Origin of the sequence: Streptomyces yokosukanensis (assembly GCF_001514035.1) — a bacterium.
Lineage (GTDB): Bacteria > Actinomycetota > Actinomycetes > Streptomycetales > Streptomycetaceae > Streptomyces > Streptomyces yokosukanensis.
On record NZ_KQ948206.1, the window covers coordinates 547035 to 603388 of the forward strand.

Genomic DNA, 56354 nt, shown 5'->3' on the forward strand with positions numbered 1-56354 from the left:
CGAGATCGCCTTCCAGGTCAACTTCCTCGCGCACTACCTGTTGACCTGCCTGCTGGAGCCGGCGCTGACCAGCGACCCGGGCGGCCGGGTCGTCAACGTCTCGTCCTCCCTGCACCGCACGGCCTCCATCCAGTGGGCCGACCCCAACCGTGCCCGCCGCTACTCCCGCCTCGCCGCCTACGCCCAGTCCCAGCTCGCCCTCACGGTGTTCGCGTCCGACCCGCGCGTCACCGCCGTCTCCGTCCACCCGGGCGTCTGCGCCACCGCGCTGCTGCCGCTCTACGCCCACGAGGGCGTCTCCCCGGCCGAGGGCGCCGGGCACGTGGTGCGGCTGTGCGACCCGGCGGTCGAGATCGTCAACGGCGCCTACTACGACCGCGAGGAGCGGGTCGAACCGGCCCCGGCGGCGACCGAGGACCGCACCGTGCGGCGCCTGACCAAGCTGGCGGACCTGCTGGTCGGCCGCACCGCTTGAAGAACCTTCCCCCATCGAGGAGTTGGGCGACAGGGGACGGACACTCCCGGTCGCCCGCCCGGTCCATGTCCCCCCACCCCCACCCCCCCCCCCACCACCACCCGCAACCCCCGCACCACCCCCGTCTCCACCCCCGACACCGTCCCGTCACCCCTTCCCGGGAGGCATCGATGATCGAGATCTCACCGCCGGACGCACGGGCGCTCGCCCGCTGGCTGCCCACGGGCGCGCCCGGTCCCGCGACGATCGGCGAGCATGTGCTGGCCACCGGCGCCGGGCGCTGGTGGGGGGACCGTCCGGTCCAGCCGCGCACGGTCGCCGTGTCCTGCGCCGGCCATGTCGTGCTGCGCGGCAGCCCGGAGGAGCTGACACCCGCGTTGCTCGCCCCGCTCGCCGGTCACCGCGTCGAGGCTCCGGCCCGGTTCCTGCCCGCCCTCGGCGCCGCCTTCGACCGGCTCACCCCGTGGGAGCGCATGGTCTGGACGCTCCAGGCCGCGCCGCAGCCCGCGCCCGTCCCGCACGGGGTGACCGTACGTCACCTGGAACCGGCGGACACCGAGGCCGTGCACGCCCTCGGCCCGGACTCCTCCTGGCTCTCGGCGAGCTGGGGCGGTCCGCTCGGTCTGTCCGCCTCGGGACACGCCTGGGCCGCGGTGGGCCGTGCCGGCCGTCTCCTGGCCGTCGCCTGCACCTACTTCCGCGGCACCGGCTACGAGGACGTGGCCGTCCACACCGTCCCCGACCGCCGGCGCCACCGCCTCGGCCTCGCCTGCGTCACCGCCCTGTGCGCGGACATCGCGGCCCGCGGCCACACGCCCAGCTGGAACTGCTCGGTCCACAACCGCGCCAGCCGCCTGCTGGCCTGGCACGCCGGTTTCCGCCTGGTCCGCGAGTACGTCCACCACGCGGCGGGCAGCCCGGTGGCGCACAACCGGCTCAGCGCCTGACCGGGTCCGCTTCCACCGGAGGACGGCTCTGCGCCCCGCAACCGTCAACTCGCCGGACGGGACGACGCCTTAGGATCTTGGTCATGGACACAGTGGGTTTCCTCGCTCTCGCCCTGGCCGTGCTCGGCTGCATCCTCAGCATCGAGAGCCGCTCCGCGCGGGCCGACCGGCGCCTCGCGCGTGTCGAGCGCAAGCTCGACCTGGTCATGGAGCATCTCGACCTGAGCGTGGAGTATCCGCGGATGGACGAGGTGACCGCGCTCGTCCGCGAGGGCAAGAAGATCCACGCGATCAAGCTGTACCGGGAGGTCTCGGGCGCCGACCTGAAGGAGGCCAAGGAGGCCGTCGACCGCCTCGGTTAGTCCCGGGGCCAGGTTCAGACGTCTGTCAGCCGGGCCTCCTCCAGGTCCAGCGACCGCTGCAGCCTGCGCCTGGTGGTGTCGCTTATGGCGTGGGCGTCGTAGAGCCGCTGCAGCTCGCCCGCCTCGACGGCGATCAGGTCGTGCCGGAGCTGGCGGTAGACGCGGTCGGCGGACTCGGTGGCGGGGCCGCCGTCGGCTGCGCCGCCCTCCGCGAGCCGGTCGCGGGCGTCGTCGAGACGGGCGGTCAGGCCCCGGCGCAGCCGGTCCAGGACGACGTCGGGTACGACTTCCAGCTCCGCCAGTTCCTCCAGGCGCGCGAGCCCGGCGTGCGCGAGGTGGGAGCGGGCCTTGGCCTCCTCGCGCGCGGTGTGCGCGGGCTCCAGGGCGATACCGGAGGCCCGGACGACGGGGGCGAGAGTGAAGCCCTGGACGACCAGGGTGACCACCACGACCGAGGTGGTCAGGACCAGGACCAGGGGACGGTCGGTGAGTGGGCTGCCGTCCTTCGCGATCTCCGGGATGGACAGCGCGGCGGCCAGCGGCATCACACCGCGGGTGCCCGCCCAGGTCAGCACCATCGGCACCCGCCAGTTCAGCCGCCCGACCCCGCCCTTGCGCTGCACGACCGCCGACAGGGGGGCCAGCCACAGCAGCCGTACGGCGATGAGCGTGGCGGCGACGGCGAGGGCGTACAGCGGCCAGGAGTGGTCGCCGTCCGCCAGAGCCCGCACCTCGCCGGGCAGGGCCAGCCCTATGAGGCTGAAGACCACGCTCTCCAGCAGGAACACCACCGTGCCGTACACGGCGTGCAGCTGGAGTCTGATGCGGGCGTTGGTGAGCCGGTCGCCGCGGCCGCCCAGCACGACCCCCGCGACCACGCAGGACGTCACTCCGGAGGTGTGCGCGGCCTCCGCGAGGAGGTAGGCGGCGTACGGGGTGACCAGGGCGATCACCGTCTCCAGGACGGGGTCCTCGGTGCGGCGCCGGATCAGGGTGATCACTGCGGCCACGGCGGCCCCGATCACCGTGCCGCCGCCCGCGAGCACCAGGAACTGGGTCCCCGCCGCCCCCCAGTCCGCGGCGGCCGAGGCGATGGCGATGCCCGCCGCCACCCGGACCAGCACCAGCGACGTCGCGTCGTTGAACAGGCTCTCCGCCTGGACCAGGACCTGCACGCGCGGGGGCAGGGCGAGGCGGCGGCCGAGCGCGGTGACCGCCACCGGGTCGGTGCTGGCCAGCACCGCGCCGAGCACGAACGCCATCTGCCAGGACAGGGGAGTGACCCAGACGGCCACCGTGGCGACGGCCGCCGCCGAGGCCAGCACCAGGCCGATCGCCAGGATCCCGACCGGTTTCCACACCGCGTGCAGCTCCCGCCAGGGCATGTCCTCGGCGCTCGCGTACAGCAGCGGCGGCAGCACGACCAGGCCGATGATCTCGGGGCTGATCTGGATCTGCGGGGTGCCCGGCAGCATGGCCACGGCGAGACCGGCGACCACGAGCAGGGAGGGGGCGGGGATCCGCCAGCGGCGCGCGAAGGTGGCGACCACCGTGGCGAGGACCACGAGGGCGAGAACCGTACCGACGCTGCGCATGCCGTCCCCCTGGGATTGCGGAAGCCGCTTTCGACTCCCGGCCGACCAGACTTCCCGGCACACCTGGCCTCACCCTATCGGGCCAGGCCACGTCAAGACAGTGTCAAGGTCCCCGGTGCCGACGCCAAGGAACCGCTAACAAGTACGTCGCCCGCTGCGTGAAGCGGCTTCCTTGGGAGGAGAAACCCTCCCGCGAAGGGGAGTTGGATCAGTGAGCGGAGCGCGTCGGCGGCGATGAGTGACGTACGGCCCGGACGACTGAAGGTCTACCTCGGAGCGGCCCCGGGGGTCGGCAAGACCTACCGGATGCTCGACGAGGGGCGGCGCCGTGCCGCCCGTGGGGCGGATGTGGTGGTGGGGTTCGCGGAGTGCCATGCGCGCCCGCACACGGAGGCGATGCTCGACGGCCTGGAGACCGTCCCCCGGGCGCCCTGCAACTACCGCGGCGGCCGGTTCCAGGAGATGGACCTGGCCGGGGTCCTCGCCCGGCGGCCCCATGTGGCGATCGTCGACGAGTTCGCCCACAGCAACATCCCCGGCGAGGGCCGCAACCCCAAGCGCTGGCAGGACATCGAGGCGCTGCTCGACGCCGGTATCGACGTGATCACCGCGCTGAACATCCAGCACCTGGAGTCCCTCAACGACGTCGTCGAGAAGATCACCGGGGTGCCGCAGCACGAGACCGTGCCCGACGAGGTGGTACGCCGCGCCTGGCAGATCGAGCTGGTGGACATGCCCCCCGAGGGACTGCGCCGGCGCATGGCGCACGGCAACATCTACGCCCCGGAGAAGATCGACGCCGCGCTCGCCAACTACTTCCGGCCCGGCAATCTCACGGCCCTGCGCCAGCTGGCGCTGCTGTGGACGGCCGACCGGGTCGACGAGGCGCTCCAGGAGTACCGCTTCGAGCACGGCATAGGCGGGGTGTGGGAGACCCGGGAACGGGTCGTCGTGGCCCTGACCGGCGGACCGGAGGGCGACACGCTGGTCCGGCGGGCCGCCCGCATCGCCGACCGGTCCGCCGGCGGGGATCTGCTCGCCGTGCACGTGGCCCGCAGCGACGGCCTCGCCGCCGGGGTCTCCCACGCCTCGCTGGCCCGCCAGCGCCGGCTCGTGGAGGACCTCGGCGGCAGCTACCACTCGGTCGTCGGCGACGACGTGGCCACCGCCCTGGTGGAGTTCGCGCGCGCCGAGAACGCCACCCAGCTGGTGCTCGGCACCAGCAGGCGGGGGCGGCTGGCACGGTTCCTGACCGGGCCCGGCACCGGCGAGACGGTGACCGAGCTGTCCGGCGACATCGACGTCCACCGGGTCACCCATGAGCGGGCCGGCCGCGGCACCCTGCTGCCGTCGAGGCGGCGCACCCTGTCGACGGCCCGGCTGATCGCCGGACCGGTGGCCGGACTGGTGCTGCCCGTGCTGCTCACCGCCGCCCTCGCCCAGCTGCGCGGCACCCTGAACCTGACCAGCGAGGCGCTGCTGTTCCTGCTGGCCGTGGTGGGGGTGGCCTGCATAGGCGGGGTCGCCTCCGCGGTGATCGCGTCGGTGACGGCGTCCCTGCTGCTCAACTACTGGTTCATCCCGCCGATCGGCGCCTTCACGCTGAACGATCCCAACGCCCTGGTGGCGCTGACGGTCTTCGCGGTCGTCGCGGCGACCGTCGCCGCGGTCGTGGACCGCTCCCTGCGGTCGTCCCGGCGCTCCGCCCGGGCCACGGCCGAGGCGGAGACCATGTCGTCCCTGGCCGGCAGCATCGTGCGCGGAGAGGCGACCATTCCGGCGCTGCTGGAGCGGACCCGCGAGACCTTCGGCATGGAGTCCGCGGACCTGGTGGACGAGCCGCCCGACGCCGAGGGCGCCACCTCGGTGCCGGCCGGCCCGGGCGCGTACCTCGTGCTGCGCGGCCGTACCCTCTCCTCCTCCGAGCGGCGGGTCCTGGCGGCGTTCGCCGCGCACGTCGGCTCGGCGGTGGAGCGGGCCCGGCTGGCCGAGGCGGCGGCCGAGGTGGAGCCCGTGAAGGCCGCCGACCGGCTGCGCACGGCCCTGCTGCGGGCGGTCGGCCACGATCTGCGCACCCCGCTGGCCGCCGGCTGGGCCGCGGTCACCTCGCTGCGCAGCCGTGACGTCGCCTTCACCGCGGAGGACCGCGACGAGCTGCTCGCCACCGCCGACGAGTCCATGGCCAAGCTCAACCGCCTGGTGGAGAACCTCCTCGACCTCAGCCGGCTGGAGGCCGGTGCCCTCACCCTGAACCTGCGGGCCACCACCCTGGAGGAGGTGCTGCCCATGGCGCTGGCCGACGTGCCCGAGGTGCGCGTGACGGACATGGAGGGCATCCCCGCGGTGCTGGCCGATCCGCCGCTGCTGGAGCGGGTGATCGCCAACCTGGTCGGCAACGCCGCCCGGCACACCCCGGACGGAAAGAAGGTGCTGGTCACGGCCAGCGCGCTGGCCGGGCGGGTGGAGCTGCGGGTGGTGGACCGGGGGCCGGGGCTGCCCGCCGACGGCCGGGAGCGGATCTTCGAGCCCTTCCAGCGGCTCGGTGACACCGATAACACCACGGGCCTCGGTCTCGGCCTCGCCCTCGCGCGCGGCCTGACCGAGGCGATGAGCGGCACCATCAGCCCCGAGGACACTCCCGGTGGCGGCCTCACGATGGTCGTGTCGCTGCCGTTCGCGGGCCTGTCGACGGGTGCCGCACCGACCGAGCAGAGCGTAGGAGGCCCCTGATGAGCGCTGTGACGGGTATCTTCAAGCCGCCGCGTGCGCAGACCCGCGCCCCGGGCAGCCGGCCGGTGCGCGACCGGCTCGCCCTGGCGGCGGCCCTCGCCGCCCCGTTCCTGGTCTGCCTCGCGCTCGTCCCGCTGCGTACGAGCCTGACGCACACCAACGCCGCGCTGGTCCTCGTCGTGGTGGTCGTCGCGGTGGCCGCGCTCGGCAGCCGCACGGCGGGCGTGGTCGCGGCCCTGTCGGCGGCGGCCTGGTTCGACTTCTTCCTGACCCGGCCGTACGAGACCTTCGACATCACCGCGTCCGCCGACGTCGAGACGGCGGTGCTGCTGCTGGCCGTCGGCGTCCTCGTGGCCCAACTGGCCGCCCGTGCCCGCCGGCTGGAGGTCGTCACGGTCACGGACGCGGCCCATCTCGCCCGCGTCCAGCGGACGGCGGACCTGGCGAAGACGGCCAACTCCGCGGACGTCGTGGTCGATCACGTCCGCGGTGAGCTGACCGGACTCCTCGGCCTGCGCGCCTGCCGCTTCGAGTACGGCAGCCTGCTGGGGCGCCCGCCGCGTCTGGAGCCGGACGGCGGTGTCACGGTGGGCCGGCGTGCCTGGGACCCGGACGCCGACGGCTGGCCCGAGGGCGAGATCGAGCTGCGCGCCTACGGCAACGGCCACTACCTCGGCCGCTTCATGCTCACCCCCGGCCTCGGCCCCGTACCCCCGCTCCAGGCCCGGCTGGTGGCCGTGACCCTGGCCGACCAGACGGGTGCGGCACTGGACACGGCGGGACCGGCGCGGAGGTGACGGGGGAGCCCGCCGAGGGCCCGGGCATTTGCTGACGCGATCCTGACGCCGGACCGGCCGCCCGGTGGACCGGCACCCCGCCCTCCGCCGTTCCTTTCCGATGTGACGTCAACTCTCCATCTGCGCCGGGAACTTGAGCAGCGCTCCCAGCACATGGTGATCTGCGGCGACGACGGACTCGCGCACCGGCTCGCGCTCGAACTGGACGCGGTGTGCGGCGAGGTCGTCACCGTGGTGGTGCCGACCCGGGACGACGCGTACGGCGCCGGGATCGCCGCCCTGCTCGGCGTGATGCCGGTGGAGCGGGGCTCGCTGCTGTTCACCTGCGTGGACGTGGCCGGGCGTCCCGAGCTGGAGGGGCGGGCCGGTGACCGGGTCGTCCTGGCCACCACCCGGCGGGACTGAGCCGACCGTCAAGGACACGTCAAGGTCTGCCGGTTGGGCGCGAAGATGGCGCAAACAACGGCAGAGGCGCGCGGGAAGCGGACAGACCCTGGGTGCACCCCGCGCACCCGCGCACCCGTCAGCCCTCGTGCGGGGTGAACGAAGAAGGAGCACGTGCCCATGTCCGTCCTGACCACCGAGCAGCCGGATGCCGTACCCGCCGGCGAGGAGCCGCCTGATACCGGCGAGCGCCACCGGCTGACCGCCGTCACCGGGCTCGCGGCCCTGTCGCTGGACGCGATGGCGTCGGTGGCCTACGGCCCCGAGGCGATCGTCCTCGTCCTCGCCGCCGCGGGCGCGCACGGACTGGGCTTCACGATGCCCGTGACGCTGGCGATCGCCGCCCTGCTGGCGGTGCTGGTGGCCTCCTACCGGCAGGTGATCGCGGCCTTCCCGGACGGCGGCGGCTCCTACGCCGTGGCCAAGACCCATCTGGGGGCCCGTACGAGCCTGGTGGCCGCCGCCTCGCTGGTGCTGGACTACGTGCTCAACGTCGCCGTCGCGGTGACCGCGGGCGTGGCGGCCCTGACCTCCGCCTTCCCCTCCCTCTACGGCGACCGGCTGTGGCTGTGCCTGGCGGTGCTCGCCCTGGTCACGGGCGTCAACCTGCGCGGCATCGTGGAGTCGGCGAAGGCGTTCATCGTGCCGACCGTCGTGTTCGTCGGCTCGATCTTCGTCCTCATCGCCGTCGGCCTGTTCCGCTCCCACCCCGTGAGCACCGCGACCGCGGCCGGGCACGCCTCGGTCCTCGCGGACAACGCCTCCAGCGTGGGCGCGCTCCTTCTGCTGAAAGCTTTCGCTTCCGGCTGTGCCGCGCTGACCGGAGTGGAGGCCATCGCCAACGCCGTCCCCTCCTTCCGGGCGCCGCGGGTGCGCCGGGCCCAGCGCGCCGAGGTCGCCCTCGGTGCCGTGCTCGGCCTGATGCTGATCGGCCTGTCGGTGCTGATCGGCCGCTTCCACCTCCAGCCGGTCGAGGGTGTCACCGTCCTCGCCCAGCTCGCGGACGCCTCCTTCGGCCACAACTGGGCCTTCTACGTCGTCCAGTTCGCCACGATGATCCTGCTGGCCCTGTCCGCGAACACCTCCTTCGGCGGGCTGCCGGTGCTGCTGAAGCTGCTCGCCCGCGACAACTACGCGCCGCACGTCTTCGCGCTCAAGGCCGACCGCCAGGTCCACCGGCACGGCGTCCTCGCGCTCGCCGTCGTCTCGGCCGCGCTGCTGGTCTTCTCCGGCGGCGACACCAACACCCTGGTGCCGATGTTCGCCATCGGTGTCTTCGTCGGCTTCACCATCGCCCAGGTCGGCATGGTCCGGCACTGGCGGCTGGAGCGGGGCAGGGGCTGGCGCGGGAAGACCGTGCTCAACGGCTTCGGCGCGCTCCTCACCGGTGTCGCCGCCGTCGTCGTCACGGCCAGCAAGTTCACCGAGGGCGCCTGGCTGATCGTGATCGCCCTCCCGCTGCTGGTGGTCGCCTTCGAGATCGTGCACCGCGCCTACGGCCGCATCGGCGACCGGCTCGGACTCGGCCGGATCCCGGAGGTCCCGCACCGCGAGCGCTCGCTCGTGGTCGTCCCGGTGTCCCATCTGTCCCGGCTGACCTCGGAGGCCCTCAGCGCGGCCACCTCCCTCGGCGACGAGGTCCGCGCGGTGACCGTGTGCTACCCGGACGCCGAGGACCGGGCCCAGTTGCACGCGCTGGAGCGCGCCTGGGCGGACTGGGACCCGGGGGTGCCACTGGTCCGGCTCTCCTGCGAGCGGCGCACGCTCGGCCGTCCCATCGCCGCCTACGTCCGTGAGGTGGCCGCCGGCGAGCCCGGCACCCGGGTCACCGTGCTGATCCCCGAGACCGAGCCGGAGCACCTCTGGCAGCGCCTGCTGCAGAACCAGCGGGGCGCGGTCGTCGCGCACGCCGTGCGCCGGGAGACGGACGCGGTGATCTGCCGGCTGCGCTTCCGGCTCTGACGGGTGAGGCCGCCGTGGCCCGTGTGGGGGGACGGCGGCGCCGCGTACGGCTGTGGCTTCTGTGACGGCTGTAACCCGTGCGGGCGGCTGCCACTCGTGCGGCGAGTGTGACGCATGCGACGGTTGAAGCGGGCCGTGACTCCGGCGCCGTGAGCGGGACCCGGCCCACGTCCCAGGGCGACTGTGAGCCGGGTCACCGTACGTCACGACGGCCTACCCACCGGTACGGGCCAGAGGTCGTAAGAGACGCGTCAAAGGCGTAACCGCGGCCGTATGAGAGGCGTCAACGGGCGACCGGATCCGGCCAGACAGGCGCTTTCCTCTAATCGTCCGTTTCAACCGAACCTCACTCCAGGAGTTCGCGATGGCCGATCTGGCCTTCGTCGTCACCGTGCTCGCGGGTTTCGCGCTGGTGGCTCTCGTCGCCAAGGGGGTGACGAAGCTGTGACCGCCGAGAACATCGTCGGCCTCGTCGTGGCCGTCGCCCTGCTGGGCTATCTCGTCCTCGCCCTGATCTACCCGGAGAGGTTCTGACCGTGACATCAGCTGCCTCCGCAGCGGGCGACATGGGTCCCGTACTCGCAGGCCTGCTCCAGCTGCTCGCCCTGATAGGCGCACTGGCGCTCGTCTACATCCCGCTCGGCAACTACATGGCCCGGGTCTACTCCTCCACCAAGCACCTGCGCGTGGAGAAGTGGATCTACAAGGGCATCGGTGCCAACCCCGACACCGACATGACCTGGCCCGCCTACCTGCGCGGTGTCCTCGCCTTCTCGGCGGTCAGCGTCCTCTTCCTCTACCTCCTGCAGCGACTGCAGGGTGTGCTGCCCGGCTCGCTGCACTTCTCGTCCGTCAACCCGGCGCAGTCGTTCAACACGGCTGTCTCGTTCGTGACGAACACGAACTGGCAGTCGTACTACGGCGAGCAGACCATGGGTCACGTCGTGCAGACCGCCGGTCTGGCCGTGCAGAACTTCCTCTCCGCCGCCGTCGGCATCGCCGTCGCCGTGGCGCTCGTCCGCGGTTTCGCCCGTGCGCGCACCGGTGAGCTGGGCAACTTCTGGACCGACCTGGTGCGCGGCACGCTGCGCATCCTGGTGCCGGGCGCCGCGATCGCCGCGGTGATCCTGGTCGCCTGCGGCGCCATCCAGAACTTCTCCGGCATCCACGAGGTCGGCCAGTTCATGGGCGGCTCGCAGCAGTGGAACGGCGGCGCGGTCGCCTCCCAGGAGGCCATCAAGGAGCTGGGCACCAACGGTGGCGGTTACTTCAACGCCAACAGCGCCCACCCCTTCGAGAACCCGACGCCCTTCACCAACCTCTTCGAGATCTTCCTGATCCTGTGCATCCCGTTCGCCCTCACCCGGACCTTCGGCGTGATGGTCGGCTCGGTGAAGCAGGGGTACGCGATCCTCGCCACGATGTTCACCATCTGGCTGGGCTTCGTCGCGCTGATGATGTGGACCGAGTTCGCCCACCACGGCCCGGCGCTCCAGGCCGCGGGCGGCGCGATGGAGGGCAAGGAGGTTCGGTTCGGCATCGGCGGCTCCTCGATCTTCGCCGTGTCGACCACGCTCACCTCGACCGGTGCGGTGGACTCCTTCCACTCCTCCTTCACCGGCCTCGGCGGCGGCATCGCCATGCTCGGCATGATGCTGGGCGAGATCGCGCCCGGCGGCACCGGCTCCGGCCTCTACGGCATGCTGATCATGGCGGTCATCGCGGTGTTCATCGCCGGTCTGATGGTCGGCCGTACACCCGAGTACCTGGGCAAGAAGATCGGCGGCCGCGAGATGAAGCTCGCCGCCTGCTACATCCTCATCACCCCCGCCCTGGTGCTGGTGTTCACGGCGGCCTCCATGGCCCTGCCGACCCCGCCGCACTCGATGCTGAACTCCGGCGCGCACGGGTTCTCCGAGGTGCTGTACGCCTTCACCTCGGCGTCGAACAACAACGGCTCGGCCTTCGCCGGTCTGAACGCGAACACCGACTGGTTCAACACCATGACCGGGCTCGCGATGCTGCTCGGCCGCTTCCTGCCGATGGTGTTCGTGCTGGCGCTGGCCGGCTCGCTCGCCGAGCAGAAGCCGGTACCGGTCACCGCGGGCACCCTGCGCACCGAGAAGCCGCTGTTCACCGGCCTGCTGGTCGGCGCGATCCTGATCATCACCGGTCTGACCTACTTCCCGGCCCTGGCGCTGGGGCCGCTGGCTGAGGGGCTGGCGTCATGACCACTCGCATAGACAAGCAAGAGGACTCGATGTCCACAGCCACTCCCACCCGGGCGCCGCACAGCGACGTCCCCACCGGGCACAAGCCCGCCGAGGGTCGTGTCGGAGCGGGCCTCTTCGACCCCAAGGCACTGGTCAAGTCGCTGCCGGACGCCTTCCGCAAGCTCGACCCGCGGGTGATGGTCAAGTCGCCCGTGATGTTCGTGGTGTGGATCGGCTCGGTCCTGACCACCGTCTTCTCCTTCAAGGACCCGGGCGACTGGTTCGGCTGGGCGATCAGCGCGTGGCTGTGGCTGACCGTGATCTTCGCCAACCTGGCGGAGGCGGTCGCCGAGGGCCGCGGCAAGGCGCAGGCCGACACCCTGCGCAAGGCCAAGACCGACACGGTCGCCCGCCGGCTGGTGGGGGACACCGAGGAGCAGGTGCCCGGCACCGCGCTGACCATCGGTGACCTGGTGGTCTGCGAGGCCGGCGACATCATCCCCGGTGACGGTGACGTCGTCGAGGGTGTCGCCTCGGTGGACGAGTCGGCCATCACCGGCGAGTCCGCCCCGGTCATCCGCGAGTCCGGTGGCGACCGCTCGGCCGTCACGGGCGGCACGAAGGTCCTCTCCGACCGCATCGTCATCAAGATCACGACGAAGCCCGGCGAGACCTTCATCGACCGGATGATCAACCTGGTCGAGGGCGCCGCCCGGCAGAAGACGCCCAACGAGATCGCGCTGAACATCCTGCTCGCCTCGCTGACCATCGTCTTCCTGCTCGCGGTGGCCACGCTGCCGCCGTTCGCCGACTTCGCGGGCACGCACCTGACCATGATCGTGCTGGTCGCGCTGCTGGTCTGCCTGATCCCGACCACCATCGGCGCCCTGCTCTCCGCGATCGGTATCGCGGGCATGGACCGGCTGGTGCAGCGCAACGTCCTGGCGATGTCCGGCCGCGCGGTCGAGGCCGCCGGCGACGTCTCCACGCTGCTGCTGGACAAGACCGGCACGATCACGCTCGGCAACCGGCAGGCCGCCGAGTTCGTCCCGGTCAAGGGCACCACCGAGGCCGAGGTCGCCGACGCGGCCCAGCTGTCCTCGCTGGCCGACGAGACGCCCGAGGGCCGTTCCATCGTCGTCCTGGCGAAGGAGAAGTACGGGCTGCGCGAACGCCACCAGGGCGAGCTGGCGCACGCCGACTGGATCGAGTTCACCGCCCAGACCCGTATGTCGGGTGTGGACGTCGACGGCCGCAAGATCCGCAAGGGTGCCACGGCCTCGGTCATCGCCTGGGTCGAGGAGCAGGGCGGCCGGATCGCCGAGGACGCGGACACGATCGCGAACCGCATCTCCGAGGCCGGTGGCACCCCGCTGCTGGTCGCCGTCAACGACGACCAGGGCGCCCGCGTGCTGGGTGTCATCTACCTGAAGGACGTCGTCAAGGAGGGCATGCGGGAGCGGTTCGAGGAACTGCGCCGCATGGGCATCAAGACGGTCATGATCACGGGTGACAACCCGCTGACCGCGAAGGCCATCGCCGAGGAGGCGGGCGTCGACGACTTCCTCGCCGAGGCCACCCCCGAGGACAAGATGGCCCTCATCAAGCGGGAGCAGGCGGGCGGGAAGCTGGTCGCGATGACCGGTGACGGCACGAACGACGCCCCGGCCCTCGCGCAGGCGGACGTGGGCGTGGCGATGAACACGGGCACGTCGGCCGCGAAGGAGGCCGGCAACATGGTCGACCTCGACTCCAACCCGACCAAGCTCATCGAGATCGTCGAGATCGGCAAGCAGCTGCTGATCACGCGCGGCGCGCTGACCACGTTCTCCATCGCCAACGACGTCGCGAAGTACTTCGCGATCATCCCGGCGCTGTTCGCGGCGGTCTACCCGGGCCTGGACAAGCTGAACATCATGCACCTGTCCTCGCCCAACTCCGCGATCCTGTCGGCCGTCATCTTCAACGCGCTGATCATCATCGCGCTGGTGCCGCTGTCCCTGAAGGGCGTGCGCTACCGGCCGATGAGCGCGGACAAGATGCTCCGCCGCAACCTCGGGATCTACGGCATCGGCGGCCTGATCGCGCCCTTCATCGGCATCAAGATCATCGATCTGCTCATCTCCCTCATCCCCGGGCTGTAACTATTCAAAAGAGTGCTGATCACCATGAACAACTCCGTCACGAACACCGCCCGGTTGCTCGGGGCGGGCCTGCGCGCCCTCCTCGTGCTGACCCTGGTGACCGGCGTCATCTACCCGCTGGTCGTCACCGGCATCGCCCAGGCACTGTTCAACAACAAGGCGAACGGTTCCGAGATCAAGGCGGACGGCAAGGTCGTCGGCTCGTCCCTGATCGGGCAGTCGTACAACCTGCCGCTGAAGAAGGGCCAGACCAGCCCGGATCCCGACCTCAAGTGGTTCCAGGGCCGCCCGCAGAACGGCCTCGGCGCCAACAGCCTCAACACCCGGTACAAGCTGATCCTTTCCGGTGCCACCAACCTCTCCGCGGACAGCGGTGCGGTGAAGGGCGTGTGCCCGGACCAGCCGGCGGACAAGACGCTCTGCGCCCAGGTGGTCGCCGCCAAGGACGCCGTCGTCAAGGACAACTCGGTCCCCGGCTACACCGTGAAGCCGTCCGACGTCCCCGCCGACGCGGTCACCTCCTCCGGCTCCGGCCTCGACCCGGCCATCTCCCCGGAGTACGCCGAACTCCAGGTGCACCGGATCGCCGCGAAGAACGGTCTGTCCGTCGCCGCGGTGGAGAAGCTGGTGAAGGACAACACCCAGGGCCGCACCCTCGGGTTCATCGGTGAGCCGCAGGTGAACGTCCTTCGACTCAACATCGCGCTCAAGGACCTCGTGGCCAAGAAGTGACGGCCTTACGCGATTCGCGACGGGAGTCGGCGCCCGGGAGGCATCCCGGTGCCGCCGGCTCCCGCAGGCATGACAGGAGAGGCACACACCCATGACCCGGGTGCTCGTGGTGGAGGACGACCCGCAGCTCGTACGGGCCCTCGTCATCAACTTGCAGGCACGTCACTACGGCGTGGACGCCGCCCCCGACGGTGCCACGGCCCTCCGGCTCGCAGCCGCGCGCCAGCCCGACGTGGTGCTGCTGGACCTCGGCCTGCCCGACATGGACGGCGTCGAGGTCATCAAGGGCCTGCGCGGCTGGAGCCGCGTGCCGATCATGGTTCTCTCCGCCCGGCAGGCCTCCGACGAGAAGGTGGCCGCCCTCGACGCCGGCGCGGACGACTACATCACCAAGCCGTTCAGCATGGACGAACTCCTCGCCCGGCTGCGGGCCGCGGTCCGCCGCACCGAGGACACCCCGCTCGTCCCCGAGACGACGCTGGTCGAGACGCCGGAGTTCAGCATCGACCTGCTCGCCAAGAAGGCCGTGCGGGCCGGGCGGGACGTACGGCTCACGCCGACCGAGTGGCATCTGCTGGAGATCCTGGTGACCAACCCCGGCCGGCTGATCACCCAGAAACAGCTCCTCCAGGAGGTCTGGGGGGTCTCGCAGAGCAACAAGACCAACTATCTGCGGGTCTACATGGCCCAACTCCGCCGCAAACTGGAGACGGACCCCTCCCAGCCCCGCTATCTGATCACCGAGCCCGGCATGGGCTACCGCTTCGAAGGATGACATGGCACGCGGCAGGCTCCGGATCTACCTCGGCGCGGCACCCGGCGTCGGCAAGACGTACGCGATGCTGTCGGAGGCGCACCGCCGTATCGAGCGGGGCACCGACTGCGTCGTGGCCTTCGTCGAACACCATCACCGCCCGCGCACCGAGGTGATGCTGCACGGCCTGGAACAGGTGGAGCGCAGGGAACTCGAGTACCGGGGCAGCGTCTTCACCGAGATGGACGTGGACGCCGTCCTCGCGCGCCGCCCCCAGGTGGCGCTCGTGGACGAGCTGCCGCACACCAACATCCCCGGCTCGCGCAACGCCAAGCGCTGGCAGGACGTCGAGGAGCTGCTCGCCGCCGGTATCGACGTGATCTCCACCGTCAACATCCAGCACCTGGAGTCCCTCGGCGACGTCGTGGAGTCGATCACCGGGGTGCGGCAGCAGGAGACCGTCCCGGACGAGGTCGTACGGCGTGCCGACCAGATCGAGCTGGTCGACATGTCGCCCCAGGCGCTGCGCCGCCGGATGGCGCACGGCAACATCTACAAGCCGGACAAGGTCGACGCGGCCCTGTCCAACTACTTCCGGCCCGGCAACCTCACGGCCCTGCGCGAGCTGGCCCTGCTCTGGGTGGCCGACCGGGTCGACGAGTACCTCAACGAGTACCGCCGAGAGCACCGGGTGTCGACCATCTGGGGCTCCCGCGAGCGGATCGTGGTCGGGCTGACCGGCGGCCCCGAGGGCCGCACCCTGATACGGCGTGCCGCCCGGCTCGCGGAGAAGGGCGCCGGCGGCGAGGTGCTCGCCGTCTACATCTCCCGCAGCGACGGCCTGACCTCGGCCTCGCCCAAGGAACTGGCCGTCCAGCGCACCCTGGTGGAGGACCTCGGCGGCACCTTCCACCATGTCGTCGGCGACGACATACCGGCCGCCCTGCTGGACTTCGCGCGCGGCGTGAACGCCACCCAGATCGTGCTCGGCGTCTCGCGCCGGCGCAGCTGGCAGTACGCCTTCGGGCCGGGCGTCGGCGCCACGGTCGCCCGCGAGTCCGGTCCCGACCTCGACGTGCACCTCATCACGCACGACGAGGTCGGCAAGGGGCGCGGGCTGCCCGTGGCCCGCGGCGCCCGCCTCGGCCGCGCCCGGGTCATCGCGGGCTGGGCCGTGGGCGTGCTCGGCCCGGCCCTGCTCACCGGGCTGCTCACCGGCGCCGCGCCGTCCGTCGGCCTGGCCAACGACATGTTGCTGTACCTGACGCTGACGGTCGCCTCGGCCCTGCTGGGCGGCCTCTTCCCGGCGCTGGCCTCAGCGGTGGTCGGCTCGCTGCTGCTCAACTGGTACTTCACCCCGCCCGTCCACACCCTGACCATCGCCGACCCGAACAACATCGTCGCCATCGCGATCTTCATCGGGGTCGCCGTGTCCGTCGCCTCGGTGGTGGGCACCGCCGCCCGGCGCACCCATCAGGCGGCCCGGCTGCGCGCCGAGTCGGAGATCCTCTCCTTCCTCGCGGGGAACGTGCTGCGCGGCGAGACCGGCCTGGAGGAGCTGCTGGAACGCGTCCGCGAGACCTTCGGCATGGAGTCGGTGGCCCTGCTGGAGCGCACCGGCGAGACGGCACCCTGGACCTGCGCCGGCAGCGTGGGGCCCGATCCCGCGCGGATCCCGGAGGACGCGGACGTCGACGTACCGGTCGGCGACCACATGGCCCTGTCCCTGCGCGGCCGGGTGCTGCCCGCCGCCGACCGCCGGGTGCTGGCCGCGTTCGCCGCGCAGGCCGCCGTCGTCCTGGACCGCCAGCGCCTGCAGCACGAGGCCGACCGGGCCAAGGAACTCGCCGAGGGCAACCGGATAAGGACCGCGCTGCTCGCCGCCGTCAGCCATGATCTGCGCACCCCGCTCGCCGGCATCAAGGCCGCGGTGACGTCGCTGCGTTCGGACGACGTCGAGTGGTCCGAACAGGACCGGGCGGATCTGCTGGAGGCCATCGAGGAGGGCGCCGACCGGCTCGACCACCTCGTCGGCAACCTCCTCGACATGTCCCGGCTGCAGACCGGCACGGTGACGCCGATCATCCGGGAGACCGACCTCGACGAGGTCGTGCCCATGGCGCTCGGCGGAGTGCCCGAGGACAGCGTGGACCTGGACATCCCCGAGACCCTGCCGATGGTGTACGTCGACCGGGGCCTGCTGGAGCGGGCCGTGGCCAACGTCGTGGAGAACGCGGTCAAGTACAGCCCGCCCGGGGAGCGGGTCCTGGTCTCCGCGAGTGCGCTGGCCGACCGGGTGGAGGTGCGCGTCGTCGACCGGGGGCCGGGCGTCCCGGACGAGGCCAAGGACCGCATCTTCGAGCCGTTCCAGCGGTACGGGGACGCTCCGCGGGGGGTCGGTGTCGGGCTGGGCCTCGCGGTGGCCCGCGGTTTCGCCGAATCGGTCGGCGGGTCGCTGCTCGCGGAGGACACGCCGGGGGGCGGGCTGACCATGGTGCTCGCGGTGCCGACGGCGCCGGAGCGCGAACAGCTCGGGGGGCTCGTCGTGTCGGGGGACTGCGGGTAGCCGTGGGCTGGTCGCGCAGTTCCCCGCGCCCCTACGGGTTGCGGCCGCCGCATCTGTATCCGCGCCGGGGCTTGCGGGCACCCCGCGACCTCACGCCTCCGGCGGCACCATGTGCAACTCCCGTTCCATGTGCCCGGTGTTCAGCCGCAGGCGCCACGCGTTGCGGCGGTGCACCGCGGTCAGCTCCGCCTGCAGCGGAGACGGGGGTACCGCAAGGACCGGGCACGTGGCGCGGGCGAGGCAGTAGCGGCTGACCGACGGCCACAGGGCCCGGTGCAGCCGGCCCCGCTGCCCCGCACCGACGACGAGGATGTCGTCCGCGCGGTCGGCGGTGCGCACCAGCGCCGGTCCGGGCGCGCCCCGGACGACGAGCGCCTGCCCGGACAGCCCGGTCTCCGGGCCGCCGAACGCCTCGCGCAGCGCCTCCGCGAGGCGTTCGCGCGCCAGCTGCTCCCACTGCGGGACCATGGCGGTCGTGGCCGGGAACCGGCGGGAGGCGAGGTCCCCCTCCGGCGGCTCCCACGCCAGCACCGGCCACAGCTCGGCTCCCCGGCGCCTGGCTTCGACGGCGGCCCGGCTCAGGGCGGTCGCGCCGCCCAGCGAGCCGCACACTCCCACCACGACCCGACCGGCCGGCAGCGGGCGGTACTCGGACATCGGCTCCTCCTTGGAAATCCCTTCCATGACACCGCGCCCCGCCCCTCCCGAACAGCCCGAACGCCCGTTCCTGACGGCCTTCTGACGGTCGCTTCCAGGCCCTTGCACCCGCGGCGTCAGCATGCCGTCAAGTTCCTCCGGATCGGCGTCAGCGTCACGTCAGGGGCCGCCCGGGACCCCCGGGCACCGGGCATAACGTCGACACCGCGCCCCGGTCCGCCTCCCCGCGTCCGGGGCCCCAGATCACACGCGCCCTGCCCTTCGGGAGGCACCCCATGGCAGCACTCCGCTACGCCGAAGACCCCGAGCCCTCCGATCCGTTCCCGGCCGGACCCCTGTACGTCCCGGTCCGGTCGGGGCCCTCCGGGTGTGCGGCCCGGCTCTTCCGCACCCCGCTCGGCGGCCGTACGGCCGTCGGGTTCACCTCCGAGCGTCGGCTTCGCGCCACCCTCGGCGCCGGCCAGGCGTGGATCCGCCTCGCCGAGCCCGCCCTGCGCGAGCTGACCGCCCCGCTCGGCGTCAGCACCCTCACGGTGGACCCGCAGTTCACCGCTTCGGTCCCCGCGCCGGTCACGCCGGTCCTGTCCGAGACTCCCGCGCTGCGGATCGCCTGAGAGGGGCAGCACAGATGACCACGGTTCACGAACCCACCGCCCCCACCACGGCCGCCGATCTGTCGGTGTGGCCCGCGTCGACCGCCGAACCGCCGCACGGCGACCTCGCCGTGGGCGGCGTTCCGCTCGCCGAGATCGCCGACCGCTTCGGCACCCCTGTCTACGTCCTGGACGAGGCGGAGGTCCGCGACCGCTGCCGTACCTACCTCGACGCCTTCCCCGACGCCGAAGTCCTGTACGCCGCCAAGGCGTTCCTGTGCCGGGCGATGGCGCACTGGGTGGACGAGGAGGGGCTGGGGCTCGACGTCTGCTCCGCCGGCGAGCTGGAACTCGCCGTCACCACCGGCTTCCCGGCCGAGCGGATCGTGCTGCACGGCAACGCCAAGTCCCCGCGCGACCTGGAGGCGGCGCTGCGCCTGGGCGTCGGCCGCATCGTCATCGACAGCCCCGCGGAGATCGCCCGGCTGGCCGCCGCCGTCGGACCGGACGGGCACCAGAAGGTGATGGTCCGGGTGGTGCCCGGGATCAGCGCGGGCGGCCACGACAAGATCCGCACCGGCACCGAGGACCAGAAGTTCGGCCTGAGCATCTCCGACGGGTACGCCCAGCACGCCATCACCCGCATCCTGGACCAGCCCCAGCTCGAACTCACCGGCCTGCACTGCCACTTGGGCTCGCAGATCACCAGTGTCAAGCCGTATCTCGTCGCGGTGCGCCGGCTGGTCGGGCTGATGAGCCGGCTGTACGAGCAGCACGGCCTGGTCCTGCCCGAACTCGACCTCGGCGGCGGCCACGGCATCGCCTACCGCCCCGGCGAGGAGGCCCTGGACCTGACGGCACTGGCCCGCAAGGTCCGCGCGGAACTCGCCGACGCCTGTGCCACGGCCGGGCTTCCCGTGCCCCGCCTGATCATCGAGCCGGGCCGGGCGATCGCGGGCCCCGCCGGGATCGCCGTGTACCGGGTCCTCGCCGTGAAGCACACCGGCGAGCACGTCTTCGTGGCCGTCGACGGCGGAATGAGCGACAACCCGCGCCCGGCCCTGTACGGGGTCCGCTACGCACCGCGCCTGATCGGACGGCACAGCACGGCGGAGCACGCCCGGGTCACCGTGGTGGGCCGGCACTGCGAGGCGGGCGACGTCCTGGCCGCCGACGCGGAGCTGCCCGCCGACACCCGCCCCGGTGATCTGCTCGCCGTCCCGGTGGCCGGCGCCTATCACCTGTCCATGGCCTCCGGTTACAACCTGGTCGGCCGCCCGCCCGTGGTCGCCGTGCGCGACGGCCTCGCCCGACTGCTGGTGCGCCGCGAGTCCCTGGAGGACATCCGCAGCCGCGACGTGGGCCTGTAACCCCGGGCGGCTCCCCGGCCGCCGCCCCACGACTCCCGGGCGGGTCGGCCTTCCCTCCCTCGCCGACCGACCCGCCCGGGTCACATCGACGGGCGCGCACCCGCCCCGCCCCGCACACTGGGTCCGACTGCCCGACCGGCCCTGGCGAGGTCCCGATGGTGTTTGGCCTGGCACGTCGCGAACTGCGACCACGCGTCCCGCTGCGCCCCGGCGAGGGCGAGAAGCACCGTCTGACGAGCCTGGAGGGCCTCGCCGCACTGTCGCTGGACGCGCTCAGCTCGGTGGCGTACGGCCCCGAGGCGATCGTGATCGCCCTGGTGGCCGCGGGGACCGGCGCCCTGTCCGCGACCCTGCCCGTCACCCTGGCCATCGTCTTCCTGCTCGCCGCACTGGTCGTGTCGTACGCCCAGGTCATCGCCGTACACCCGGACGGCGGAGGCGCATACGCCGTCGCCAAGAAGGACCTCGGCCCGACCGCAAGCCTGCTCGCCGCGGCCAGCCTGGTCGTCGACTACGTCCTCACCGTCGCCGTCAGCCTGTCCGCCGGCGCCGACGCGCTCGCCTCCGCCTTCCCCGCCCTCGCCCACGACAAGCTGCCGGTCTGCCTGGCGGGCCTGGCCCTGCTGACGGTGGTGAACCTGCGGGGCGTCGCCGAGAGCGCCCGGGTGCTGATGCTGCCCACCGTGCTGTTCATCATGACGATCCTGGGCGTCGTCGTCATCGACCTGCTGCGCTCCCACCCGGCGGCCGTGGTGGGCACCCCGCTGTCCTTCCCGCCGAAGGAGAGCCTCGGCCTGCTCCTGCTCCTGAAGGCGTTCTCGTCCGGCTGCTCGGCGCTGACGGGCGTGGAGGCCATCGCCAACGCCGTACCGACCTTCCGCGCCCCGCGCGTGCGGCGCGCCCAGCGCACCGAACTGATGCTCGGCGCGCTCCTCGGCGTGATGCTGATCGGGCTGGCGGTCCTGATCCGCCGCGACCATGTGGCCCCGCGCGGCGAGGTCACCGTACTCGCCCAGCTGACGGCCGGCGCGTTCGGCACCGGCTGGCCCTACTACGCCACCAACCTCGTCGTCACGCTCGTCCTCGGCCTCGCGGCGAACACCAGCTTCGGCGGCCTGCCCGTCCTGATGAGCCTGCTCGCCCGCGACCACCGGCTGCCCCACCTGTTCGGGCTGCGAGCCGAACGGCCCGTCTACCGCTACGGCGTGCTCGCCCTGGCCCTGCTGGCCGCCGTCCTGCTCCTCGCGACCGAAGCCGACACCCACCGCCTGATCCCCCTGTTCGCCATCGGCGTCTTCATCGGCTTCACCCTCAGCCAGCTCGGCCTGGTCCTGCACTGGGCCCGCGACAAACCGGCCGGCTGGCGGCGCCGTGCGCTGATCAACGGCACCGGGGCGCTGCTCACCACCCTGGCCGGGGTGATCCTGCTGACCACGAAATTCCTTGCGGGCGCCTGGGTGGTAGTGGTGGCCGTTCCCCTCCTGATGCTGCTCTTCGCCCGCATCCAGCGCTACTACACGGCCGTCGGCGAGGAACTCGGCCTGGGCCGCGTCCCCGCCCCGCCGGACCGGCGCACGGCCAGCCTGGTCATCGTCCCCCTCGGCGAGGTCAGCAAGCTCGCCCGGCACGCCATCGGCGCCGCGCTCTCCCTCGGCGACGAGGTCGTGGCGGTGGCCGTCCACGCCGACCCGGCCAAGAGCCGCGCCCTGCGGGAGTCCTGGGAGCGCTGGAACCCGGGCGTACGCCTCGACGTCATCGACAGCCCGAGCCGCTCCCTGGTCCAGCCCATCGTCGACTACGTACAGCGCGCGGCGCGGGACGGGCGCCAGATCGCCGTCCTCATCCCCGAGGTCGAGCCCCGCCACCGCCGCTACGAGATCCTCCAGAACCAGCGGGGCCTGCTCCTCGCCACGGTGCTGCGGGCCCGCACCGACGTGGTGGTGTGCCTGCTGCCCTACCGACTGGGGCTGTGAGCACGAGGGCCGCTTCCGTACCGGCGGTGCGGCGACCGTCACCGGCGTCCCCGCCCGGCCGGCCTTCGGCGGCACCGTCGTACGCGCCCGCTATGGTGACGGATCACCAACGGCGGCGAGGTGATCCATGACGTACGAAGACCGCGCCGGCGACCGTCCGCCGGAGCTGTCCGCCGCCGCGGCGGCGCTCGCCGCCCGGTGCGAGCCCCGGGTGAACGAGCTGGCCCGCCGCATGGCGCGCGACGTCTTCGAGCAGCTGCGCGGCTACGCCGAACTGCCCGCCGACGTCAAGGACATGGAGATCGCCGCGACGGCCCGGCACGGCATGCGACTGTTCCTGCGCGGTACCGGGGCCGGGGGCGGGAACGGGAACGGTGGCCGGGCGTGGCCGGTCGCGCTGGACTACTTCCAGCAACGCGCCACCCAGCGTGCCGAGGAGGGCATGCCGCTGCACCTGCTGCTGCGCACCTACACCCTGGGCACGAAAGAACTGTTCCGGGCGCTGCGCGAGACCGCCCGCCCCGGCGAGCAGGAGGCCCTGGCCGAGTTGGCCGAGGCGCTGTTCACCGCGGCGGACCGGGTCGTGGGCGCGGTCGCCGAGAGCTACCTCGACGAGCAGGCCGCCCTCGCCGCGGAACGGCACGAGCAGCGTCGCTCACGCGCCCGGGCCCTGCTGGACGGCCGCCCGGTCACCGACGGCTCCGCACCGACGCCGGACGGCCCGGCACTGGTGCTGTGGCTGCGCTTCGACCACACGGGCTCGGGCGACTCGGCCGCCGCCGAAGGCCAGTCCCGCGCGCCCGTGGCCGTACGGCGGCTGGTGCGGCGCGTTCAGGCCGCACTGGACCGGGCCTTCGGCACGGACGTCCCCGCCCTGCTCGACGCCGACGGCGGGCACGCCGTCGTCCTGCCCGGAGCACCCGAACTCCCGCTCCAAGCCCTGGAGTTGTTGCGCGAGGCGGCGGGAGCCGGGGTCGGCGTCCGGTCGGCGGCGGCCACCGCGACCGGGATCCGCGACATCCCGCGCGCCGCGCGGCTGACCCGGGAGGTGGTCCGGATCGCCGCCGCGTGCGGCCGTCCGCACGGACTGCACCGGCTCGACGACGTACTGCTGGAGTACCACCTGTCCCGCCCGAGCGAGGGCAGCGACCGCATCGCCGCCCTGCTCGCCCCCCTGGCCGGCCGGCCCGAACTCGTGGAGACCCTGCGCACCCATCTGGAGCAGCGCCAGGACCGCCGGGCCACGGCCCGCCGGCTCAGCCTGCACCCCAACTCCGTCGACCACCGCCTCGCCCGCATCCAGGACCTGACCGGCCTCGACCTGGCCGACCCCCGAGACACCGCCCTGGCCCTGGCGTCCCTGCTCCTTGCGGAGACGGCCCCCAAGGTCACGGAGTGACGATCGCGAAGTCCGGATCCGGCGCGTCCAGCAGCGAGCCGAACGTGATGAGGGCCCGCGCGTCGCCGTCGAGGACCACCCCGCCACCCGCGATCTCGTCGGCGAAGGTCGAGGCCCCGCCCAGCACGGCGTCGAGCGTGCTGCGGGCCAGCCGCAGCACGGCGGTGGGCCGCTCGCCGCACGGGGCGTCGCCGTGCATCGGGGTCAGCGCGCCGTTGGACAGCAGCAGGGACCACACCTCGCCGGAGTCGGTGAACTCCCAGCGCAGCAGCAGCCGTCCGGCCTCGGCGGCACGCGAGCCGTTGACGCGTACGGCCATGGACCGGAAGATCTGCTCCGCCGTCAGGGCGGCCAGGACGTCCGGGGCCGTACGGGTCGGCGTGCCGAGGACACCGCCGCGCAGCTCGGCCGCGCCCATCAGATAGAAGTTGCGCCACGGACCGCACTCCGCCCCCTGGCCGAGCCGTTCGAACGCGTCGGCCTGCAGGGCGCGCGCCTCGGCGTGGCCGGGTTCGGCGAAGAGCACATGGCCCAGCACCTCCACGACCCACCGCAGGTCCCCGGCCGCGTACGACTCCTTCGCCTTGCCGACCGCGGAGTCCGTCCCGCCCATGAACGCCACGTACCGGCTCGCGGCCTCGGTGGGCGGATGCTGCCACAGATGCGCCGGGTTGCCGTCGAACCAGCCCATGTAACGCTGGTACACCGCCTTGGCGTTGTGGCTGAGGGTGCCGTAGTAGCCGCGTGTGTGCCAGGCCCGGTCGAGGGCGGGCGGGAAGCGGAGCCGTTCGGCGATCTCCGCCCCGGTGCACCCGGCGTTGATCATGCGGACGGACTGGTCGTGCAGATAGGCGTAGGCGTCGCGCTGCTCCTCCAGGAAGCGGACGACACGGTCCTGCCCCCAGGTCGGCCAGTGATGGGAGCCGAAGACGACGTCCGTGTCCATGGCGAACAGCCGGATGGTCTCCGTCAGATACGCGGCCCAGGCGCTGGGGTCCCGCACGAGGGCCCCGCGCAGGGTGAGCACGTTGTGCAGGGTGTGGCAGGCGTTCTCGGCGGCGCACAGCACCCGCAGATCCGGGAAGTGGAAGTTCATCTCGGCCGGCGCCTCGGTGCCGGGGGTGAGCTGGAAGACGATCCGCACGCCGTCGACGGTCTCGCTCTGCCCGGTGGCGGTGATGTCGACCGTCGGCGCGATCAGTCCCACACTGCCGGTCGACGTCGTCTGCCCGAGCCCGCAGCCGATCTGCCCGGCCGGGCCCTTGGGCAGCGCGGCGCCGTACATGTAGCCCGCCCGGCGGGCCATCGCCGTCCCCGTGAAGACGTTCTCGCTCGCCGCGTGCTCCAGGAACCCGGCCGGCGCGAGCACCGGAACCCGCCCGTCCGCCACCTCGCCGGGGTCGACCACCCCACGCACACCGCCGAAGTGATCGACGTGGGAATGGGTGTAGATCACGCCCGTCACCGGCCGCGCACCGCGGTGTGCCCGGTACAGGCCGAGCGCGGCCGCGGCCACCTCGGCGCTGATCAGCGGGTCGATGACGACGACACCGCGCTCGCCCTCCACGAAGGTGATGTTCGACAGATCGAGCCCGCGCACCTGGTGGATCCCGGCCGCCACCTCGTACAGCCCGTGGCGGGCCGCGAGCCGGCTCTGCCGCCACAGCGACGGATGCGCGGTCGGCGGACACTCCCCGTCCAGGAAGCCGTACGCGTCCGCGTCCCACACCACCCGGCCCCGCGCATCGCGCACCACACCGGGCTCCAGCCGACCGAGGAATCCCCGGTCCGCATCGGCGAAGTCCTGCCCGTCGTCCCAGGCGAGCCCACCGTCCAGGGGCCCCTGCTCACTGTCGGTCATGACGGTCGATCCTCACACGCCGGGATCGAACCCGCCCGATGAGACGTCACAAAGCACCCGTTGACCCGTCACAACCAGGGCCAGGGCCAAGGCCCTTCAGCTGCCCGGCCCGGCCGCGCGGGACACGGGATGCGTCGGTCGCCGAGGCCGTCGGCGCGGTTCACTCGGTGCCGGCGGGACCCTGGGCGGTGACGTCCGGGAAGAGGGTCGCGGCCACGTGCTGGGTGTCGGCGTACTCGACGACGGACGCGATCTTGCCGTCGCGGACCGTATAGATGCCGAGGCAGCGATTGTCGTAGGCGCCGCCGTACACGGTCGTGGCCTTGGCGGTCCATTCGGCCACCACGCGGTCGCCCTCGGCGATCGTGCTGACCAGTTCGATCTCCACGGTGCCGGGCACGAAGACCGTTCCCATGGTGCCGAGGAACTCGTCGACGATCTCGTCGCGGCCGTGCCACACCTTGGAGATGGGCAGGTCGCCCGGGTAGTGCCAGGTCACGTCTTCGCAGAAGCTGTCGCGGATGACGTCGGCGTCACCGTCGCGGACGGCCTCGACGTAGCGGATGACGACGGCCCTCGGGTCGCTGGTGTTCATGGTCGTGCCCCTTCGGTCGTGGTGGTGTCCGGACCTTCTCGTGTCCGGTCGTTCCGGCATGGTTCAGGAGAGGGTGAGGACGGCCTTGCCGCGGATGCGGCGCTCGCGCAGGTCGGTGAGGGCGGTCGCGGTGTCGGCCCAGTCCGTGACACGGCCGATCTCGGGGTGCAGGCGGCCTTCGGCGGTCAGCCGGACCAGTGCCGCCAGGTCGTCGTCGAGGCGCGTGTCGGCGTCGAGGTAGTGGAAGTGGCGGATGACAGCCGATTCGGGCCCGGCGAAGAAGTCGAAGAAGTCGAGCGTTGCCGGTGTGCGGCTGGCCTGCCCGAACCAGATGAGCGTGCCGCGCCCGGCGAGCCGCGCGAGTGCGAGGGGGAGGGCCTGGCCGCCGGTCGACTCCAGCACGATGTCGAAGGGGCCCCGGGCGTCGACGACGTCGTGGACGATCTCTGCGGCGCCGAGTTCGGCAAGCCGGGCGCCGCGTTCGGCGTCCCTGGTCACGGCGGTGACCTGGGCCCCGGCGGCGGCTGCGAGTTCGGTGACGAAGTGGCCCACGCCTCCGGAGGCACCGGTCAGCAGCACCCGCCGGCCCAGCACCGGTCCGGCGGCGCGCAGCAGCCGCAGCGCGGTGAGACCGGCCAGCGGCAGCGCCGCACCCTGGAGCACGGACACGCTGTCCGGCAGTTCGGCGAGCGCGCTGGTCGGCACCGCCACGTACTCGGCCCAGCCGCCTGACATGGGGTGGCCGACGACCCGAGTGATTCCGGACGGTCCGCTGCCGTCGGGGGCCGACTGCACCACCAGGCCTGCGATGTCCTTGCCGGGGCGCTCGCCGGGGACGGGCTTCTCCAGCCTGAACGTCTCGCCCCGGTTGACCGAGAACGCCTCGACCTTCACGAGCGCCTCGTTCGGGCGCGGCGCCGGCTCGGCGACGTCGGCGAGCACGACCGGCTCGGCGGGATCTCCGGTCGGTACGAAGGCTTTCATCGTGGTCATCTCCTCGGCGGCCTCGGGCCGTTCCGTGGTGCGGTTTCCGGTGCTCCGGCTTCCGTGACCATCTGACCGCGTGCCGTGCCGCCCCGGCCAACAACCAAGCCGCCAGGCCGACAACGCACGGTTGTCGCATAGGGTCAGCGGCATGGACCTTGACCTCGCCCTGGTCCGCGCCTTTGTCGCGACCGCCGGGACACTGCACTTCGGGCGGGCCGCCGAGGAGCTGAACACCAGTCAGCAGGCGCTGTCCAAACGCGTCGCGCGACTGGAGGAGTTGCTGGGCCTGCGGCTCTTCGAGCGCCAGGGCGGCACCCGGCTGAGCGAGGCGGGGGAGCGGTTCCTGCCCGCCGCACGCGAGGCGCTTGCCGCGGGCGAGCGGGCGGTCGCGGCGGTGACGGGCGCCGGACCCGTCGTACGGATCGACACGTGGGGTCATCTGTACGCGCCGATGCGCACGGTCGCCGACGCGGTACAGGCGCTCGGCTCCGTCCGGTGGGAGCCGGGCCCGGGACGTGACTGGCCGTCAGTCGCGGGGGCGCTGCTGCGCGGCGACACGGACCTGGGGTTCGGACGGGTGCACCCGCTGCCCGACGGCCGGGACGCGGGGCTCACCCAGCGCCTGGTGCGGCTGGAACCCGTCGACGTGGTGCTCAGCCCGTCCCACGCGTCGGCCGGCGCCGACGCACTGCGCCCGGCCGACCTGCGCGACAGCGTCCTGTGGTGCCCGGCCGAACTGAGCCGCCTGGACTTCCTGGGCCGCTTCGCCGACGAATTCCGGATCACACGGCGCCACGACGGCCCCAATCTGGGCCTGGACCACTTCCTCCGACACCTGCGCGACGACCCCGAGGCCTTTACCGTCTTCCCCGCCGACGAGCCGCTGCCGGACCACATGGGCCTGCACTGTGTCCCGCTCGTCGAACCGACACCGCTGTACGCGTGGTCGCTGACCTGGCGGGAGTCGGCCCGCCATCCCCTCCTGAACACCTTGCTGCACGGCTTCACCGAAGCCGGCCGCACCCGGCGCTGGCTGGAGTACGACCCGCACCGCGACTGGCTCCCCGACATCGACCACCCGAAACTCGCGGCGCGGTGTCGGGGTGGTGGGATGTGAACACGTGACCTTGTTCGACGATGATCTGGTCGCCGGTGGCCTGGTACACCCGGCTGTGCCCGTCGGCCACAGCCCGCAGGACACGGCTTCCCTCAGGAGCGCCCGGATGTTCCCTCATCGCTCGACGATGTGCTGGTCCCGACCGGCCTGGTAGACCCGAGCGTGTCCCGAGGCGTGAGCATGCATCTGCACGGTGGGAACGGGTGGTTGTTCACCCTCGGGAAGGGAGGCACGTGCCTGGTCCAGGACTTCCTGAAGATCCTGGGCGATGGACGGATCGGCGTCCAGAAGGCGCCTCAGCCGGCGGCGCCAGTCCCGCTCCAGATCCTCAGCGCCTGCGGAGTCACCCTCGCGCCGGGCTGCGAGGATCTCTTCGCGTGTCTCCTCCAGCGCTGTACGGATCTCTTCAGCCTGTACCGGTCGTACCCGATGCCACAGCGTTACAACGCCTTCGCGTGTCCGCTGCCATGCGTCGGTGGCCATCAGAGCGACGACGGTGACTCCCGCGGTTTGCGCCAGCACTTCCGGATCCATGACCGATTCCCCCGCATCCCAGGACACTTGACGGCGATGATAGGCGGCGACTCGTTCACCGAGCAGGTGATCTGAGGTACCGGTGCCCACGTGCCCGTGCGCATGGCCGAAACTCATTCACAGCCGAGGGCGCCGCCACGCTGCGGGATGAGTCTCACCTGGTCGGCGGCGACGCGCAGTGGCTCTGCGGTGATCCTGTTCCACAGAACCACCTGACCGTCGGCAATGCCGAAGGAGACATATGGCTCCCCGGCCTTCAGGGTGCCGCCCTTTTCGGTCAGTTTGCCCGTCGGCACGGTGGGAACGACACACGTCCACTCCGGGCTGACACCGAAGTACGACGGAGGAGTCCCAGTTTTCCGGACAGCCGTCTGCTTCACTTTGTCGGCCGCTGCTGCCGGTGAGTTCAGCGTTGTGGAGACGGTCATGGTCAGAGCCGCGGCCAGGAGGACCGTGGCACCGAAGCCGGCTGTGAAGCTGCGGGGACGGATGAAGTGGAAGTAGCGCAGGATGCCCCAGCCGGCCGCGATGAACAGGACGGCTCCGAGGGACGGCCAGAGGAGTTTTACGGCGGCGGCCAGCTGCCAGATGCCGCTGACACCTGTTTCAGCTGAGGTCAGGGAGAGTTCGTCCGCGTAGATGTCGTGCAGGAACCGGCTGGTGAGGGGAAGCGCCGCCACGACCACGGTGGCGATCAGCGGCAGGACACTGGCGGCCAGCACCTGCCACTTCCAGCGCCGCCCGAGCAGCACCAGACCCACTGTGTAATAGCCGACGCCGGCCATCACCACTGCCTGCGTGGTCGTCACACCGCTGGTCAATCCCGGTATGCCCAGCGCGAAGAACACAGTCAGCACGGTGCTTGCGAGAGCGAATAGCGCGGAGCGGATCCAGGTGCGTGCCCAGGGCAGCGTCAGCGCCGTCCACCAGGCGACACCTGTGCATGCGAAAGCCGCGAGCCAGGAGATGACGGCTCCGAGGGGGCTCGCGCCCCGGGACAGCACAAGGAAGAGGATTGCGGCGGCCATAGGCCCCAAGAAGAGCGCCAGGGCTCGGTTGAGGGCGTCTTCTCCGTGTTGCAGGGTGCCAGGGCGCCCGCGGCCGTCGAGCGGCCGGACATCGACGTCATTGCGTGCGGTGATGCCTCGTGCGAGATCCAGGGCGGCGGACTGGCTACCGTGGACTCTCAGTCCGACATCGAACAATCCCATCCGCACCGCAGCGAGGTAGAGAGCCTTGCGCAGCCACCAGATGGGTTTCGACCAGGCGGGCGCACTGGCCGAGGGAGTTGCCCATGCCCGGGCTTCTGTCGAGTGCAGCTGCCACTCGGGCTGGATCGTCCGGTCGGCCTTGTCACGCCGGAGCATACGGTCGTAGACGATGACCTGTGTTGCCTTGCGCACGGCGGCAACGTGCCATGATGCTTCCCGGTCTGCGCGCCAGGGTGACCCGGTGATCGGGATTTCGATCCAGAGGAAGCGTGAGCCGGCGGGATCAGAGGAAAAAGCTCGCCGAGCCGTTCGGCGCACCTTCGGTGACGGCGTCCGGCAGGGCCATGCGACTTCGCGGAGGTACTGTTCGACCTTCTCCCATTTGGCTGGACCACCCTGAATCTCCACCAAAGTGGTCACCACGCAGTCAGGACCCGACGGCCTCATCGATGCCCTTTCTTCTCAGTGATGTGGAGCCGTACGAGCAGGGCCGTCAGGAGGGCAGCCCGATTGCCTGGGCGCGGATCGCCTCGACGAACGTGGCCCATGCTTCCACCGTGCAGATCAGGGACGGCTTCGCCAGATCCTTCGAATCACGTACACGCGTCATCCCGTGCTGGGGGGGGGGTACGCAGTTCCAGGCAGCTGTTGGTCTCGCCGCTGTGAGAGCTTTTGTGCCAGCGGAAGACGGGGCTTTCGGCAGGTATGGCGATGCCGGTCGTCACGGTGTGTTCTTCTCCGGGGTGTGGGGCGCGGGAAGCGCCGCTCTTACGGTGGTCAGCACGGTGCGGGAGCGTTCGGTCCTCGGATGTTCGGGCCCGAGCGTGCGGACGTAACCCTCGTGGGCTTTCACGGCCAACGGCTCTGCCTCCGCCGCCCTGCCCGCGTCCGCGAGGACGGCGGCCAGGTCGGTGAGGGAAGAGAGGGTGTGGGAGTGGGTGGAGCCGAGGACGGTCTCGCGGGCCTGAGCGACCGCGCGCAGCAGCGTCTCGGCTTCGGTCCACAGGCTCAGTTGCCGCAGGACGGTGGCGAGCAGATGGCAAGCGGCGAGCGTGCGCGGGTGGTGGGGTCCGAAGACCTGTTCGGCGTCCTGGAGTGTGCGGCGGGCCAGAGGTTCCGCACGGTCCCATGCCTCGCGTCCGGCCACCGCCCAGGCATGGGTGAGGCGGTTCACCACTGTGCGGGCGTGGCGCTCGCCCAACGACGCGGCAGAGCGTTCGACGGTGGTCCGGGCGAGGGCTTCCGCCTCCTCCCAGTGGCCTTGTTCACCGAGGGCGTCGGCAAGGCCGGCGCAGACGTCGAGGGTGTCCGGATCATAGGGGCCCAGCAGTGATTCGCGCCCGGCAAGGACGTGGCGCAGCAACTGCTCGTCCTCGGCCCACTGCCCGAGCCCGTAGAGCGCGATACCCAGGGCGTGCGCGGCGTCCAGCGTACGGGGGTCATCCCGGCCGAACTCGTTTTCCCGGGTGGTGAGGACGGCGCGGAGCTGTGCTTCGGCCTCGGCGAAGCGTCCGGCGCCGGTGTGCGTCCGTCCCAAGGCATAACGGTCGTCCACGGCCTCGGTGCTGTTCGAGTTGAACATCGTGGCCGAGAAGTCCGCGGCATGCGTGGCCAGTTCGAGGGCCGGGGTGAACTCTCCTCGTTCGTAGTGCAGATCGCGCAGGCGACGTACGAGTTCCAAGGCTGCCCGTGAGGTGTGCGTGCCCGCGGTCTCGGCTCGGGACCGGCGCAGTACGGCGAGCGCGTGCGGGGCGATCAAGCGCAGGTCCTGGCTGTCGGGTCGGTCCGAGAGAGCACCGTCGAGCAGCGCGATCGCGCAGAGCAGGAGATCACCGAGAGTGCCCGAGGGAATCTGTCCTGAGACGGTGTCCAGCAGCAGTCCGTGGGTCTGAAGGCTGAGGACAGGGCGGTGGCCCCGATCGCCTGGTACGTCGATGAGGCTGACCAGGGATGTGGAGATCAGGCCCTGGAGGACTGCGTCTGCGCGTTCCCCGGTGAGTGGGGGATCGAGACGGGACAAAGCCGTGGAGTCCAGGGCGGCCGGGGCGAGCAGCGTCAGCGGAAGCGGTGCCGGCATGGGCGCGAAGCAGGCCAGCAGCCGCAGCATGGTGAGCGCGTCCGGTAGGTCCTGCCGGGCCAGGACGTCCAGTGACAGCTGCCAGGTGGTGCTGAACCGGATACGGGTGTGGTCCTCGGTCGGCTGGGCCGCCTTGTCGAGTAGTTCGCTGGGGTCGTCAGGAAGCCGGTCGAGGTAGTCGCTCACGGTCCATCGTTCCAGGAGCTGACGGCGGAGGTGTCGCCCGGCAAGGGCGAGAGCGAGTGGATGCCGGTCCAGGCGCTGGGCCAGCCTCTCGAAATCCTCCGGCCGGCCGGCGTCGGGTGCCAGGTCCAGCAGTACCTGGGCCGCGGCTTCGAGAGGCAGCACACCCACCTGGTGGGGCAGCTTGTCCTGCCACAGCTCGGAGCTGCTGTCCCGGGTGGTCACCAGGACCGTGCCACGAGGGCTGCGGCGCAACCAGTTGCCCTCCTGCAGCAGCCGTGGCTCGTCGGCGTTGTCGAACACCAGCAGCCAGGTCTCGGGCGAGCGGTCGAGGTAGTCCCAGACCAGGTCGGCGACGGGCCGGACGCGGTTGTGGGCAGCCTCCAGCTCGGCCGGCGTCGCCCCGCGATCGGCGGCGACGCCGAGCATGAAGGCATGGAGGGACGAGGCCGACGACGCGTCGACCCAGAGCCCGATCACCTCACCGGCCTGGACGGCCTCGGTGAAGACGTGCCGGGCCAGCGCGGTCTTGCCGCAGCCTGCCATGCCCTGCAACACATGCACCAGTCCGCCCGGCCCATCCGAGATGGCACGGAACAGGATGTCGCGCAGCTCGGACCGGTCGCGCAGGGCGGAGACCAACTCGGCCGCCAACGGCACCCGGACGGAGTGCGGGACCGGCCCTAGCCAACCATGAGTGGGCGCGGCCGGATAGTGGTGATGGTGCTCCTCGATGTGCTGGTCGTGTTGGGCCTGGAACACCCGGCTCCGCCCCGATGCGGACGCCCCGGGCCCATACGGTGGCTGGCTCACCGCTCGGTGATGTGCCGGTCGTGCCCGGCCTGGTGGGCAGGGGAATTCCCAGTGGTGTGGGCCGAGATGTACACCGAGCCGATCAACGACTGCCCGCCGGAAGGACGCAGCTCACGTGCCTCATGCACTACTCGCTCCAGATGTGGTGCTGTTCCGGGGTCGCTTGCCAGGAGCGCCATGAGGCGCCCGTGCCATTCGTCGGACAACGCGACCACCGTGGCGCCGGCGGTCTGCGCGAGCTGCATCAGCTGCGGATCCATTCGCTCCCCCGATCGCGACGGTCACTTCTGTATCCGGCGCACGGTTGAACATCCGTGCGCTCACCTCGAATCGTATGACTTGACCGCCCATCTTTGCTGGTGCACCCGCGAGTTGACCTGACCGCCGTCCGGTTGCTGCACGAGCAATGGCGGGCGGCCGATCCCGATCTCGTATGTCCAGCCGTGGACGGTGAGCAGCGGCCTCGGCTGCTTGTGCTTCTTGGACACCGCGATCTCGCCGTACCGCGTGAGAGCCCGCTCGGCGAGGAGGCGTAGCAGCGCGAGCACTCTCGGCATGACCTCCTCGGAGATCTCGAAGGCGCTGCGGTCCGCGGTGACTGCGTCGAGCTGTACTCCTGGCGAGCGGCCCGGGAACCGGATCCTGAAGATCACACCCAGTTGGCTACCAAAACAGGGCCGCAACGCAAATCAGGCCTGGTACTGATCTCTCAGTACCAGGCCTGACCTGGTGTTACGACTGTCGGGGTGGCGGGATTTGAACCCACGACCTCTTCGTCCCGAACGAAGCGCGCTGCCAAGCTGCGCTACACCCCGATGTCGCTGCTTCTCGCGGCGACGACGTTTACTTTAGCCCACTGGTGGCTGTAGACGAAATCCGGTTTAGCCGCGGTGGCGAACCGGTGTGGGGCGGGTGTGGTCGAGGGCCACCAGGAGGACGGCCAGGGCGTAGATCGCGAGGCCCAGCAGCAGGGCGTTGGCCAGGGTGCTGCGGTATCCGTGGGCGGCCACGTCCAGGAAGGGATAGAGGTAGCGGGACGGGTTCGAGGGCGCGAGGAGGGCGGCTCGGGCCAGGGAGAAGCCCAGGTAGACCAGGGGGTAGAGGAGCCAGGCGGCCGCCTGGCGCAGGTGCAGACGGGCCGCCGGCGTGAGCAGCAGCCAGTCCAGCACGGCCGCCACCGGCGTGATCGTGTGCAGGATCTGCAGGGCCGCCCACTGGCCGTGCCATCGTGCCGGGGCCGTCGCCGCGCCGGTCATGGAGAACGGTGGCGTCGTGTGCGCCAGGAGCAGGTGGTAGACGAGCGCTGTGATCACGACGTAGAGAAGTGTGGCGCCTGTCACGGCGGACGACAGGGCGCGGCGGGCCCGCCGCGCCCTCCATGCCGACAGGAACATGACGACGGCCAGCAGGATGTTCGCCTGGACGCTGAAGTAGCTCAGCGCGCGGGCCGGGGCGCCCAGTATCAGTTCCAGGGTTACGCCCATGGCCGCCACCACGGCGATCAGAAAGCGGAACAGCGCGACCGTGGGGCGGCGGACCGGCGCCACCACCGCCGTGGCGGGCACCGGGGCCGGCAGCAGCAGGGGCGGTCCCGGGATCGCGGGCAGATCCGGGATGTCCCTGGGTATAGGGGCGGTCATGCCCTCACGCTAGGAGCGGGGGAGGGGTTCGGCCATGTGGCTTAGTCCAGGTGGGTTACGGGCGGTGGGCATCCTCGCTGCTCAGCGCCCCCAGCCCCCAGCCCCCGGTCACTGCCGCCCCGCCGGCCTTTGCTCTCGCCCCATCAAGCCCTAGCCCCTGCCCCACCAGCGCTTACTCCCGCCCCACCAGCGTCAGCAGCGTCGCCTCCGGTGGGCAGGCGAAGCGCACCGGGGTGTAGCGGTTGGTGCCGCAGCCTGCCGAGACGTGGAGGTAGGAGGTGTGGCCGTCCGCCGTGTGCGTGGACAGGCCCTTGACCCGGTCGGTGTCCAGGTCGCAGTTGGTGACCAGGGCGCCGTAGAAGGGGATGCACAGCTGGCCGCCGTGGGTGTGGCCGGCCAGGATCAGGGGGTAGCCGTCCGCGGTGAAGGCGTCCAGGGTGCGCAGGTACGGGGCGTGGACCACACCGAAGGAGAAGTCGGACGTCCCCGAGGGGCCGCCCGCGACCTGGGCGTAGCGGTCGCGCTTGATGTGGGGGTCGTCGAGGCCGGTCAGCTCGATCGAGACGCCCTCGACCTTCAGGACGCCCCGGGTGTTCGTGAGGTTCAGCCAGCCCGCCGTGTCGAAGCCGTCGCGCAGGTCCTCCCACGGGTTGTGGAGGGCGCCCACGGCCGGCGGGTTGCCGTTCAGACCGTGTCGGCCGCTCGTCCTCTCCAGCAAGTACCGGGCGGGGTTGCGGAGTTTGGGGCCGTAGTAGTCGTTGGAACCGAAGACGTACGCTCCCGGGAACTCCATCAGCGGACCCAGCGCGTCCAGGACCTCCGGGACGCCCTGCGGGTCGGACAGGTTGTCCCCCGTGTTGATCACGAAGTCGGGGCGCAGGCCCGCCAGTGACTGCAGCCACCGCTGCTTCTTGTGCTGGCCGCTGACCATGTGGATGTCGGAGACCTGAAGCAGGCGCAGCGGGCGCATGCCCGGCGGGAGGACCGGGACCGTCACTCGTCGGAGGCGGAAGGAGCGGGCCTCGAAACCCGCCGCGTACGCCAGACCGGCGGCGCCTGCCGCCATGATTCCCAGGGGTACTCCGTATCGCGCGCGCATACGTCCATCGTGTCAGACCCCGGCCGTACGACGGGACCGGCCGCCCTCCCTGAAATCAGCGGGCGTTCGCCGTGGTGCACCTGCGACAATCGATCGCATGACCACCACGCTCAAGTCGAAGCTGCACGACGACCTCAACGCCGCGATCAAGGGGCGCGACGAGCTGCGCTCCGCGACGCTCCGGATGACGCTCGCCGCGATCACCAAGGAGGAGGTCGCGGGCAAGGAGAAGCGCGAGCTGTCCGACGACGAGATTCTCAAGGTGATCACCCGCGAGGCGAAGAAGCGCCGTGAGGCGGCCGACGCCTTCGAGCAGGGCGGTCGTGCCGAGTCGGCAGAGCGGGAGAAGGCGGAGGGCGAGGTGCTCGCCGAGTACCTGCCCAAGCAGCTGTCCGACGACGAGCTGGACGCGATCGTCGCCCAGGCCGTGGCGGAGGCGAAGGCGGCCGGCGCCGAGGGGCCGAGTGCCATGGGCGCCGTCATGAAGATCGTGAACCCGAAGGTGGCCGGTCAGGCCGAGGGCGGCCGGGTCGCCGCCTCGGTGAAGAAGCTGCTGCAGGGCTGAGCCGCTCCCCGGCGCCGAGTCGCCGGCTCTCCTCAGAGCCGAGTCGGCCCCACCTGCCCTACATGCCCTACATGCGGCTGCATGCGGCTGCATGCGGCTGCATACGGCGGCGGGGCCGCACCCCGACTTCAGGGTGCGGCCCCGCCGCCGTACTCGTACGACCGGGATCATCCCGGCCAGCCTCCGTTGCCGGTCCCGTTGTCTCCGCCGTTGCCCTGGCCCTGGATGAAGTTGCCGGGGAGGGAGAAGGTCGGCGTCGGGACGGTGCCGCCGGTCGTGTCACCCGTGCCGCCGTTGGACGTTCCCCCGGCCGTCAGGCCGCCGATCAGTCCCCCGATCCCGCCGTTGCTGTCCCCGTTCTTGCCCCCGTCCCTCCCCCCTCGTCCTTTTCCCCGGCCGTCCCCCTTGTCGCCCTTGTGGTTGTCGTCGGGGATGTCGATCAGATGGAAGTCCGGAGCCGGCTTGCCCTGCAGCGCGCCGGTCATCATGTCGCGCCAGATCGGGCCGGGCACCTCGCCGCCGAACACCTTCGCGTGCGGTACGCCGCCGATGGTGATGTTGGTCATCTGGCGCTTGTGCGCCGGGTCGCCGACCCAGACCGCGCCCGCCATGTTCGGGGTGTAGCCGACGAACCAGGCCGCGTAACGCTCGTCCGTCGTACCCGTCTTGCCCGCGCTCGGGCGGTCGCCGAGACCGGCCTCCTGACCCGTACCGTCCTCGACCACACCCTTCAGGAGCGTGCTGACGGTGTCCGCGGTCTTCTGCGACATCGCGCGTGTGCAGGTCGACTTGGGCACGGGCAGCGGCTTCTCCTCGCTGCCGATCTTCTGGGTGATCGACTCTATGGCGACCGGGGTGCAGTACATGCCGCGCGAGGCGAAGGTGGCGTACGCGTTCGCCATCGTCAGCGGCGACACCTCCTGGGTGCCGAGCGCGATCGAGGGGGCCTGGTCCATCACCCGGCCGTCCGCGCGCTCCACGCCCATCTTCTTCGCCATCCGGGTGACGGGGCAGATGCCGATGTCGCTGATCAGCTGCACGTAGTAGGTGTTGACCGACTTGGCGGTCGCTTCCTTCATGCCGTACGGGCCGTGCTCGGACTCGTTCTCGTTCGTCAGCTTGGCGGGGTTGCCGGGGTCGTTGCGCCAGGCCTTGCCGCCACACGCCTGCACCGGGCTCGGGTACGTCATCTGGTACGGCGACGGGTACTCCTGCGTCGGGGGCTTGCCGCCCTCTATCGCGGCCGCCGCGACGATCGGCTTGAACGTCGAACCGCCCTGGTAGCCCGCGCCGCCGCCCATGTCCGAGTTGGCGGAGAGGTTGATCTGGGTCTCGTTCTTGCCGAAGCCGTACGGGCGGGACTGGCCCATGGCGAGGATCTTGCCGGTGCCCGGCTCGACGATGGTCGCGGCCGTCGCCACCGGGTCGGACTGGTAGACGTGGTCCTTGACGGACGCCTGCACGGAGTTCTGCGCCTGCGGGTCGAGCGTCGTGCGGATCGTCAGGCCGCCCTGGTTCCACAGCTTCGCCCGGGTCTCCTTGGACTTGCCGAAGACCGGGTCGTTCAGGACGACGTCACGTACGTAGTCGCAGAAGAAGCCGGCGCCCTTGACCGCGGTGATGCAGCCGTTCTTCGGCTGGCTCGGGTGCAGTCCGAGCGGCGTCCGCTTGGCCTCGTCGGCGTCCTTCTGGGAGATGTCGCCGACCTCCGCCATCCGCTGCAGCACGGTGTTGCGCCGCTTGGTGGCCTCCGCCTCGTCGTTGACCGGGTCGTAGCGGCTCGGGGACTGCACGATGCCGGCCAGCAGCGCCGATTCCTGGAGGTTCAGGTCCTTGGCGTGCTTGGAGAAGTAGCGCTGGGCGGCGGCCTCGACGCCGTAGGCCTGCTCGCCGAAGAAGGTGATGTTCAGGTAGTTCTCGAGGATCTTCTTCTTGCCGAGCTTCTCCTCGATCTGGATCGCGTACTTCAGTTCCTTGATCTTGCGACCGAGGGTCTGCTGGGTGGCCTCGGCGACCTTCGTCGGGTCGTCGCCGGCCTCCTCGATGAAGTAGTTCTTCACCAACTGCTGGGTGAGGGTGGAGGCGCCCTGTGCGACGCCGCCTTCCTGCGCGTTCTTGTTCAGGGCGCGCAGCACGCCCTTGAGGTCGATCGCGCCGTGCTGGTAGAAGCGCGCGTCCTCGATCGCGACGATCGCCTTCTGTATGTACGGCGAGATGTCCTTGAGGTCCACCACCGTACGGTCGCGGGAGTAGACGCTCGCGATCTGCTGGCCCTGGTTGTCCAGGATCGTCGTGCGCTGACTCAGCTGGGGACTCTTGAGATTGGCCGGGATCTCGTCGAAGCCCTTGACCGAGCCCTTGGCCGCGAGGCCCAGCGCGCCGGCCGCGGGCAGCGCGATGCCCGCCATCACGGCTCCGGCGAGCACACTGACACCGAGGAACTTGGCGGCCTGCTGCGTTGGCGACAGACCACCACCCGAGCGCTTCTTTGGCATGGGGGCAGCCTAATCCGTACTCATGAGCGTTCCGAGGGAGCGGCTCCCCCTCGGGGGGTTCGGGTGCCGGATCGTGACGCATCACGGCACAGCAAAGGGAAACTTCTACCTTCCCATTCGCCGGACACGCGCGCAGGCCTTGGCCTAAGCTGCTCTCAACTGTCACAGCAGTGCGGTCACGTATCAATACGTCCGGCGACCCCGAATCGTTCCGGGTGTACCCCGCTTTTTTCGCGGGGGGTGTGACCAGCGCCTGAGGCGGGCGTGTCCGAATCCGCCTCGTGTGTCACCCGGCGCCCGTTGTGGCGCACCACAGCTGTCCCGGTTTGCCGGGGTGGTCGCGTATGTCGTCAGCTCACTCCCGCGGGTGATCTGCCGCTTACCCATAGTCCGTTCGGGCCATTCAAGATTGGGCCCGAAGGGGGTGTTGCGCTGTGCCCGCCTTCCGTAACGTCCTCAACTGGCGGCGGTGAATATGCCGCTGCCGCCGTGGGGGAGCCTCGATTCGGGAGAGGACGGCGCCGGTATGGGCTGGGTGACCGACTGGAGTGCGCAGGCTGCCTGTCGCACTACCGATCCGGATGAACTGTTCGTTCAAGGAGCAGCGCAGAACAGGGCCAAGGCGGTGTGCACCGGATGTCCGGTACGCACGGAATGCCTGGCCGATGCGCTGGACAATCGCGTCGAGTTCGGCGTGTGGGGAGGCATGACGGAGCGGGAGCGCCGCGCTCTGCTGCGCCGCCGGCCCACCGTGACCTCGTGGCGCAGGCTGCTGGAGACCGCCCGCTCGGAGTACGAGCGCGGCGCGGGCATCGTGCCCCTCGACAGTGACGAGGTGTACGAGAACTACGCGGCGGTGAGCTGAGGGCATTTCCCTTGGGCACATCCCCGGGGCACATCACCCCGACCCGGCGTACGCCATGGGCGGCTTGAGGTGTAGGTCACGCGGAGCAGGGTCGGGCAGGGACCCGGGGTGCCGAGTGGGTACACGCCCGGGACGCGGGACATGCCGCGTCTCGTATGCCGTGCGCGCGTGTGCCAACCCCGTGCGTACGAGTCGACTTTCGCCCTGCGCGCGCTCGCGACTGTGCCGATTCGGCCTGCTATGTCGGCTCTCTCCGCTCCGTCGCGTCTGTCCGCTCCGTCGCGCCCGCTGCCAGTCGGGTGCCGATGTCGCGCAGGCCCGTGAGGTCATGGACGTCGCCGGGCAGTGCGGGTACTTCGACCACCGCCACCTCGGGGTGGCGGGCGGTGAAACGGTCACACGTGCGCTGCTCGCGCGCGAGCAGCTGCATGCGATCGGCGTGCAGTCTCAGCAGTCCCGCGGTGAGCCGGTCGACAGGGCGCTCCGTGTCGGCGGGGGAGCCTTCCTCGGAAGCTGTGGCGTCGGTTGCGGTCTCGGATGCGTCGGATGTCTCGGATGCGGGAGATCGCGAACTGCCGTATGACTCGGGAGAGTTACGAAGTCCAGCTTTCCCGCCCCCCTGATCCACAATGCGGGGGTCCTCAAGATTTTCGGCGGCGGCGAGCGCCCGCTCGGCCGACAGCCGGCCCGCGTCGCTGCCGTGGACCCGGTTCAGCACCAGACCCACCAGCGGCATCTCTTCCGCGGCCAGCCGCTCCACGAAGTACGCCGCCTCGCGCAGCGCGTCCCGCTCCGGGGCAGCGACCACCAGGAACGCCGTACCGGGCGCCTGGAGCAGTTTGTACGTGGCGTCGGCACGCGTACGGAAACCACCGAAGGTGGTGTCCATCGCGGCCACGAAGGTCTGCACGTCTTTGAGCAGTTGACCGCCCAGCAGCTTGCCCAGGGTGCCGGTCATCATCGACATGCCGACGTTGAGGAAGGCCATCCCCGCGCGTCCGCCGAGCTTGGCCGGAGCGGTCAGCAGGCGGATCAGCCGGCCGTCCAGGAAGGAGCCCAGCCGCTTCGGCGCGTCCAGGAAGTCCAGCGCGGAGCGGGACGGCGGGGTGTCGACCACGATCAGGTCCCACTCGTCCTTCGCGCGCAGCTGGCCCAGCTTCTCCATCGCCATGTACTCCTGCGTGCCCGCGAAGCCCGCCGAGAGCGATTGGTAGAATGGGTTCGCCAGGATCGCGGCCGCCCGCTCGGGGTCCGCGTGCGCCTCCACGACCTCGTCGAAGGTGCGCTTCATGTCGAGCATCATGGCGTGCAGTTCGCCGCCGGCCCGTCGCCCGCCACCGCCCTCGGCCGCATCGCCGCCCGATGCCTCCCCTTGATCCTCGGTGCCCTTCACCCGGCGCGGGACGTTGTCGAGGGAGTCGATGCCCATCGACTGGGCCAGCCGCCTGGCCGGGTCGATGGTGAGGACGACCACCTTGCGGCCCCGCTCGGCCGCCCGCAGGCCGAGGGCCGCCGCGGTCGTCGTCTTGCCGACCCCGCCCGAGCCGCAGCAGACCACGATCCGGGTCTTCGGGTCGTCCAGCAGCGGATCGACGTCCAGCACGCGTGCGGGGGACAGGCGGCGGCCCTGCTCGCGCCCCTCGGCGGACGACCGCTCCTTCGCGGACCCCCGCCCCTCGGCCGTCTCCTGTGCCTCGGCCGGGTCCGGACTCATGACAACCCCTGCTTCCGCAACTCGGTGGCGAGTTCGTACAGACCCGCCAGGTCCATGCCCTCGGCGAGCAGCGGCAGTTCGCCCAGCGGAAGGCCCAGCTCGCCGAGGGCTCCGCGCTGCTCCTGCTCCAGCGCGTACCGCTCGGCGTACTCCGCCGCCTGCCGCAGCAGCGGGTCCACCAGCTTCTCCGCGTTCCCGCCGCGCCGGGCCCCGCCGAGCCCCGCCGCCGACAACGCCTGTGCGACCGATGAACGCTTCACGGTCCCGACGAGTTCCAGGTCGGCCGCGTCCAGCACCTGCGGCCGGACCATGTTCACGATGACCCGGCCCACCGGAAGCCGTGCCGCGCGGAGTTCGGCGATGCCGTCGGCGGTCTCCTGGACCGGCATCTCCTCCAGCAGCGTCACCAGGTGCACCGCCGTCTCCGGCGACTTCAGCACCCGCATCACCGCCTGCGCCTGATTGTGTATCGGACCGATCTTCGCGAGGCCCGCCACCTCGTCGTTCACATTCAGGAAGCGAGTGATGCGGCCGGTCGGCGGGGCGTCCATGACGACGTAGTCGTACGCGAACCGCCCCTTCTTGTCCTTGCGGCGCACGGCCTCGCACGCCTTGCCGGTCAGCAGGACGTCCCTGATGCCGGGCGCGACGGTGGTGGCGAAGTCGATCGCGCCGAGCTTCTTCAGGGCGCGGCCCGCCCCGCCGAGCTTGTAGAACATCTGGAGGTAGTCCAGAAGGGCCAGTTCGGGGTCTATGGCCAAGGCGTACACCTCGCCGCCCCCGGGGGCGACCGCGATCTTCCTTTCCTCGTACGGCAACGCCTCCGTCTCGAAGAGCTGTGCGATGCCTTGCCGGCCCTCGACCTCCACGAGAAGCGTCCGCTTCCCCTCGGTCGCGAGGGCCAGTGCCAATGCGGCGGCGACCGTCGTCTTTCCGGTCCCGCCCTTGCCGCTGACGACCTGGAGCCTGCTCACGCCTTCGAGACTAACCAGTCCGGCCGACGGGCACGCCCGAGGCTGTGGATAACGGTGGTCACACTCGAAGCCACCCGCCCTGTGGACGTCGTCGGCCGTGGTCGGCCGCCTTCCCCGCTGTCCGCAGCGGCTACAGTCGGCCCCATGACCAAGTGGGAATACGCAACCGTGCCGCTGCTCGTCCATGCCACGAAGCAGATTCTGGACACCTGGGGCGAGGACGGCTGGGAGCTCGTCCAGGTCGTGCCCGGGCCCAACAACCCCGAGCAGCTCGTGGCCTACCTGAAGCGGGAGAAGCAGGCATGAGCGCGGTCGAGGCCAAGCTGGCCGAACTGGGACTGACCCTGCCGGAGGTCGTACCGCCGCTCGCCGCGTACCAGCCGGCCGTCCGGTCCGGCGTGTACGTCTACACCGCAGGTCAGCTGCCGATGGTCGAGGGCAAGCTGCCGGTCACCGGCAAGGTGGGCGCCGAGGTCACGGCCGAGGAGGCCAAGGACCTGGCCCGGATCTGCGCGCTGAACGCGCTGGCCGCCGTGAAGTCCGTCACCGGTGACCTGGACCGCATCGCGCGCGTGGTGAAGGTCGTCGGCTTCGTCGCCTCCGCGTCCGACTTCACCGGGCAGCCCGGTGTCGTCAACGGCGCCAGCGAACTGCTCGGCGAGGTCCTCGGCGACAAGGGTGTGCACGCCCGCAGCGCCGTCGGCGTCGCGGTGCTGCCGCTGGACGCGCCGGTGGAGGTCGAGATCCAGGTGGAACTCGCCCCGTGATCCCGCGGAACCCCCGCTGACCCGGCGGAACCCTCGCTGACCTCGGGCACCTCTCGAACATTCGCCGTGCACGGGATAGCCTCCGCCCATGGCGAACGGTCAGTGGTATCCCGCGGAGTGGCCGGACCGCATCCGGGCGCTCGCGGACGGCGCCCTCACCCCGGTGTCCCCCCGGCGCGCGGCCACGGTCCTGCTCCTGGCGGACACCGAGTCCGGCCCGGTCGTCCACATGCTGCGCAGACGCGCCTCCATGGCCTTCGCCGGAGGCGCGTACGCGTATCCGGGGGGCGGTGTCGACCCGCGCGACGACGACCGTCTGGTGCGCTGGGCGGGCCCCACGCGCGCGTGGTGGGCCGAGCGGCTCGGCGTCGACGAGTCGGGCGCCCAGGCGATCGTCTGCGCGGCCGTACGGGAGACGTACGAGGAGGCGGGCGTGCTGCTCGCCGGGCCCGACGCGGACTCGGTCGTCGGCGACACCACCGGCGACGACTGGGAGGCGGACCGGGCCGCGCTGGTCGCGCGCGAGCTGTCCTTCGCCGATTTCCTGCACCGCCGCGGCCTGGTGCTGCGCTCGGACCTGCTGGGCGCCTGGACCCGCTGGATCACCCCGGAGTTCGAGGCCCGCCGCTACGACACCTGGTTCTTCGTGGCCGTCCTGCCCACGGGCCAGCGCACCCGCAACGCCTCCACGGAGGCCGACCGCACGGTGTGGATCCGCCCCTGTGAGGCCGCCGCCGGCTACGACAAGGGCGAGTTGCTGATGATGCCGCCCACCATCGCCACGCTGCGCCAGCTGATGCCGTACGACCGCGCGGCCGACGCGCTCACGGCCGCGCCCGCGCGCGACATGACTCCCGTGATGGCCCGTGCCCGGCTCGTGGACGGCGAGATCGTCCTGGCCTGGCCGGGGCACGAGGAGTTCACCAAGCACATCCCGACGGACGAGACGACCACCGGTGGAGGCCCCGCATGACCGACGCAAGCGCCCTGCCGGGCCAGCCCCGCGGCCGGGTGCTCTCCGGCCCCGCCACCGAACGGGCCGTCAACGTCCTCGCGCCCAACGCCTCCGCGATGACCCTGGACGGCACCAACACCTGGATCGTCGCCGAGCCCGACTCCGATCTCGCCGTCGTGATCGACCCGGGCCCCCTGGACGACGGCCATCTGACCGCGGTCGTGGACATGGCCGAGAAGGCCGGCAAGCGGATAGCCCTGACCCTGCTCACCCACGGCCACCCCGACCACGCCGAGGGCGCCGTCCGCTTCGCGGAACTGACCGGCACACGCGTGCGTGCCCTCGACCCGGCCCTGCGCCTGGGCGACGAGGGCCTGGCCGCCGGGGACGTGATCACCGTCGGCGGCCTGGAGCTGAGGGTCGTACCGACCCCCGGACACACCGCGGACTCGCTGTGCTTCCATCTCCCGGCCGACCGGGCGGTGCTGACCGGCGACACCATCCTCGGGCGCGGTACGACCGTCGTGGCGCACCCCGACGGCCGTCTGGGCGACTACCTGGACTCGCTGCGGCGGCTGCGCTCCCTGACGGTCGACGACGGCGTGCACACGGTCCTGCCGGGGCACGGGCCGGTCCTGGAGGACGCCCAGGGCGCCGTCGAGTTCTACCTCGCCCACCGCGCCCACCGGCTCGCCCAGGTGGAGACCGCGGTCGAGGACGGCTACCGCATCCCGGCCGAGGTCGTCGCCCACGTCTACGCCGACGTGGACCGCTCCCTGTGGCCGGCGGCGGAACTGTCCGTACGGGCCCAGCTGGACTACCTGAGCGAGCACGGCCTGATCCAGCCGATGTGAGCCGCAGGCTCGCCGGCGCCTACCGGGTCGCTGGCGCCTACCGGGTCGGCGAATTCGCGTTCGGGCCGGTCAGCGCCTTCTCGGCGGCCTCCAGAATGTTGCCGAAGGTGCGGGTGATGATCGGGCGGGCCAGGAAGCGGGTGAGCGGGCGGCCGAGCAGCGGGAGGGGGATCTCCGCCCGGGTCGTCCAGCGGACCAGGGTGCCGCCGTCCGTCTCGATGAACGTCATCCGCCCGAGTTCGTGCCGGGCCGGGGGCAGACTGCGCTCCACCACGTACTCCGTGGCGTACGGCGGTTCGTACACGCTGACGCGCTCCCGGAACCAGCCGATCAGCCAGAGGTGGTCGCGGATCGCGCCGACGCCGTAGGGCGCGCCCCGGCCGTGCCGAGCCAGCCGGCAGCGCAGTACCAGCGGCGAGGCCGTGTAGTGGGTGGTCGTCGTGAGCCAGGCGAACACGTCCTCGATCGGGGCGGCGATGACGCGTTCCACGGTCATGGTCTCCATACCTGCCGGCCTCCTCAGCCGAGTGCCTCTGTGTCGAGCGGTCCGGTGCCGAGCGGCCCTCTGTCCAGCGGTCGCACGACTTCGGCGCGATCCAGCTTGTCCGGGTTGCGCATGCCGTAGAGGCCGGTGACCCGTCCGTCCCGGATCTCGAACGCCACCAGCCAGTCCAGCGCGCCGCCGGTGAGGAACCGGGCCGCGGGCATGCCGTTGTAGCGGGCGGGTTCGATCCGGGCCGTCGTCGCGCTGGTGCGGTACACGCCGAGGACGAACCGGGCGACCTCGGCGCGCCCGACGACCGGGCGGCGGACGGCGTTGACCTTCCCGCCGCCGTCGGCGATCGCCACCACGTCGGGTGCGAGCAGATCCATCAGGGCCTGCACGTCGCCGTCCGCCGCCGACCGCAGGAACCGCTCGGCGATCTCCCCGGTGGAGGCGGAATCGGGTTCGAAACGGCGGCGGCGCGCGTGCACGTGCCCGCGCGCGCGGTGCGCGATCTGCCGGACGGTGGCCTCGGCCTTGCCGATCGCGGCGGCGATCTCACCGTGGGTGTAGCCGAACACGTCGTGCAGGACGAACACCGCCCGCTCGGTCGGGTTCAGCGTCTCCAGGACCAGCATCATGGCCATCGACACCGACTCGGCGAGGACCACGTCGTCGGCGACCTCGGGCGCGGTGCGGATCGGCTCGGGCAGCCAGGTGCCGACGTACTCCTCGCGCCGCGACTTGGCCGCGCGCAGGTGGTTGAGCGCCTGCCGGGTCACCGTGCGGACCAGGTACGCGCGCGCGTGCGCGACCGTGGCCGGGTCGACCTCGCGCCAGCGCAGATAGCTCTCCTGCAGCACGTCCTCGGCGTCGGCGGCGCTGCCCAGCATCTCGTAGGCGATGGTGAACAGCAGCGGTCGGTGCTCGGTGAAGGCGTCCTCGGCCATGATCGGGCTCGGCTCCTCTGCTCGGACGGCGATGGGACACGTCGGCGCGGAAAACCGTGACACCCCGCTGCCGTGACCTGCGTCACAGCAGCGGGGCCCTGGCCTACGGCGCCGGTGACGCCGGGCACGTGGCGTTCGCGGCCGGCAGCTTCCCCGTGAGCAGATAGCCGTTGCCGGCGCGGTCCATGCACGCGTTCCCGTCGAACAGGTACTGGCCGTGGTTGCCGCCGCCCGCGACGACGAGACGGGACGCGGACAGCGCCTTCTGCATGCGCCGCGCGCCCACGACCGGGGTCGCCGGGTCGTCCTCGGCCTGCAGCAGCAGGATCGGCGGCACCTTCACCGAACCGATCTTCACGGGCTTGGTCGCGGGGGCCTTCCAGTACGCGCAGGGCGCGCTGTACCAGGTGTTCAGCCAGGCGAACAGCGGGGCCTTGCGGGCGGCGGCCGCCGTGTCCCGGTGCCAGGCCGCCCAGTCGCGGGGCCAGGCGTCGTCCACGCAGTTGTAGGCGAGCCGGGCCGGGTCCACGGCGCCGGAGGCCAGCTGGTCGGTCGCGCCGAGCAGACCGCTCGCGTCCCCACGCCGGTAGTCCGAGACGTTCTGGGCCACGTCGCTCCAGAACTGGTCGGTGTACATGGCGGAGGCGAGCAGATCGTCCAGCTCGGCGCTGCCCGCGCGGCGGCCGGCGGGGTGGGCGGCCAGGTTCCTGCGGACGGCGTCCCATGTGGCCGACACCTTCGCCCGGCTGGTGCCCAGGTGGTAGGTCGCGTCCTTGTCGGCCGCCCACGCGAAGAACTGGTCGGCCCGGTGCTGGAGCGCCGGATCCTGCTCGAACTGCGCGCCGTAGGTGGAAACCGTCGGATCGACGACGCTGTCCAGAATCATGCGGCCGGTGTGCGCGGGGAACAGCGTCGCGTACGTCGCGCCGAGCCTCGTCCCGTACGAGTAGCCGAGGTAGTCCAGTTTGTCGCGGTGGAACGCGCCGCGGATCCGGTCCATGTCGCGGGCCGCGTTCGCGGTGGTCATGTACGGCAGCAGGTCCTCGGCGTGCGCGGAGCACTGCCCGGCGACCTTGCGGGCGACCGTGCGCCGCGCCTGTTCCTGGGCCGCGTTCACGGGGGTCGCCGGCGTGGCCGGATGCTTGATCAGCTTCGTCGTGTCCCCGCAGGAGACGGGGGTGCTGGCACCGACACCGCGCGGGTCGAAACTGACCACGTTGTACGCCGCGCCGACCTTCTCGGGCAACGAGGCCCACACCAACTTCTCCGTGCCGATGCCCGGTTCGCCCGGCCCGCCGGGGTTCACCACGAGGGTGCGCGGGGCGTTGAGATCGCCGATCATCGACAGGGTGAGCGTGATCTGCCGGCCGCCCGGCCTGGCGTAGTCGAGGGGCACCTTGAGGGTGGCGCAGTACGTGCCGCGCGGCGCTTGGGAGCCCGCGGGGCAGGTGGACCAGTGCAGGGCCGCGGGGCCGGTGTGCGCGGCGGCCGGCGCCGCGTGGGCCGCCTGCGGTCCGGCGAGGGCCACGAGCGCGAGAGCGGAGGTCACGGCCGCGCCGCGCCGGAGGAGGGGAGATGCTGGGCGGGTCACGTCTGTCTGCTGCCTTCCGGTCGATTCGCAGCTGCCGCAGGCAAGATGAGGCGGAGGGCGGGAGGGTTGTCCTGCGACGGGAGCGTGTTCCGGCCGACCTGGAAGCGGATCCGGGGGATCCGTTCAGTCCTGCGGACGTGGCGCCTTCACGCCGTGCACGCGCGCGTACTCCTCGGCGAGCCAGGGCCCGAGGTCGTCCACGTACGACCGCAGCACCTGGGGATCGCCGACGGGCTCCTGGCCGTACCGCGCCGCCGTGCGCAGCTGCTCGGCCCGCTCGGGGCAGTAGGCGCCGCACACCTCGGCCATCTCGCTCAGATCGCTGGTCCAGCCGTTCCAGCGGGGCATGACGAGGGTGAAGGCGGTGCGGACGAGATGCCGGGACATGAAGCGCACGAGGGGGCGCCGGGCCTCCTCGGAGTCCTCGGCGTCCGCGATCCGCTCCCGCCAGCGGGGCAGCCGCAGGGCCAGGTCGCCGTTGGTCTCGCGGGCGAGCAGGGAGTCGGGACGGTAGCGCGGCAGATACTCGGCGAGGTCGTCACCGAGCAGCGGGGTGCACAGACAGGCCACGAACCAGCCCAGGTTGTACCGCTCCAGCTCGCTCAGCAGCCGGCCTCGGCCGTACAGCAGCGTGCCGACGCCGTCGACCTGCGGGAACTCCTTGTCGACGGCCTCACCGAGTGCCCGTACGGCCTCCCGGTCGGCGTCGGTGGGCTCCTCCCGCAGCGCGACGAACAGGTCCAGATCGCTGCGGCCCACGCGCGCGGTGCCGCGCGGGATCGACCCGTAGAGGTAGGCGCTGTGCAGCCGCGCCCCGAAGAGATCCAGCAGCCGGTCGCGCGCTGCGGCGACGGCTGGGCGGAAGACGACGGGCACGCGCGCGAGGGAGCCTTCGCGCGCGATGAAGCCCTGGTCGTCGAGGCCGTGCGGGACGGGCGGTTCGGGCATGGGGCCACTGTGCCGCCTGCGGCACCGGCGGACACCCGAATTTCGTGCGCGCGCCGACCGGACACCCCGTCCGGCGTCCGGCGCCGGTCCGGCCCGAAGCAGGGTCCGGGGGGCGGCCGCCCCCCCGGGGGACCCCGGCTGGAGCGCACTCACCCAGGGACCCCAGCGCGAGCGCTCGGTCAGGGACCTTTGGGCGAGTGTTCGGCCAGGGGCCTCAGCGGGAGCGCTTGGCGAGCCTTTCCACGTCCAGCAGGATGACCGCGCGCGCCTCCAGGCGGAGCCACCCGCGCTGGGCGAAGTCCGCCAGCGCCTTGTTCACGGTCTCGCGCGAGGCACCGACCAGCTGGGCCAGCTCCTCCTGCGTGAGGTCGTGAACGACGTGGATGCCCTCTTCGGACTGCACGCCGAAGCGCCGCGAGAGGTCCAGCAGGGCGCGCGCCACGCGACCGGGGACGTCGGAGAAGACCAGGTCGGACATGGCGTCGTTGGTCTTGCGCAGACGGCGGGCGACGGCGCGCAGCAGCGCGGTGGCCACCTCGGGGCGGGCGTTCAGCCAGGGCTGGAGGTCGCCGTGGCCGAGACCGAGCAGTTTGACCTCGGTCAGCGCGGTCGCGGTGGCCGTGCGCGGGCCCGGGTCGAAGAGCGACAGCTCACCGATCAGCTCGCCGGGGCCGACGACGGCGAGCATGTTCTCGCGGCCGTCGGGGGAGGTGCGGTGCAGCTTGACCTTGCCCTCGGTGACGACGTACAGCCGGTCCCCGGGGTCGCCCTCGTGGAACAGGGAGTCGCCGCGTGCGAGGGTCACCTCACTCATGGAGGCGCGAAGCTCCGCGGACTGCTCGTCGTCGAGAGCCGCGAAGAGCGGGTTGCGCCGCAGAACGTCGTCCACGAGTTCTCTCCTTGTAGACCTGCTCAGGGGATCTTGCTCCCCCGTGTGCCAGGGGACCGTGTTCCCCATTTTGCCGGACGGTCCAAACAGTGTGATCTGTCACAAGGATGCCGCACAGGTGTCCTGAGGTAAGCGTCAGGGGTCCAATCGGGGGCCGATCTTCCGGGTCCGGAGCGGATGTCGGTGCCGGGCTTTAGGCTGGCCGGGTGTCCAAATCGCCGGTGAGAGCACAGGCCTAGGGGGCTTAGCGGGTGGATGTACGTCGCGTTTCCGCTGTGGGCGAACAGAGCTCCGGCGATGGTGAGAAAACCGGAAAAACGGTAAAAAGGGTCGCCGCGAAGAAGGCTGTGCCCGCGAAGAAGGCGGCGCCCGTCAAGAAGGCCGTGCCCGTCAAGAGGGCCGCGAAGAAGGCGGCGCCCGCCGAGAAGGCCACGAAGGCGGCCGCGCCCGCCGAGAAGGCCGCCGCGAAGCCCGCGGCGCGGGAGTCCCGCACCGCCCTGGTCCGCCGTGCCCGCCGTATCGACCGCGAGCTGGCCGAGGTGTATCCGTACGCCCACCCCGAACTGGACTTCGAGAACCCCTTCCAGCTGCTGGTCGCCACCGTGCTGTCGGCCCAGACCACCGACCTGCGCGTCAACCAGACGACCCCCGCGCTCTTCGCCGCGTACCCGACCCCCGAGGACCTGGCCGCCGCCGATCCGGAAGCGGTCGAGGAGATCCTGCGCCCCTGCGGGTTCTTCCGGGCCAAGACCAGGTCCGTCATAGGGCTCTCCAGGGCCCTGATCGAGGACTTCGGCGGTGAGGTGCCGGGGCGGCTGGAGGACCTGGTCAAGCTGCCCGGCGTCGGCCGCAAGACCGCCTTCGTCGTGCTCGGCAACGCCTTCGGACGGCCCGGGATCACCGTCGACACCCACTTCCAGCGGTTGGTGCGGCGCTGGCGGTGGACGGACGAGACCGATCCCGACAAGATCGAGGCCGCCGTCGGCGCGCTGTTCCCGAAGAGCGACTGGACCGATCTGTCCCACCACGTGATCTGGCACGGCCGCCGGATCTGCCACGCCCGCAAGCCCGCCTGCGGCGCCTGCCCGATCGCGCCGCTCTGCCCGGCCTACGGCGAGGGCGAGACCGACCCCGAGAAGGCGCAAAAGCTCCTGAAGTACGAGAAGGGCGGCTTCCCCGGCCAGCGGCTCAAGCCCCCGCAGGCCTACCTGGACGCGGGCGGCAAGGCGGCCCCGCCACTGGGGGCCGCGTGACGGAACGATCTCGGGGCCCTCGGGCGTTGGACGGACTGAGCGACGGGGGTGGCGATGGCGAAGGCCAGTGAGACGCGGGGCGGCGCGGTGGCACTCAGCAAGGAGGGGCTCCCGCAGTGGCTGGCACCCGTGGTGCGGGCCGCCGAGACGGTCGAGCCGATCCAGCTGAGCCGCTTCCTGCCGCCGGAGAACGGCTCGGGCCGGCAGTCGGCCGTGCTGATCCTGTTCGGCGAGGGCGAGGGCGGCCCGGAGCTGCTGCTGATCGAGCGCGCCGGCTCGCTGCGCTCGCACGCCGGGCAGCCGTCCTTCCCTGGCGGCGCGCTCGACCCCGAGGACGGCGACCCGCACACCGACGGACCGCTCAGAGCCGCGCTGCGCGAGGCCGAGGAGGAGACCGGCCTCGACCCGTCCGGCGTCCAGCTCTTCGGTGTGCTGCCCGCGCTGTACATCCCGGTCAGCCGTTTCGTCGTCACGCCCGTGCTCGGCTGGTGGCGCGAGCCCAGCCCGGTCGACGTCGTCGATCCGAACGAGACGGCGCGGGTCTTCACCGTCCCCGTGGCGGATCTCACGGACCCCGCCAACCGCGCCACGGCCGTCCACCCCAGCGGACACCGAGGCCCGGCATTCCTGGTCGAATCGGCCCTGGTCTGGGGATTCACGGCCGGAGTGATCGACCGCCTGCTGCATTTCGCGGGCTGGGAGCGCCCCTGGGACAGGGAGAAGCAGGTCCCACTCGACTGGCGGTCATGACAGGGTGTCCACCGTGCTGTCTTTCCCGGGGGACACCCTGTCCTCTTGCCACCGCGTGGCGGGCCGGACCCCCGTCCGAGCTGTGGGGACCGGAGTGAGTAGGCGAGGCCTCAAGCAGTGAACGTGCTGGACATCCTGTTGCTGGTCGCGGCGGTGTGGTTCGCGGTCGTCGGGTACCGCCAGGGCTTCGTCGTCGGCATCCTGTCGGTGATCGGTTTCCTGGGCGGTGGCCTCGTCGCGGTGTACGCGCTGCCCGTGATCTGGGACGCCGTGACCGACAACGCGGACGTCGGCACCACCGCCGCCGTGGTCGCCGTGGTCGTCGTCATCGTCTGCGCCTCCGTCGGCCAGGCCCTGACCACCCACCTCGGCAACAAGCTCCGCCGGTACATCACCTGGTCCCCGGCCCGCGCCCTGGACGCCACCGGCGGCGCCCTGGTCAACGTCGTCGCGATGCTGCTGGTGGCCTGGCTGATCGGATCCGCCCTCGCCGGCACCACCCTGCCCACGCTCGGCAAGGAGGTCCGCGGCTCCAAGGTGCTCCTCGGTGTCTCCCGGGCGCTGCCCGCGCAGGCCGACACCTGGTTCGCGGACTTCTCCTCCGTCCTCGCGCAGAACGGCTTCCCGCAGGTCTTCAGCCCGTTCGACAACGAGCCGATCAAGGACGTCCAGCCGCCCGACCCGGCCCTCGCGAACAGCCAGGTCGCCCTGCGCGCCCAGCGCTCCATCGTGAAGGTGACCGGGACCGCCGAGAGCTGCGGCAAGGTCCTGGAGGGCACCGGCTTCGTCTTCGCCGACCGCCGGGTCATGACCAACGCGCATGTCGTCGGCGGCGTCGACGCGCCCACCGTGCAGATAGGCGGCAAGGGCCGCAGGTACGACGCCAAGGTCGTCCTGTACGACTGGAAGCGCGACATCGCCGTGCTCGACGTGCCCGACCTGAGGGCGCACGCCCTGAGGTTCTCCCCCGCCGACGCGGCCGGCGGTGACGGCGCGATCGTCGCGGGCTTCCCGGAGAACGGCTCGTACGACGTGCGCGCCGCGCGTGTGCGCGGGCGCATCACGGCCAACGGCCCGGACATCTACCACCGTGGCACCGTTCGCCGCGACGTCTACTCGCTGTACACGACCGTCCGTCAGGGCAACTCGGGCGGCCCGCTGCTCACCCCCGACGGCCGGGTGTACGGCGTGGTGTTCGCCAAGTCCCTCGACGACGCCGAGACCGGCTACGCGCTCACGGCGGACGAGATCCAGCCCGACGTCGAGCGGGGACGTACGGCGAACGAGCAGGTGGGTACGGACAGCTGCGCCCTGTGACCCTCCGGGAGGAGGTGCCGCGGGTTCAGCCGCGCGGGTGACGCAGGCGCACCGAGACCCAGCGGGCCCGGCGGCGCAGGATGCGCGGGATCCCCACGCGGAGGTCCCCTTCCGCGAGTTGTGGATTGCCTCGCTGAGGCGTGCTCGGACCCGAGGTCGAGCGGCGGTTGCGGGGTGCGTCACTGTAGTCGTGCGTCCAGCCCATACCCCGACGTGTGCCCCTGCCCGAAGGTCGATAACCGCCTGAGCGCCGCCCAATTGGCCTATGCGGCAGGCATGTGGCCGTTCGAGGGACAAGTGTTCACGATCCGGATACTCCACGCATCGAACCCGTCACAGCGCGATCACACTTGTGCGCCGGCACGCACCCGTGGTCGCCGGTCCGCGTCACCTGTCCGGCTCGGGATCCTTCAGCCAGTTGACCAGCTCCGTGGAGAACGCCGCCGGGTCCTCCTCGTGCGGGAAGTGGCCGAGACCGTCGAACAGGCGCCAGCGGTACGGCGCTTCGACGTACTCGCCCGAACCGGCCGCGCTGCGCGTGCGGGTCACCGGATCCAGCGAGCCGTGCAGATGCAGTGTCGGCACCCGTACGGGGCGCTTCATCCGGCGGTTGAACTGGATGCCGTCCGGGCGGGCCAGCGAGCGCACCAGCCAGCGGTAGGGCTCGATCGCGCAGTGCGCGGTCGACGGGATGCACATGGCCCGCTGGTAGGTCTCCACCGCCTCGTCGTCCGGCAGCTGCGGCCCGGACCATTCCCGGAGCAGCCGGCCCACCATCGCCCCGTCGTCCGCGGTGAGTTGACGTTCCGGGATCCACGGCCGCTGGAAGCCCCAGATGTAGGAGTTGGCGGCCGTCTGCCGGGCGTCGCGCAGCATCGCCGCGCGCCAGCGCCGGGGATGGGGCATCGACACCACGGCGAGGCGCCGGACGAGCTTGGGTCGCATCGCCGCCGCCGTCCACGCCAGATAGCCGCCGAGGTCGTGGCCGACCAGTGCCGCGTCCGGCTCGCCGAGCGAGCGGATGACGCCGGTGACGTCGAGGGCGAGGTTGGCGGGGTCGTACCCGCGGGGCGTGCGGTCGCTGCCGCCGACGCCCCGCAGGTCCATCGCCACCGCCCGGTAGCCCGCGTCCGCGAGCGCGACCAGCTGGTGCCGCCAGGTCCACCAGAACTGCGGGAAGCCGTGCAGGAGCAGCACCAGGGGGCCGTCGCCGAGTTCGGCGATGTGAAAGCGCGCGCCGTTCGCGGCGACGTCCCTGTGCGTGACCTTCTTCCCGTGGGGAAGGTCGATCCGTACGGCCGAAGGGGCGGGGTCGGTCATGACTGTGAGCGTGCCACAGACTCGATGGCCGCGGGGGACCGGTCCTCGGGCAGCTCCGCGCGCGGGTGCGGCCTGGCGTTCTGCAGCACGCCCGCCGTCTCCTTCACCGACGCGGCCACCTTCTGCGGGCCCTGGCCCTTCTTGGCCTTCTTCGCGAAGACCAGTCCGATGATCCCGAGGAGGACGGCGAGGAGCACGTCGGCCGCGAAGGACAGCACGAAGCAGATCGCCAGGTTCCAGTGGCTCCAGGTGCGGATGCCGTAGGCGAGGGCGAAGTTGAGCATCGGCAGGGAGAAGACGAGCAGCACCACGGCCGCGATGAACGCGCCGCCGCTGAGCGCGCCGCGCCTCACGTCCTGCTTCAGCTGGGCCTTGGCCAGCGCGATCTCGTCGTGCACCAGCGCCGACATCTCGGTCGTCGCCGAGGCGAACAGCTGGCCGATGCTGCGTTCGGCGCCGACCGGGCTGCCGTCGGGTGCGCTCATCGCGTTCTCCCTCAGAGGTTTCTCGTGCCGCAGGCGTGCCGCGCCGCCGTGGGCGGGCGGCGGTCCTGCTCGTGCGGCCGTCTTGTTTTGTACCGTCTCGTCAGATCATGCCGGACGGTCGCCCTGCTCGCCTGCCCCGCCCGGTACTTCCGCAAGCCCGTGGCGCGCCATGGCCGCCCGCTCGGCGGCGATCCGGCGGTGTTCGGCGGCCTTGCGCTCGTGGATCGCGGCCATGCGCAGGTGATAGGCCGGGTCGTCCTGCTCGTAGATGTCCGGGATGCCGTCGAGGTCCTCGTCGCGGTTCTCTTCCTCGCACAGCCTGCGGTACTTGGCGTTGCGTATCTTCAGCAGCACCGTCGCACACGCCGCCGCCAGCAGTGACCCGGTCAGGACGGCCGCCTTGACCTCGTCGGTGAGGACGGTGTCGCCCGCGAAGGCGAGTTCGCCGATGAGCAGGGAGACGGTGAAGCCGATGCCGGCGAGGCAGGCCACCGCGAAGACGTCTCCCCAGGCGAGGTCCTCGCTGAGGGAGGCGCGGGTGAAGCGGGCGGTGAGCCAGGTGCCGCCGAATATGCCGAGCGTCTTGCCGATGAGGAGCCCCAGCACCACACCGAGCGTCTCGGGCTTGGTGAAGACGTCCCCGAGCGCGCCCCCGGACACCTTCACACCGGCGCTGAACAGCGCGAAGACCGGTACGGCGAGTCCGGCGGACAGAGGCCGCACCAGATGCTCGATGTGCTCGCCCGGCGAGTGCTGCTCGCCCTCCCGGGTGGTGCAGCGCAGCATCAGGCCCATTGCCACACCGGCGATGGTGGCGTGCACGCCGCTGTTGTACATCAGCGCCCAGATCACGACGGCGAGCGGCACGTACACGTACCAGCCGCGCACGCCCTTGCGCAGCAGCAGCCAGAAGACGGCCAGTGCGGCGACGGCTCCGCCGAGCGCGGGGAAGTTGATCCGGTCGGTGAAGAAGATCGCGATGATCAGGATCGCGAACAGGTCGTCGACGACGGCGAGGGTGAGCAGGAAGGCGCGCAGCGAGCTGGGCAGGGAGGTGCCGATGACCGCGAGGACGGCGAGCGCGAAGGCGATGTCGGTGGCGGTGGGTACCGCCCAGCCCTGTGTCGAGCCGTGCCCGGTGAGGTTGGTGAGGGTGTACACGAGCGCCGGTACGGCCATGCCGCACAGCGCGGCCACCACGGGCAGGACGGCCGCCCTGGGTTCGCGCAGGTCCCCGGCGACCAGTTCGCGCTTCAGCTCGATACCGGCGACGAAGAAGAACACCGCGAGCAGGCCGTCGGCGGCCCAGTGGGCCATGGAGAGGTTCAGGCCGAGCGCGCCGGGGCCC

Annotated in this window: 52 protein-coding genes and 1 tRNA gene (1 of these 53 only partly in view); 27 read left to right on the forward strand and 26 right to left on the reverse strand. The window is 71.5% G+C overall.

The features are described from left to right. From AQI95_RS48675 to AQI95_RS02485, 3 genes are all read left to right on the forward strand, one after another. Nucleotides 1-475, forward strand: a 475-nt coding sequence (locus AQI95_RS48675; protein WP_482255578.1) for a Rossmann-fold NAD(P)-binding domain-containing protein, incomplete at its 5' end; no start/stop codon positions are given. A gap of 170 nt (nt 476-645) precedes the next feature. After that, nucleotides 646-1422: a GNAT family N-acetyltransferase gene (locus AQI95_RS02480; protein WP_067116422.1), complete on the forward strand. Its 777-nt coding sequence runs from the start codon at nt 646-648 to the stop codon at nt 1420-1422. Between the two features lie 83 nt (nt 1423-1505). Beyond that, a complete protein-coding gene (locus tag AQI95_RS02485; RefSeq protein WP_067116425.1) occupies nt 1506-1784 on the forward strand; it encodes a hypothetical protein in 279 nt (92 codons plus the stop codon). Between the two features lie 14 nt (nt 1785-1798). Here the strand turns inward: AQI95_RS02485 and AQI95_RS02490 are convergent, their stop codons facing one another. Then, on the reverse strand, nt 1799-3379 hold the full coding sequence (locus tag AQI95_RS02490; RefSeq protein WP_067116428.1) for a Na+/H+ antiporter: 1581 nt from the start codon (nt 3377-3379) through the stop codon (nt 1799-1801). 234 nt (nt 3380-3613) lie between these two features. Between AQI95_RS02490 and AQI95_RS02495 the strand changes: the two genes are divergently transcribed. The 10 genes from AQI95_RS02495 (at nt 3614) to AQI95_RS02540 (ending at nt 17721) form a co-directional block, all read left to right on the forward strand. Then, on the forward strand, nt 3614-6109 hold the full coding sequence (locus tag AQI95_RS02495; protein ID WP_067116431.1) for an ATP-binding protein: 2496 nt from the start codon (nt 3614-3616) through the stop codon (nt 6107-6109). After that, on the forward strand, nt 6109-6906 hold the full coding sequence (locus tag AQI95_RS02500; protein ID WP_079070994.1) for a DUF4118 domain-containing protein: 798 nt from the start codon (nt 6109-6111) through the stop codon (nt 6904-6906). Before AQI95_RS02495 ends, AQI95_RS02500 begins: the two co-directional genes overlap by 1 nt. A 102-nt stretch (nt 6907-7008) precedes the next feature. Further along, nucleotides 7009-7311 carry a hypothetical protein gene (locus tag AQI95_RS02505; protein WP_159056447.1) on the forward strand — a complete coding sequence of 101 codons (303 nt, stop codon included), beginning with the start codon at nt 7009-7011 and terminating at the stop codon, nt 7309-7311. Nucleotides 7312-7470: 159 nt separating this feature from the next. Further along, entirely contained in the window at nt 7471-9312 is a 1842-nt protein-coding gene (locus tag AQI95_RS02510) for an APC family permease (RefSeq protein WP_067116436.1), read from the forward strand. 444 nt (nt 9313-9756) lie between these two features. Beyond that, on the forward strand, nt 9757-9846 hold the full coding sequence (kdpF, locus tag AQI95_RS02515; protein ID WP_018533641.1) for a K(+)-transporting ATPase subunit F: 90 nt from the start codon (nt 9757-9759) through the stop codon (nt 9844-9846). A 32-nt stretch (nt 9847-9878) separates the two neighbouring features. Further along, complete coding sequence (kdpA, locus tag AQI95_RS02520; protein ID WP_067116440.1) at nt 9879-11543, forward strand: potassium-transporting ATPase subunit KdpA; 1665 nt, start codon at nt 9879-9881, stop codon at nt 11541-11543. Then, nucleotides 11540-13669 carry a potassium-transporting ATPase subunit KdpB gene (gene kdpB, locus AQI95_RS02525; protein ID WP_208614047.1) on the forward strand — a complete coding sequence of 710 codons (2130 nt, stop codon included), beginning with the start codon at nt 11540-11542 and terminating at the stop codon, nt 13667-13669. The genes kdpA and kdpB overlap by 4 nt, the downstream gene beginning before the upstream one ends. 24 nt (nt 13670-13693) lie before the next feature. Further along, entirely contained in the window at nt 13694-14401 is a 708-nt protein-coding gene (locus AQI95_RS02530; RefSeq protein ID WP_208614048.1) for a potassium-transporting ATPase subunit C, read from the forward strand. Between the two features lie 91 nt (nt 14402-14492). Beyond that, nucleotides 14493-15176, forward strand: a complete 684-nt coding sequence (locus AQI95_RS02535) for a response regulator (protein ID WP_067116448.1) — start codon at nt 14493-14495, stop codon at nt 15174-15176. Between the two features lies 1 nt (nt 15177). Continuing rightward, nucleotides 15178-17721 (forward strand): sensor histidine kinase, encoded by a 2544-nt coding sequence (locus AQI95_RS02540; protein ID WP_067116452.1) that lies wholly within the window; start codon nt 15178-15180, stop codon nt 17719-17721. A 90-nt stretch (nt 17722-17811) separates the two neighbouring features. Here AQI95_RS02540 and AQI95_RS02545 read toward each other — a convergent pair whose 3' ends face one another. After that, on the reverse strand, nt 17812-18378 hold the full coding sequence (locus AQI95_RS02545) for a universal stress protein (protein ID WP_067116455.1): 567 nt from the start codon (nt 18376-18378) through the stop codon (nt 17812-17814). Between the two features lie 275 nt (nt 18379-18653). On the opposite strand from AQI95_RS02545, the gene AQI95_RS02550 reads away from it, so the two are divergent. The 4 genes from AQI95_RS02550 (at nt 18654) to AQI95_RS02565 (ending at nt 23713) form a co-directional block, all read left to right on the forward strand. After that, entirely contained in the window at nt 18654-18992 is a 339-nt protein-coding gene (locus AQI95_RS02550) for an SAV_915 family protein (RefSeq protein ID WP_067116458.1), read from the forward strand. Nucleotides 18993-19006: 14 nt separating this feature from the next. After that, on the forward strand, nt 19007-20341 hold the full coding sequence (gene lysA, locus AQI95_RS02555) for a diaminopimelate decarboxylase (RefSeq protein WP_067116461.1): 1335 nt from the start codon (nt 19007-19009) through the stop codon (nt 20339-20341). 155 nt (nt 20342-20496) lie between these two features. Then, entirely contained in the window at nt 20497-22314 is a 1818-nt protein-coding gene (locus AQI95_RS02560) for an amino acid permease (RefSeq protein WP_067116464.1), read from the forward strand. Nucleotides 22315-22441: 127 nt separating this feature from the next. Continuing rightward, a complete protein-coding gene (locus tag AQI95_RS02565; RefSeq protein ID WP_067116467.1) occupies nt 22442-23713 on the forward strand; it encodes a PucR family transcriptional regulator in 1272 nt (423 codons plus the stop codon). On the opposite strand, the gene AQI95_RS02570 is transcribed toward AQI95_RS02565, so the two are convergent. The 3 genes from AQI95_RS02570 to AQI95_RS02580 form a co-directional block, all read right to left on the reverse strand. Then, nucleotides 23703-25574, reverse strand: a complete 1872-nt coding sequence (locus AQI95_RS02570) for an alkyl/aryl-sulfatase (RefSeq protein ID WP_067116470.1) — start codon at nt 25572-25574, stop codon at nt 23703-23705. The genes AQI95_RS02565 and AQI95_RS02570 overlap by 11 nt on opposite strands. Nucleotides 25575-25734: 160 nt before the next feature. Then, entirely contained in the window at nt 25735-26169 is a 435-nt protein-coding gene (locus tag AQI95_RS02575) for a nuclear transport factor 2 family protein (RefSeq protein WP_067116473.1), read from the reverse strand. Between the two features lie 63 nt (nt 26170-26232). Beyond that, nucleotides 26233-27153, reverse strand: a complete 921-nt coding sequence (locus AQI95_RS02580; protein ID WP_067117043.1) for a zinc-binding dehydrogenase — start codon at nt 27151-27153, stop codon at nt 26233-26235. A 151-nt stretch (nt 27154-27304) separates the two neighbouring features. Here AQI95_RS02580 and AQI95_RS02585 point away from each other — a divergent pair, with 151 nt between their 5' ends. Next, the gene (locus AQI95_RS02585) at nt 27305-28273 is read left to right on the forward strand and encodes a LysR family transcriptional regulator (protein WP_067116476.1); all 969 of its coding nucleotides are present in this window, start codon (nt 27305-27307) and stop codon (nt 28271-28273) included. A 114-nt stretch (nt 28274-28387) separates the two neighbouring features. On the opposite strand, the gene AQI95_RS44370 is transcribed toward AQI95_RS02585, so the two are convergent. From AQI95_RS44370 to AQI95_RS02625, 9 genes are all read right to left on the reverse strand, one after another. Next, complete coding sequence (locus AQI95_RS44370) at nt 28388-28807, reverse strand: hypothetical protein (protein ID WP_079071019.1); 420 nt, start codon at nt 28805-28807, stop codon at nt 28388-28390. Between the two features lie 113 nt (nt 28808-28920). Beyond that, a complete protein-coding gene (locus tag AQI95_RS02595) occupies nt 28921-30210 on the reverse strand; it encodes a DUF2339 domain-containing protein (protein WP_067116483.1) in 1290 nt (429 codons plus the stop codon). A 301-nt stretch (nt 30211-30511) separates the two neighbouring features. Next, a complete protein-coding gene (locus AQI95_RS50275) occupies nt 30512-30721 on the reverse strand; it encodes a DUF397 domain-containing protein (RefSeq protein WP_425264852.1) in 210 nt (69 codons plus the stop codon). Between the two features lie 18 nt (nt 30722-30739). Then, a complete protein-coding gene (locus AQI95_RS02600; RefSeq protein WP_079070996.1) occupies nt 30740-33040 on the reverse strand; it encodes a tetratricopeptide repeat protein in 2301 nt (766 codons plus the stop codon). 47 nt (nt 33041-33087) lie between these two features. Next, nucleotides 33088-33351: a hypothetical protein gene (locus AQI95_RS02605; protein ID WP_067116489.1), complete on the reverse strand. Its 264-nt coding sequence runs from the start codon at nt 33349-33351 to the stop codon at nt 33088-33090. A gap of 60 nt (nt 33352-33411) precedes the next feature. Continuing rightward, nucleotides 33412-33744, reverse strand: coding sequence for a hypothetical protein (locus AQI95_RS48680; RefSeq protein WP_067116492.1), 333 nt, complete (start codon nt 33742-33744; stop codon nt 33412-33414). A gap of 88 nt (nt 33745-33832) precedes the next feature. Further along, nucleotides 33833-33906: transfer RNA gene (locus AQI95_RS02615), tRNA-Pro, on the reverse strand. Between the two features lie 66 nt (nt 33907-33972). After that, nucleotides 33973-34731 (reverse strand): Pr6Pr family membrane protein, encoded by a 759-nt coding sequence (locus AQI95_RS02620; RefSeq protein ID WP_067116495.1) that lies wholly within the window; start codon nt 34729-34731, stop codon nt 33973-33975. A 172-nt stretch (nt 34732-34903) separates the two neighbouring features. Next, on the reverse strand, nt 34904-35830 hold the full coding sequence (locus AQI95_RS02625) for a metallophosphoesterase (RefSeq protein WP_067116500.1): 927 nt from the start codon (nt 35828-35830) through the stop codon (nt 34904-34906). A gap of 97 nt (nt 35831-35927) precedes the next feature. On the opposite strand from AQI95_RS02625, the gene AQI95_RS02630 reads away from it, so the two are divergent. After that, nucleotides 35928-36395, forward strand: a complete 468-nt coding sequence (locus AQI95_RS02630; protein ID WP_067116503.1) for a GatB/YqeY domain-containing protein — start codon at nt 35928-35930, stop codon at nt 36393-36395. Between the two features lie 167 nt (nt 36396-36562). Here AQI95_RS02630 and AQI95_RS02635 read toward each other — a convergent pair whose 3' ends face one another. Further along, entirely contained in the window at nt 36563-38890 is a 2328-nt protein-coding gene (locus tag AQI95_RS02635; RefSeq protein WP_079070997.1) for a transglycosylase domain-containing protein, read from the reverse strand. Between the two features lie 526 nt (nt 38891-39416). Between AQI95_RS02635 and wblA the strand changes: the two genes are divergently transcribed. Next, a complete protein-coding gene (gene wblA, locus AQI95_RS48265) occupies nt 39417-39755 on the forward strand; it encodes a transcriptional regulator WblA (RefSeq protein WP_067116510.1) in 339 nt (112 codons plus the stop codon). Between the two features lie 238 nt (nt 39756-39993). Here the strand turns inward: wblA and bagB are convergent, their stop codons facing one another. Next, nucleotides 39994-41469, reverse strand: a complete 1476-nt coding sequence (gene bagB, locus AQI95_RS02645) for an ATPase BagB (protein ID WP_067116513.1) — start codon at nt 41467-41469, stop codon at nt 39994-39996. Further along, the gene (bagA, locus tag AQI95_RS02650; RefSeq protein WP_067116516.1) at nt 41466-42443 is read right to left on the reverse strand and encodes an ATPase BagA; all 978 of its coding nucleotides are present in this window, start codon (nt 42441-42443) and stop codon (nt 41466-41468) included. The genes bagB and bagA overlap by 4 nt, the downstream gene beginning before the upstream one ends. A 144-nt stretch (nt 42444-42587) precedes the next feature. Between bagA and sp36 the strand changes: the two genes are divergently transcribed. The 4 genes from sp36 to AQI95_RS02665 all read left to right on the forward strand — a co-directional run bounded on the left by sp36 (nt 42588) and on the right by AQI95_RS02665 (nt 45019). Further along, nucleotides 42588-42749 carry a Sp36 family protein gene (sp36, locus tag AQI95_RS46260; RefSeq protein WP_003975360.1) on the forward strand — a complete coding sequence of 54 codons (162 nt, stop codon included), beginning with the start codon at nt 42588-42590 and terminating at the stop codon, nt 42747-42749. Next, the gene (locus AQI95_RS02655) at nt 42746-43210 is read left to right on the forward strand and encodes a RidA family protein (RefSeq protein ID WP_067116519.1); all 465 of its coding nucleotides are present in this window, start codon (nt 42746-42748) and stop codon (nt 43208-43210) included. The genes sp36 and AQI95_RS02655 overlap by 4 nt, the downstream gene beginning before the upstream one ends. 88 nt (nt 43211-43298) lie before the next feature. Then, a complete protein-coding gene (locus AQI95_RS02660) occupies nt 43299-44183 on the forward strand; it encodes an NUDIX hydrolase (protein WP_067116522.1) in 885 nt (294 codons plus the stop codon). After that, nucleotides 44180-45019: an MBL fold metallo-hydrolase gene (locus tag AQI95_RS02665; protein WP_067116525.1), complete on the forward strand. Its 840-nt coding sequence runs from the start codon at nt 44180-44182 to the stop codon at nt 45017-45019. The genes AQI95_RS02660 and AQI95_RS02665 overlap by 4 nt, the downstream gene beginning before the upstream one ends. A gap of 37 nt (nt 45020-45056) precedes the next feature. Here the strand turns inward: AQI95_RS02665 and AQI95_RS02670 are convergent, their stop codons facing one another. The 5 genes from AQI95_RS02670 to AQI95_RS02690 all read right to left on the reverse strand — a co-directional run bounded on the left by AQI95_RS02670 (nt 45057) and on the right by AQI95_RS02690 (nt 49881). Further along, nucleotides 45057-45524: an SRPBCC family protein gene (locus AQI95_RS02670; protein ID WP_067116528.1), complete on the reverse strand. Its 468-nt coding sequence runs from the start codon at nt 45522-45524 to the stop codon at nt 45057-45059. A 14-nt stretch (nt 45525-45538) separates the two neighbouring features. Then, nucleotides 45539-46453, reverse strand: a complete 915-nt coding sequence (locus AQI95_RS02675; protein ID WP_067116532.1) for an RNA polymerase sigma-70 factor — start codon at nt 46451-46453, stop codon at nt 45539-45541. A gap of 103 nt (nt 46454-46556) precedes the next feature. Continuing rightward, on the reverse strand, nt 46557-48002 hold the full coding sequence (locus AQI95_RS02680; protein WP_067116534.1) for an alpha/beta hydrolase: 1446 nt from the start codon (nt 48000-48002) through the stop codon (nt 46557-46559). Nucleotides 48003-48167: 165 nt separating this feature from the next. Next, nucleotides 48168-48992 carry a nucleotidyltransferase domain-containing protein gene (locus AQI95_RS02685; protein WP_067116537.1) on the reverse strand — a complete coding sequence of 275 codons (825 nt, stop codon included), beginning with the start codon at nt 48990-48992 and terminating at the stop codon, nt 48168-48170. Nucleotides 48993-49206: 214 nt separating this feature from the next. Further along, nucleotides 49207-49881: a Crp/Fnr family transcriptional regulator gene (locus tag AQI95_RS02690; RefSeq protein ID WP_018547939.1), complete on the reverse strand. Its 675-nt coding sequence runs from the start codon at nt 49879-49881 to the stop codon at nt 49207-49209. 275 nt (nt 49882-50156) lie between these two features. On the opposite strand from AQI95_RS02690, the gene nth reads away from it, so the two are divergent. From nth to AQI95_RS02705, 3 genes are all read left to right on the forward strand, one after another. Then, on the forward strand, nt 50157-51134 hold the full coding sequence (gene nth, locus AQI95_RS02695; RefSeq protein WP_067116540.1) for an endonuclease III: 978 nt from the start codon (nt 50157-50159) through the stop codon (nt 51132-51134). Nucleotides 51135-51188: 54 nt separating this feature from the next. After that, complete coding sequence (locus AQI95_RS02700) at nt 51189-51884, forward strand: NUDIX hydrolase (RefSeq protein WP_067117046.1); 696 nt, start codon at nt 51189-51191, stop codon at nt 51882-51884. Nucleotides 51885-52001: 117 nt separating this feature from the next. Beyond that, nucleotides 52002-53201 carry a MarP family serine protease gene (locus AQI95_RS02705; protein ID WP_067116542.1) on the forward strand — a complete coding sequence of 400 codons (1200 nt, stop codon included), beginning with the start codon at nt 52002-52004 and terminating at the stop codon, nt 53199-53201. A 25-nt stretch (nt 53202-53226) separates the two neighbouring features. On the opposite strand, the gene AQI95_RS48685 is transcribed toward AQI95_RS02705, so the two are convergent. From AQI95_RS48685 to nhaA, 4 genes are all read right to left on the reverse strand, one after another. Further along, nucleotides 53227-53406, reverse strand: coding sequence for a hypothetical protein (locus tag AQI95_RS48685; protein ID WP_079071000.1), 180 nt, complete (start codon nt 53404-53406; stop codon nt 53227-53229). Between the two features lie 182 nt (nt 53407-53588). Next, nucleotides 53589-54521 (reverse strand): alpha/beta fold hydrolase, encoded by a 933-nt coding sequence (locus AQI95_RS02710; protein ID WP_067116545.1) that lies wholly within the window; start codon nt 54519-54521, stop codon nt 53589-53591. Then, the gene (locus AQI95_RS02715) at nt 54518-55006 is read right to left on the reverse strand and encodes a phage holin family protein (protein ID WP_067116548.1); all 489 of its coding nucleotides are present in this window, start codon (nt 55004-55006) and stop codon (nt 54518-54520) included. The genes AQI95_RS02710 and AQI95_RS02715 overlap by 4 nt, the downstream gene beginning before the upstream one ends. Before the next feature lie 105 nt (nt 55007-55111). Further along, a protein-coding gene (gene nhaA / locus AQI95_RS02720) for a Na+/H+ antiporter NhaA (protein WP_067116551.1) crosses the window boundary here: on the reverse strand, nt 55112-56354 show its 3' portion. Its footprint extends 191 nt past the window's final position; 1243 of the gene's 1434 nt are visible here — the last part of the coding sequence; its start codon lies off the right edge, out of view; the stop codon is at nt 55112-55114.

Excerpts from the sequence above, each read along its gene's own strand:
- AQI95_RS02480 (WP_067116422.1), top strand. The coding sequence starts at position 646 with ATGATCGAGATCTCACCGCCGGACGCACGGGCGCTCGCCCGCTGGCTG.
- AQI95_RS02485 (WP_067116425.1), top strand. The coding sequence starts at position 1,506 with ATGGACACAGTGGGTTTCCTCGCTCTCGCCCTGGCCGTGCTCGGCTGC.
- AQI95_RS02490 (WP_067116428.1), bottom strand. The coding sequence starts at position 3,379 with ATGCGCAGCGTCGGTACGGTTCTCGCCCTCGTGGTCCTCGCCACGGTG.
- AQI95_RS02495 (WP_067116431.1), top strand. The coding sequence starts at position 3,614 with ATGAGTGACGTACGGCCCGGACGACTGAAGGTCTACCTCGGAGCGGCC.
- AQI95_RS02500 (WP_079070994.1), top strand. The coding sequence starts at position 6,109 with ATGAGCGCTGTGACGGGTATCTTCAAGCCGCCGCGTGCGCAGACCCGC.
- AQI95_RS02510 (WP_067116436.1), top strand. The coding sequence starts at position 7,471 with ATGTCCGTCCTGACCACCGAGCAGCCGGATGCCGTACCCGCCGGCGAG.
- kdpA (WP_067116440.1), top strand. The coding sequence starts at position 9,879 with ATGGGTCCCGTACTCGCAGGCCTGCTCCAGCTGCTCGCCCTGATAGGC.
- kdpB (WP_208614047.1), top strand. The coding sequence starts at position 11,540 with ATGACCACTCGCATAGACAAGCAAGAGGACTCGATGTCCACAGCCACT.
- AQI95_RS02530 (WP_208614048.1), top strand. The coding sequence starts at position 13,694 with ATGAACAACTCCGTCACGAACACCGCCCGGTTGCTCGGGGCGGGCCTG.
- AQI95_RS02535 (WP_067116448.1), top strand. The coding sequence starts at position 14,493 with ATGACCCGGGTGCTCGTGGTGGAGGACGACCCGCAGCTCGTACGGGCC.
- AQI95_RS02540 (WP_067116452.1), top strand. The coding sequence starts at position 15,178 with ATGGCACGCGGCAGGCTCCGGATCTACCTCGGCGCGGCACCCGGCGTC.
- AQI95_RS02545 (WP_067116455.1), bottom strand. The coding sequence starts at position 18,378 with ATGTCCGAGTACCGCCCGCTGCCGGCCGGTCGGGTCGTGGTGGGAGTG.
- AQI95_RS02550 (WP_067116458.1), top strand. The coding sequence starts at position 18,654 with ATGGCAGCACTCCGCTACGCCGAAGACCCCGAGCCCTCCGATCCGTTC.
- lysA (WP_067116461.1), top strand. The coding sequence starts at position 19,007 with ATGACCACGGTTCACGAACCCACCGCCCCCACCACGGCCGCCGATCTG.
- AQI95_RS02560 (WP_067116464.1), top strand. The coding sequence starts at position 20,497 with ATGGTGTTTGGCCTGGCACGTCGCGAACTGCGACCACGCGTCCCGCTG.
- AQI95_RS02565 (WP_067116467.1), top strand. The coding sequence starts at position 22,442 with ATGACGTACGAAGACCGCGCCGGCGACCGTCCGCCGGAGCTGTCCGCC.
- AQI95_RS02570 (WP_067116470.1), bottom strand. The coding sequence starts at position 25,574 with ATGACCGACAGTGAGCAGGGGCCCCTGGACGGTGGGCTCGCCTGGGAC.
- AQI95_RS02575 (WP_067116473.1), bottom strand. The coding sequence starts at position 26,169 with ATGAACACCAGCGACCCGAGGGCCGTCGTCATCCGCTACGTCGAGGCC.
- AQI95_RS02580 (WP_067117043.1), bottom strand. The coding sequence starts at position 27,153 with ATGAAAGCCTTCGTACCGACCGGAGATCCCGCCGAGCCGGTCGTGCTC.
- AQI95_RS02585 (WP_067116476.1), top strand. The coding sequence starts at position 27,305 with ATGGACCTTGACCTCGCCCTGGTCCGCGCCTTTGTCGCGACCGCCGGG.
- AQI95_RS44370 (WP_079071019.1), bottom strand. The coding sequence starts at position 28,807 with ATGGATCCGGAAGTGCTGGCGCAAACCGCGGGAGTCACCGTCGTCGCT.
- AQI95_RS02605 (WP_067116489.1), bottom strand. The coding sequence starts at position 33,351 with ATGGATCCGCAGCTGATGCAGCTCGCGCAGACCGCCGGCGCCACGGTG.
- AQI95_RS02620 (WP_067116495.1), bottom strand. The coding sequence starts at position 34,731 with ATGACCGCCCCTATACCCAGGGACATCCCGGATCTGCCCGCGATCCCG.
- AQI95_RS02625 (WP_067116500.1), bottom strand. The coding sequence starts at position 35,830 with ATGCGCGCGCGATACGGAGTACCCCTGGGAATCATGGCGGCAGGCGCC.
- AQI95_RS02630 (WP_067116503.1), top strand. The coding sequence starts at position 35,928 with ATGACCACCACGCTCAAGTCGAAGCTGCACGACGACCTCAACGCCGCG.
- AQI95_RS02635 (WP_079070997.1), bottom strand. The coding sequence starts at position 38,890 with ATGCCAAAGAAGCGCTCGGGTGGTGGTCTGTCGCCAACGCAGCAGGCC.
- wblA (WP_067116510.1), top strand. The coding sequence starts at position 39,417 with ATGGGCTGGGTGACCGACTGGAGTGCGCAGGCTGCCTGTCGCACTACC.
- bagB (WP_067116513.1), bottom strand. The coding sequence starts at position 41,469 with ATGAGTCCGGACCCGGCCGAGGCACAGGAGACGGCCGAGGGGCGGGGG.
- sp36 (WP_003975360.1), top strand. The coding sequence starts at position 42,588 with ATGACCAAGTGGGAATACGCAACCGTGCCGCTGCTCGTCCATGCCACG.
- AQI95_RS02655 (WP_067116519.1), top strand. The coding sequence starts at position 42,746 with ATGAGCGCGGTCGAGGCCAAGCTGGCCGAACTGGGACTGACCCTGCCG.
- AQI95_RS02660 (WP_067116522.1), top strand. The coding sequence starts at position 43,299 with ATGGCGAACGGTCAGTGGTATCCCGCGGAGTGGCCGGACCGCATCCGG.
- AQI95_RS02665 (WP_067116525.1), top strand. The coding sequence starts at position 44,180 with ATGACCGACGCAAGCGCCCTGCCGGGCCAGCCCCGCGGCCGGGTGCTC.
- AQI95_RS02670 (WP_067116528.1), bottom strand. The coding sequence starts at position 45,524 with ATGGAGACCATGACCGTGGAACGCGTCATCGCCGCCCCGATCGAGGAC.
- AQI95_RS02675 (WP_067116532.1), bottom strand. The coding sequence starts at position 46,453 with ATGGCCGAGGACGCCTTCACCGAGCACCGACCGCTGCTGTTCACCATC.
- AQI95_RS02685 (WP_067116537.1), bottom strand. The coding sequence starts at position 48,992 with ATGCCCGAACCGCCCGTCCCGCACGGCCTCGACGACCAGGGCTTCATC.
- AQI95_RS02700 (WP_067117046.1), top strand. The coding sequence starts at position 51,189 with ATGGCGAAGGCCAGTGAGACGCGGGGCGGCGCGGTGGCACTCAGCAAG.
- AQI95_RS48685 (WP_079071000.1), bottom strand. The coding sequence starts at position 53,406 with ATGGGCTGGACGCACGACTACAGTGACGCACCCCGCAACCGCCGCTCG.
- AQI95_RS02710 (WP_067116545.1), bottom strand. The coding sequence starts at position 54,521 with ATGACCGACCCCGCCCCTTCGGCCGTACGGATCGACCTTCCCCACGGG.
- AQI95_RS02715 (WP_067116548.1), bottom strand. The coding sequence starts at position 55,006 with ATGAGCGCACCCGACGGCAGCCCGGTCGGCGCCGAACGCAGCATCGGC.